Here is a 55,779-nt window from a genome sequence, read left to right as displayed (position 1 = left end):
GGCCTGCCCTACACGCTCGGCGCGATCATGAACGAGTACGCCTCCTCGGCGAACATGGCCTTCTCGATGTATCCCGGCCTGACCATGGGCGCGATCGCGGCGCTCTATGTCCATGGCTCCGACGAGCAGAAGCGCACCTATATCCCGAAGATGGTCGAGGGCGTCTGGTCGGGCACGATGAACCTGACCGAGCCGCATTGCGGCACCGATCTCGGCCTGATCAAGACCAGAGCCGTGCCGAATGGCGACGGCTCCTACGCCATCACCGGCACCAAGATCTTCATCTCGGCCGGCGAGCAGGACATCACCGAGAACATCATCCACCTCGTGCTCGCCCGCATCGAGGGCGCGCCGGCCGGCGTCAAGGGCATCTCGCTCTTCGTCGTGCCGCGCAACGCGGTGGGCGCGGATGGCTCCGTCGGGGAGAACAACCACGTCTCCTGCGGCTCGATCGAGCACAAGATGGGCATCCACGGCAATTCGACCTGCGTCATGAACTATGACGGCGCGGAGGGCTGGCTCATCGGCACCGAGAACAAGGGCCTCAACGCCATGTTCGTGATGATGAACGAGGCCCGCCTCGGCGTCGCGATCCAGGGTCTGGCCCAGTCCGAGGTCGCCTATCAGAACGCGCTCGCCTATGCCAAGGACCGCCTGCAGGGCAGGGCGCTGACCGGCGCCAAGGAGCCGGGCAAGGCGGCCGATCCGATCATCGTCCATCCCGATGTCCGCCGCACGCTGATGTCGATCAAGGCCTTCAACGAGGCGGCGCGCGCCTTCGTCATCTGGAACGCGATCCAGTCCGATGTCGCGCATCGCTCCGGCGACGCCGCCGAGCGTCAGGCTGCCGACGACCAGCTCGGGCTGATGACGCCGGTGCTCAAGGGCGTCCTGACCGATGTCGGGTTCGACAACACGGTCAAGGCGCAGCAGCTCTTCGGCGGCCACGGCTATATCGCCGAGACCGGCGTCGAGCAGTTCGTCCGCGATGCCCGCATCGCCATGATCTATGAAGGCGCCAACGGCGTGCAGGCCATGGACCTGATCGGCCGCAAGCTCGGCCGCGACGGCGGCCGCGCCATCATGGCCTTCTTCAACGAGGTCGGCGGCTTCGTGAAGGAGAATGCCGAGGACGAGGCCCTGAAGCCGCTCCTCGGACCGCTCCAGGCCTCGCTCGGCCATCTCCAGCAGGCGACGATGTGGTTCATGAACAACGCGCTCGCCAAGCCCGACAATGCCGGCGCCGGCGCCACCGATTTCATGCACCTGCTCGGGCTCGTCTCGCTCGGCTATATGTGGGCCAAGATGGCGAAGGCCGCGCAGGAGAAGCTGAAGACTGGGGCCAATGGCGCCACCGAGCGGATGAACACCAAGCTCGCCACGGCACGCTTCTTCATGGAGCGGACGCTGCCGGAGACGGGCGCGCATCTGGCGCGGATCACGGCGGGCGCGGATTCGACGATGGCGCTCGCGCCGGAGCTGTTCTAGGTCTCGACAAGCGATCCTGCGCGAGAGGCGGGCGATGCGGTTCGTGCATCACGGGCAATGCCATTGTGGTTCGATTGCGGTCGAGCTCAGGACGGAGCGGGCGCCGCAAGCGCAGGTGCTCGGCGCCTGCCAATGCTCGTTCTGCCGCAAGCACAATGTCCGCGCCTTCTCGGACCCGGGCTCACGGGTGGCTCTGCGGGCGGTCGATCCCTCCAGGGTCCAGCTCTACCGCTTCGGGCTGAGCACGGTCGACGTCATCCTCTGCCGCAATTGTGGGGTCTATGTCGGGATGCTGCTGACCGAGGGCGACGAGGCGCTGAGCGTCGTGAATGTCGACATCCTCGACGAGCGTGCGGAATTCACCGCCATTCCCGCCCCGCGCGACTACTCTGCCGAGAGCGCCGACGAGCGCATCGCGCGCCGAAAGGCGAAATGGACACCGACGACGCTGCTGGACTGGCCGAAACGTGTAAGCCCGGAGCCGAGACATCATGCCGAATAAGCCCGCAACAGACGGAGGCCCGCATGGCTGACGCATTCATCTACGACCATGTCCGCACGCCGCGCGGAAAGGGCAAGGCCGACGGCTCGCTCCACGAAGTCACCGCGATCGAGCTCGGCACGCAGGCCCTGCGCGCCATCAAGGACCGCAACACGCTCGATCCCAAGCTGGTCGAGGACGTGGTCTTCGGCTGCGTCGATCCGGTCGGCGAGGCCGGCGCCGACATCGCCCGCACGGCGGCGCTCAAGGCCGGCTACGGCAAGGAAGTGCCGGGCGTGCAGATCAACCGCTTCTGCGCCTCGGGGCTGGACGCGGTGAACCTCGCCGCAGCGCAGGTCATGTCCGGCCAGAAGGAGATGGCGATCGGCGGCGGCGTCGAGAGCATGAGCCGCGTCGGCATGGGGGCTTCCGGCTTCGGCATCGCGGTCGACCCTTCCGTCGCCATCGACACCTATTTCATGCCGCAGGGCGTCTCGGCCGACCTGATCGCGACGAAATACGGCTTCTCGCGCGACGATGTCGACGCCTTTGCCGTGCGCTCGCACAAGCGTGCCGCTGCCGCCTGGACTGAGGGCCGTTTCAAGAACTCGGTCATCCCGGTCACCGATGTCAACGGCCTGATCATCCTCGACCGCGACGAGACCATCCGCCCGACCACCGACATGCAGACGCTGGCCTCGCTCAAGGCCTCCTTCGTCCAGATGGGCGAGATGGGCGGGTTTGACGCGGTCGCCACCGCCGCCCATCCCGATGTCGAGTTCGTCAACCACGTCCACCATGCCGGCAATTCCTCCGGCATCGTCGATGGCGCCGCTGCGGTGCTGGTCGGCTCGAAGAGGGGCGGCAAGGCGGCGGGGCTGAAACCGCGCGCCCGCATCCGCGCCTTCGCCACGACCGGCTCCGATCTCGCGCTGATGCTGACCGGCCCGGTCGACGTCACCGAGCTGGTGTTGAAGAAGGCCGGGATGACGACGAAGGACATCGACCTGTTCGAGCTGAACGAGGCGTTCTCCTCGGTCGTGCTGCGCTATCAGCAGGCCTTCGACATCGATGACGCGGTGCTGAACGTCAATGGCGGCGCCATCGCCATGGGCCACCCGCTCGGCGCCACCGGCGCGATGATTTTGGGCACGGTGCTCGACGAACTGGAGCGCACTGACAAGCAGACCGCGCTCGTCACGCTCTGCGTCGCCGCCGGCATGGGCGTCGCCACCATCATCGAACGGGTTTGATTTTCCTTCTCCCCATCCATGTCGGATGCTTCCGACATGGACATCAAAAGTGCGAAAGTCGGGAACACCCGACTTTCGGGGGAGAAGGTGGCCCGGCGAAGCCGGGTCGGATGAGGGACGGAAAAGAGCCATTTCATCCGAAGCACGGCATGCGGACTTCCCTCATCCGCCTCGCTGCGCTCGGCACCTTCTCCCCCAAGGGGAGAAGGAAGGGAGCGAGCAATGAACCTCACCAATTTCCGCTTCGAGACCGATTCCGACGGCATCGCGACCCTGACCTGGGACATGCCGGGCCGCTCGATGAACGTCATCACCCCCGAGGTCATGGCCGAGCTCGACCAGGTCGTCGACAAGGTCGCGTCCGACGACGCTATCAAGGGCTGCGTCATCACCTCCGGCAAGGAAGCCTTCTCCGGTGGTGCTGACCTCACCATGCTCCAGGGCTTGCGCGACCTTTATGTCAAGCTGGCCAGGGAGAAGGGCGAGGACGTCGCGCTCAAGACCTTCTTCGACGAGAGCCGCAAGCTCTCGCAGCTCTATCGCAAGCTCGAAACCTGCGGGAAGCCGTTCGCGGCGGCGGTCCATGGCGTCTGCCTCGGCGGAGCCTTCGAGCTGGCGCTGGCCTGCCAGTACCGCGTCGTTTCCGACGATGCTTCGACCCGCGTCGGCCTCCCCGAGATCAAGGTCGGGCTTTTCCCCGGTGCCGGCGGCACCCAGCGCGTGGCCCGGCTGATGCAGACCGGCGACGCCCTGCAGATGATGTTCAAGGGCGAGCAGGTGAAGGCGCTGCCGGCCCGCAATGGCGGCCTCGTCCATGCCGTCGTGCCGCGCGCCGAGCTCGTCCAGAACGCCAGGGACTGGCTCAAGGCCAATCCCGAGGCCAAGGCGCCCTGGGACGACCCCAAATTCAAGCTGCCCTCCAACAAGGTCTATTCGCCCGCAGGCATGCAGATTTGGCCGCCGGCCAACGCGATCTATCGCCGCGAGACCAATGACAATTACCCGGCGGCGCGCGCCATCCTGAGCGCGGTCTATGAAGGCCTGCAGATGCCGATCGATATCGGCCTCCGGATCGAGAGCCGCTATTTCGCAAAGATCCTGCGGACGAAGGAGGCGGCCTCGATGATCCGCTCGCTCTTCGTCTCGATGCAGGAGCTGAACAAGGGCGCCCGCCGCCCGCCCGACATGCCGCCGAGCAAGCTGAAGCGGATCGGCGTCGTCGGCGCCGGCTTCATGGGCGCCGGCATCGCCTATGTCAGCGCCAATGCCGGCCTCGAGGTTGTGCTGATCGACCGCGACATGGAAGCGGCCGAGAAGGGCAAGGCCTATTCGCACAAGCTGGTCTCCGATCAGATCATGAAGGGCCGCGCCAAGACCGCCGACCGCGACGCGCTGCTGGCCAAGATCAAGGCCAGCGCCGACTATGCCGACCTCAAGGGCTGCGACCTCGTCGTCGAGGCCGTGTTCGAGGATCCCAAGGTCAAGGCCGAGGTCATCGCCAAGGTCGAGGCGGTGGTCGGCCCGAGGACGATCTTCGGCTCCAACACCTCGACCCTGCCGATCACGGGCCTCGCTGCCCATAGCGAGCGCCCGAAGAACTTCATTGGCATCCATTTCTTCTCGCCGGTCGAGAAGATGCTGCTGGTCGAGATCATCATGGCCAAGAAGACCGGCAAGAAGGCGCTCGCCATGGCGCTGGACTTCGTCCGCGCCATCAAGAAGACGCCGATCGTGGTCAACGACACGCGTGGCTTCTACGCCAACCGCTGTGTCGGCAATTACATCCGCGAGGGCCACCTCATGCTGATGGAAGGCGTGCCCCCGGCGATGATCGAGGCTGCCGGCAAGCAGGCCGGCATGCCGGTCGGCCCGCTCTCGCTCAATGACGAGGTCGCGGTCGATCTCGCCTGGAAGGTGCTCAAGGCGACCAAGGCCCAGCTCGGCGAGGGCTCGGTCGATCCGGCCCAGGAGAAGCTGCTCTCCGAGATGGTCGAGACGCATGGCCGCCTCGGCCGCAAGAACAAGAAGGGCTTCTACGATTATCCGGAAGCCGGCCCGAAGCGGCTCTGGCCCGGCCTCGCCGAGCTGACGAAGAACAAGCTCGATCCCGAGCTGGTCGACATGCAGGAGCTGCAGGAGCGCCTGCTCGTCACTCAGGCGCTGGAGGCGGCTCGCACCTATGAGGAGGGCGTCGTCACCGATCCGCGCGAGGCCGATGTCGGCTCGATCATCGGCTTCGGCTTCGCGCCCTATTCGGGCGGCACGCTGAGCTATATCGACAATATGGGCGCGGCCGGGTTCGTGAAGCTCTGCGAGAAGCTGGCCAAGAAGCACGGCGAACGGTTCAAGCCGAACCGCCAGCTCAAGCGCATGGCGAAGACCGGCGAGAGCTATTACGGCACGGCGGAGAAGAAGGCGGCGGCCTAGCCTCGGCCGGCGCCTTGGCCGTCCGGCCGATCATCGCCTTCCCCGATCCCCGGCTGCGCCGTCCCGCGCAGCCGGTCATGCGCTTCGACGCCGACTTGAGCGCGCTCGCGGCCGATCTGCTCGACACCATGCGCGCCGCGCCCGGTATCGGCATCACGGCACCGCATATCGGCGTGCTTAGCCGTGTCGTCGTGCTGGAACTGTCACCCGGCGAGGTGCGGAATTTCGTCAATCCGGAGCTCGTCTGGGCCTCGCCGGAGATGATCCGTCACACCGAGGGCAGTGTCTCCATGGCCGGCGTGACCGATGACGTCGAGCGGCATGCGCGCGTAAGGCTGCGCTATCGCGATCTGGACGGCGTGGAGCGGAGCGAGGAGGTCGACGGGTTCTGGGCGGTCTGCCACCAGCACGAGATCGACCAGCTCGACGGCGTTTTCTGGCTCGATCGCCTGTCGCGCCTGAAACGCGACCGGCTCATTGCCCGCTACAATAAGTTGCGGCGGGGGGTAACTCTCTGACGGCAGAGCGTCATGCTCGGGCTTGACCCGAGCATCTCCGGCCGGCGAGGGCGCCATTTAGCCTCTTCCTGGCAGAGATTCTCGGGTCTGCGCTTCGCTTCGCCCGAGAATGACGCCCGATCGCCTCAGTTCGCCACCGCGCGGATCACCCGGCGCAGCTTCTCCACCAGCTCCTCGACCTGCGCTTCGCTGATGATCAGCGGCGGCGAGAAGGCGATCGTGTCGGCTGCGGTGCGGATCATCAGGCCCTCCTCGTGGAAGGCGCGGTCGATGAACTCGTAGCCGCGCTTGCCGGCGCCCTCCGCCCGCGGCGCCAGGTCAATGGCGCCGACCAGACCCAATGTGCGGATGTCGACCACGTTGGGCTCGCCCTTCAGGCTCATGATCGCATCCGCCCACATCGGCTCCATCGCCCGGGCGCGCTCGAACAGGCCCTCCTCGCGATAGATGTCGAGCGATGCCAGCGAGGCCGCAGCCGCCAGCGGGTGGCCGGAATAGGTGTAGCCGTGGAAGAGCTCGATGACGTTGTCGGGGCCGTTCATGAAGGCGTCGTAGACATGCTTGCGCACGATCACGCCGCCCATCGGCACCGTGCCCGAGGTCACGCCCTTGGCGAAGGTGATCATGTCGGGGATGACGCCGTAGCGCTCGGCGGCGAAGGCGAAGCCGAGCCGGCCGAAGCCGGTGATGACCTCGTCGAAGATCAGGAGGATGCCGTGCTTGTCGCAGATCTCGCGCAGGCGCTTGAGATAGCCCTTCGGCGGCGGTAGCGCCCCGGTCGAGCCGGCCATCGGCTCGACGATGACGGCGGCGATGGTCGAGGCGTCATGCAGCGCGACGACACGCTCGAGATCGTCGGCGAAATGCGCGCCATACTCCGGCTCGCCCTTGCTGAAGGCCTGCTTCTCGCGGTCATAGGTATGCGAGATATGGTCGGTGCCGGTCAGGAGCCCGCCGAAGAACTTGCGGTTGTTGACCATGCCGCCGACCGAGATGCCGCCGAAGCCGACGCCGTGATAGCCGCGCTCACGGCCGATCAGCCGGGTCTTCGAGCCCTTGCCCGAGACGTTCCAGTAGGCGAGCGCGATCTTCAGCGCCGAATCCGCCGCTTCCGAGCCGGAGCCGGCGAAGAAGACATGGTCGAGATCGCCCGGCGCCAGCGCTGCGATCCGCGCGGCTGCGGCGAAGACTTTCGGGTGGCCGTACTGGAAGGAGGGGGCGTAGTCGAGCTCGCGCGCCTGCGCCTGGATCGCCTGGATGATCGGCTCGCGCGCATGGCCGGCATTGCAGCACCAGAGCCCGGCGGTACCGTCCATCACCGGCTTGCCCTCCGGCGTGTAGTAGAACATTCCTTCCGCCCGGGCGATCATGCGCGGGTTCTGCTTGAAGGACCGGTTCGCCGTGAACGGCATCCAATAGGCTTCGAGATCGTTGGGAGTGCCGATCGGGAGCGGTGCGGGGTTCATCGACGGGTCCTGTCCAGTTAAGCTTCTCTCAACCTAACAGGAGAAAGCAGGCTGTAAATTGTCGGCGAGGCGGGGCACCACTGCGCGCCGCGATCACCCGGCCGCCACCGCGCCGCGAGTGACGCAACGTCCATTCTGAAGTAGCTTACCCAAGGGGGGCAACCTGGACCACGCTCCAATGGTCGAGAGCAGCCACGAGACGGACCGGCTTGCCGAGCCGGAGCCTGATGCTGTTCGTACCGCGCTGGAGCACGCGCTCGAGTCCGATGCGTTTCGGAGTGCGCCGCAGCTCTCAGCCTTCCTCAGTTTCGTCGTCGAACGCAGCCTCGAGGGGCGCAGTTCGGAGCTCAAGGGCTACACCATCGCGGTGGAGGCGTTCGGCCGTCCAGCCGATTTCGACCCGCAGGCCGATCCGATCGTGCGCGTCGAGGCCGGGCGGCTGCGCAAGGCGTTGAGCCAATATTATCAAAGCGATGGCGCCGGCGAGGCGATCCGCATCTCGATGCCGGTCGGAGGTTATGCACCTGTCTTTGAGCAGGTCTCGCAGCCGGCGCAGGATGCCGTTCAAGGCAAGGCCCCTGCGCAAGGCCATGATCCCGCGCGGGACAGCGAACCCGAGGTCGAGCCGGCGCCCTTCTCGGGCACGGCGCCGGTCAGGCCGCCTGCTCGTCCCGCCGCCCCACAGCGGGCGAGGCTTGGAGCCAGGCACTGGCTCGGCGTGTTCTGTCTGGCGCTGGTGCTGCTGCCTTTGGCGACCTGGCACCGCGACATGCCGGCGGAGCAGGCGCCCATTCGCGATCCCGCGACCCAGCAGACGCGCCTGAGCGAACAGGCGACGCGGCTCTCGGGAACGACCGTGCCGACGCATTTGCCGATGATCGCCGTCTCGATCAGCAAGACGGGAGACGACCCGGTGCTCGACGAGGTCCTGCGCGCCTTCACGCGGCTGCTCGTCGACGCCGTGGCGCGGTTCGACGACCTGGTGACGGTCAAGGCGCCGGAGGGGGGAGGAGACCCGCTCGACGGCGTGGACTACGTCTTCGAGATGAACGCCACCCGGCAGGGTGGAGCGACCGAGGGTCTCGGCCGCCTGCGCTCGACCAAGGACCGGCGCATCGTCTGGACGACATCCGCCATCCGCACGTTGACGAAGGGCGCCGAGGATCCGGAGCTGTCGGAGATCGCCCGTCGCCTGGCGATCCGTCTCGCCGAGCCCTTCGGCATCATCCATGCCGATTATCGCCAGTCCTCGCCGCCATCGCCGATGCGCTGCATTTTCCTGGCGCTCAACTTCCGGCGCACCATGAAGGCGGAGGACCATCTCGCCGCCCGGACCTGCCTGGATGGGGTGATCGAAAAGGACCCGGCCTTCCCTCCGGCCTGGTCGCATCTCGCGCTGCTGACCCTCGAGGAGCACATCTCCGGCTTCAACCCGCTGCCCGGGTCACCTCTCGATCGCGCCTTGAGCGCCGCTTTGACCGCGGTCAGGCTCGCGCCGTCGAGCGCGCGAGCGCAGCAGGCGATGATGGACGTGTATTTCGCCCGTGGCGCACTCGAGGACGCCTTCAAGGCCGGGCAGGAGGCGCTCAGCCGCAATCCCTATGATCCGGACATCATGGCCGATCTCGGCGCCCATTATGTCCAGGTCGACCGGCCCGCCGAGGGCCTGCCTTTGCTCCAGCGCGCCGTCGAACTGAGCAGCGGCCGGCCGTCCTGGTACGATTTCTACGCCTTCCTGGCGGCCCATCTGATGGGCAATGACAAGCTTGCCGAGACCCATGCCGCGATCCTCGTCGCGGATGAGAACCCGCTCAGCCTGATCGGGCGCTCGCTGCAATACATCAGGAAGGGGGACGAGCAGGGCGCCGCCACGACCTTGCGAAGGCTGGCCCAGATGGCGCCAGCCTTCGCGCTCGATGCCCGCCAGTACCTGTCCCGCAAGGGCTTCGGGGCCGCGGTCGCGGACCGGATCATCGCCGATATCGGCGTCTCCAGGATCGAGGCGAGCCGCGCGCACTAGCCCACGGGTCGGCGGGGGAGTTCGTGCTCCACCGTTTTCACGCGTCGACCCTCGCGTGCACGCGAGCAGGCCGGTATTGTGGGCGCTACGCAGTGATTCGTCGCGTTCCCCTCATCAACCTCTTGCGCGGTCGTCGCCTTGGCCCCTGTCCGCCTTACCGCCCTGCATCCCCTCGCCAGCGCCGTCACCGGCCTGGCCGCAGGCGCAGCCGCGGTCCTGTTGATGCCGGGCGCCCTGGCCAACGCGATCGGGCTCGTCCTGACGGGGGCCGGCTTCGCCATGTCGCTGAAGCTGTATGAGCGGCGCGCCGCGGCGCAGCGCGAGCAGGCCTTCGCGGCGATCGGCGAGGTCAAGGTGCGGCTGGCCACGAATGCGATCAAGCTCGATAGTCTGGCGCAGCGCGTCGAGCAGATGCCGATGCGCGAAGCCGACGCCATCCCCGCCCGTGCCGCGATCAACGAGCTGACGGCCGAGGTCGGGCTGCTCGGCGACCTGCTGCAGCAGATCGCAACGACGCTTGCCGATCACGATGCCCAGCTCACGGCCGCGGCGCAGAGCCGCCGTGCGGCTCCTGTTCCGGCCTTGTCGGCTGCGGAGCCGGCACGGCGCCGGGACACGCTGGCCGCCGAGCGGGCGCAGGCCGTCCAGGCCGAGCAGCTGCGCGTGGCCGAGGAGCGGGCGGCCGTCATCAGCACCGCGCTGGCGGACGGCAAGGTCGAGGTTCACCTCCAGCCGATCGTGCAATTGCCGCAGCGCCGGACACGCGGCTACGAGGCGCTGGTGCGCCTGCGGCTCGACGAGACCACCTTGCTGCTTCCGGCGGAGTTCCTGGCGATCGTCGAGGAGCGCGGCTTCGGGCCGACGCTGGACGCCCTCGTGCTGACGCGCGCGCTGGCGATCGCGCGTCATCTCGGCTCCAAGGACGGCAACCTGTTCGTCTCCTGCAATTTCAGCAGCGCGACCTGGGGCTCGTCGCAGGCGCTGGTGACGCTCTCGCGTATCCTCGACAAATACCGCGAGCATGCCGGCCATCTCGTGATCGAGATGCCGCAGCGGGTGTTCCGGGCGCTCGAGCCGACCAGCCTTGGCCTGCTCGGGGCGATGTCGGCCAATGGCGTGCGTTTCGCGCTCGATCAGGTCGGCGATCTCAGGCTCGATCCGGTCTCGCTTCACGATCGCGGGGTCAGGTTCGTCAAGGTGCCGGCCGCGCTGTTGCAGGCCGAAGCCGATGGCCGGTCCTCGACCGATATCGCGGCCGGCGACCTCTCCGCACAGCTGGCGCGGGCCTCGATCGTCCTCGTCGCCGAGAAGATCGAGGACGATCCGACGGTCGCCGATATGATCGAGCTCGGCGTGACCCATGCGCAGGGCCTGGTCTTCTCGCCGCCGCGCCCGGTCAAGCCCGATGTCTTCGCCGATCCGGAGACCGTCAAGCCGGCGGCGCCGGTCCCGGAAGCTGCCAAGCCCGCACCGCGGATCGCGGCGGAGATTCTGGGTTATCCGGGCGCGGTCTCGCCCCTTGCCGCAGCCGCCGCCCTGCCGCCCCAACCGGAGGAAAAGCCCGAGCGGCTGCCCTTCCGTGCGGTGCTGCGCCGCGCCAGCGCCTGACGAATGGCCCTATCCCGAGAGTGGCTGCCGTCCTAAAGCGGCGTTGCGCGGGCGGTCCTCGGAGACCCGCCGACACTGCCCTCGACCCAGCGGAGCCTAGCCTTGCAGCCAGCCCAAACTCCTTCCACCGCGGCGCTGACCGGCTTTTCCGAGATCGTCGATCGCTTCGATCTCTGCCTGTGCGACATCTGGGGGGTCGTCCATAACGGGGTGGCGGCGCATCGCGAGGCCTGCGATGCGCTCGTCGCGATGCGGGAGCGCGGCCTCTCCGTCGTGCTGGTGACCAACGCGCCGCGTCCGCGCCGCGAGATCGCCGTGCAGCTCGCGCGCCTCGCCGTGCCGGACGAGGCTTTCGACGCGATCGTGACCTCCGGCGATGTCTGCCGCGCCTTGATCGAGGAGCGGGCCGGCGAGCCGGTCTTCATGCTCGGTCCCGACCGCGACCTGCCGCTGATCGCCGGCCTCGATGCGCCGCGCGTCGCGCCGGACGAGGCGCGCTACGTGCTGTGCACCGGGCTGTTCGACGACGAGACCGAGACGGCCGACAGCTATGCCGGGTTGTTCGCCGATTTCGCCGCGCGCGGCCTCGTCATGATCTGCGCCAATCCCGATCTGGTCGTCGATCGTGGCGGCCGCATCGTGCCTTGCGCCGGCTCGCTGGCGCTGGCCTACGAGCAGTTCGGCGGCCAGACGATCTATGCCGGCAAGCCGCATCGACCGATCTACGAGATGGCGGTGGATCTGGCCGAGGAGCAGCGCGGCCGGCCGATCGCCTCAGACCGGATCTGCGCCATTGGCGACGCGATCCGCACCGATATCGCGGGTGCGAATGGCTTTGGCGCGGCGAGCGTCATGGTGCTGGCCGGCATTCACGCGCAGGATCTGGTCGAGCGGTCCTGGGAGGAGCGTCATGGCTGGTTCGCCCGCCAGACCCATCGGCCCGACTACGCGATGCCGCATCTCGTCTGGTGAGCCGCGCCGCTCAACTCAGTGGCAGACCGACTCGATCTTGACCTTCAGCGTCTGCGCGTTGAACGGCTTGACGATGTAGTTGTTCACGCCGGCCTTCTTGGCGGCGATGACGTTCTCGGTCTTCGATTCGGCCGTGACGATGATGAACGGTGTCTCCGCGAGCGAATCCTCCTCGCGGACGCGCTGCAGCAATTCGAAGCCGGTCATCGGCTCCATGTTCCAGTCCGAGATGACGAGGCCATACTTCTTGTCGCGCATCTTGGCGATCGCGCTTGAGCCGTCCGAGGCGTCATCGACATTCTCGAAGCCGAGCTGCTTGAGCAGGTTCCGGATGATCCGGACCATGGTCTGGTAGTCGTCGACCACGAGGATGGGCATGGACGGATCGAGAGCCATGGTGGTGCTCCAGGTAACGACTGCGGCACGGGGCGATACCCGTGCGCGGGGCTGCCATCTCAGGGCGGCGGCCATGGGTCAAGGGTCATAGAACACCGGCGTTTCAAAGCCGTTAATTCGGTGCTGAAGTGACGCAACGGAAAGCGCCGCGCCTGCGGCACCAAAGTCGCATGGCCTATCCCGGATCGCTGTGACATTCTATGCTGCGCCGCGAAATTGCAGCGCAGCAAGACTGGATCGAAGCGGCAGCCATGAACGCCACCTCCTACAGGGTCCACGCCTTCGAGGACCTATCCATCGGTCAGAGCGAAAGCCTGATGCGCACGGTGATGGAGCGCGACGTCTCGCTCTTCGCCGAATTGTCGGGTGACGCCAACCCGATCCATCTTTGTGACCGCTACGCCGCCAGCACCAAGTTCGGCCAGCGCATCGCCCATGGCATGCTGACCGCGAGCCTGGTCTCGGCCCTGCTCGGAACCCGGCTGCCGGGGCCTGGCGCGGTCTATCTCTCGCAGACCCTGACCTTCCTGGCCCCGGTCAAGATCGGCGACGTGGTGACGGCGCGGGTCGAGGTCGTGGAACTGGTGGCGGAGCGCCGCCGCGCCCGCCTGTTCTGCGAATGCGTCGTCGACGGCAAGGCCGTGCTCGAGGGCGAGGCCTGGGTCGCTCTGCCGCCGGCCCAGAAGAAAGCCTGACCCCGGCATCCTTGACGCTGCCCGCCCGAGCGGCCATTGACTGCGCCGCGCGGGGATGCCCCGCCGAGGCGGAATTCTTCGAGCCATGACCCGTCCTGCCGCTGCGCCGATCTCCGGCCAGCTCCAAGTCTTCGTCCTTGATGGCGACGCAGCCGTGCCGGACGCGCTTCGCGGCGCGGTCCTGGCGCTCGGCAATTTCGACGGCGTCCATCGCGGCCATGCCGAGTTGACGCGCATTGCCGCCGGGATGGCAGCGGAGCGCGGCGTGCGGGCTGCTGCTTTCACCTTCGAGCCGCATCCGCGAACCGTCTTCAGGCCCGATCAGCCGGTCTTCCGCCTGACCTCGCCCGAGGTGAAGCTCGAATTGCTCGCGCAGGCGGGGCTCAGTCGAAGCTTCGTTCTGCCCTTCGACCGTGACGTCGCCGCGATCAGCGCGGAGCGCTTCGTCGACGATCTCCTGCTCGGCCGGCTCGGCGCGGCCGGCATCGTCTGCGGCTATGATTTCCATTTCGGCAAGGGCCGCGCCGGCTCGCCCGAGATGCTGCAGGCGAGGGCAGGGGCGGCCGGCGTGCCGGTCGCGGTCGTCGCGCCCTATTCCTGGGCGGGCGAGCCGGTCTCCTCGACATTGATCCGCATGGCGCTGGAAGAAGGCGATGTCGCGCGCGCCGCGGATTTCCTCGGGCGGCCCTGGTTCGTGCGCGGCGAGATCGCCCATGGCGACAAGCGCGGGCGCGATCTCGGTTATCCGACCGCGAACATGCATCTGCCGCGCGACTGCCGCCTGAAATACGGCATCTACGCCGTCCGCATGAAGCTCGACGGCGTCTGGCGCGACGGTGTCGCCAGCTTCGGCAGCCGGCCGACCTTCGACGACGGCGCGCCGCGCCTCGAGACCTTCCTCTTCGATTTTACCGGCGACCTTTACGGCAGGACCGTCGATGTCGCGCTGGTGGCCTATTTGCGCGGCGAGGAGAAGTTCGCCTCGCTCGAGGCGCTGATCGTGCAAATGGACGCCGACAGCGCCCGCGCCCGCGCCATTCTGGCGCAAACACCGCCCTTCCTTCCCTGATGCCGCCCTGCTAGAAGCCCTTCATGCTCGCTCATCGCGCCCAGATCATAGAGTTTGCACGGCGAATTACGGGCCCGGCTGACGCTGCCCTGCGCTGATGCGCGGGCGCCTGCGCAAGCCGGGATGACCGACGCTTTTCCCTTTCCGCAGGACCCGCGCGCCGCGCCAGCATTGCCTGGCCCGCCAGTCCGAGATGCCCGAGCCGGATCATGACCGACCAGTCCAGCACCGCCCCGACCAAAGCCGTCGACTATTCGCAGACGCTGTTCCTGCCGCAGACCGAGTTCCCGATGCGTGCCGGCCTGCCGCAGCGCGAGCCGGAACTGCTCGCGCGCTGGGACAGGATGGATCTCTACCGCAAGCTGCGCGAGGCTGCGAAGGGCCGCGAGCGCTTCGTGCTGCATGACGGCCCGCCCTATGCCAACGGCCATCTCCATATCGGCCATGCCCTCAACAAGGTGCTGAAGGACCTGGTCGTGCGCTCGCAGCAGATGCTCGGGCAGGACGCCAATTACGTGCCGGGCTGGGACTGCCACGGTCTGCCGATCGAGTGGAAGATCGAGGAACAGTACCGCGCCAAGGGCCTGAACAAGGACGACGTGCCGGTCGTCGAGTTCCGCAAGGAATGCCGGTCCTTCGCCGAGCACTGGGTTGGCGTCCAGCGCGAGGAGTTCAAGCGCCTCGGCGTCGAGGGCGATTGGGACGATCCCTATCTGACCATGGCCTATCCGGCCGAGGCGCAGATCGCCCGCGAGATCATGAAGTTCGCGGAGACCGGCCAGCTCTATCGCGGCTCTAAGCCGGTGATGTGGTCGGTGGTCGAGAAGACCGCGCTGGCCGAGGCCGAGGTCGAGTACGAGGAGCACACCAGCGACACGGTGTTCGTGGCGTTTCCGATCGTTTCGGCGGGCGGCCTTGCGGGTGCCTCGGTCGTCATCTGGACGACCACGCCCTGGACGATCCCGGGCAACCGCGCGATCTCGTTCCACAACAAGATCGCCTATGGCCTCTATCGCGTCACCGCTGCCCCCGAGGGCAACTGGGCCAAGGCCGGCGCGACCTATGTGCTCGCCAAGGCCTTGGCCGAGTCCGTCTTCAAGGCGGCGAAGGTCGATGCCTTCGAGCTGGTTCGCGACGTGGCTGGAGCGGAGCTGGACGGCGCGACCTGCGCCCACCCCCTGCGCGGCCAGGGCTATGATTTCGACGTTCCCCTGCTGGACGGCGACCATGTCACCGACGATGCCGGCACCGGCTTCGTCCACACCGCGCCCGGCCATGGCCGCGAGGACTTCGACATCTGGATGGCCAATGGCCGCAAGCTGGCCGAGCGCGGCATCGAGACGCGCATCCCCTACACCGTCGATGCCGATGGCCGCTTCACCAAGGAGGCGCCTGGCTTCGAGGGCAGGCAGGTCATCACCGACAAGGGCGAGAAGGGCGATGCCAACGACGCCGTCATCAAGGCGCTCGCGGCCTCGGGCCATCTCGTCGCGCGCGGCCGGCTGAAGCACCAGTACCCGCATAGCTGGCGCTCGAAGAAGCCGGTGATCTTCCGCAACACGCCGCAATGGTTCATCGCCATGGACAAGGCGGTCGCCTCGCTCGGCAACCGCACCCTTCGCGAGGTCGCGCTCGGCGCCATTCGCGACACCGAATGGGTGCCTGCGGCCGGCGAGAACCGCATCACCGGCATGATCGCCAACCGGCCCGACTGGGTCGTCTCGCGCCAGCGCGCCTGGGGCGTGCCGATCACCGTCTTCGTCGAGAAGGAGGCCGGCACGATCCTGGTCGACACGAAGGTCAACGCCGCCATCGCCGAGGCTTTCGAGGCCGAGGGCGCCGATGCCTGGTTCACCGACACCGACGGCGCCCGCTTCCTGACCCCCTTCGGCTACGACCCGGCCAAATACGAGCGCGTCACCGACGTGCTCGACGTCTGGTTCGATTCCGGCTCGACCCATGCCTTCACGCTCGAGAAGCGTCCCGACCTGCGGGCGCGCCGGCGCGGCGAGGGCGGCAATGACCGGGTGATGTATCTCGAGGGCTCGGACCAGCATCGCGGCTGGTTCCATTCGAGCCTGCTCGAAAGCTGCGGCACGCGCGGCCGCGCGCCCTTCGACGTGGTGCTGACCCACGGCTTCTGTCTCGACGAGAAGGGCGAGAAGATGTCGAAGTCGAAGGGCAACGTCACCGCGCCGCAGGAGGTCATCAAGGAATCCGGCGCCGACATCCTGCGCCTCTGGGTCGCGGCGGCCGACTATTCCGACGACCTGCGCATCGGCAAGGAGATCCTCAAGACCTTCGTCGAGACCTATCGCAAGCTGCGCAATACGATGCGCTGGATGCTCGGCACGCTCGCTCATTTCAGCGAGGATATCCGCGTCACCGAACCGGCCTCGATGCCCGAGCTGGAACGGCTGATGCTGCATCGGCTGGCCGAGCTCGGCCCGCAGGTCGAGGACGCCTATCGCACCTATGACTATAAGCGGGTCGTGACGTTGCTTTCGCAGTTCATGAACACCGAGCTCTCGGCCTTCTATTTCGATATCCGCAAGGACGCGCTCTATTGCGACCCGCTGTCGAGCCATGTCCGCAAGAGCGCGCTGACGGTGGTCGACCATCTCTTCCGCAGCCTGGCGACCTGGCTTGCGCCGATCCTGGTCTTCACGACGGAGGAAGCCTGGCTCGAGCGTTATCCCGAGCAGAAGGCGCTCGATGGCTCGGTCCATCTCGAAGCCTTTGCGGAGGCGCCGCAGCGCTGGCTCGATCCCGAATTGGCCGAGCGCTGGGCCAAGGTCCGCCGCGTCCGCCGCGTCGTCACCGGCGCACTCGAGCTGGAGCGGGCCGCCAAGCGCATCGGCTCCTCGCTGGAGGCGGCGCCGCTGGTGCATATCGCCGATCCCGATCTGCGCGCCGCTCTCTCGGGGCTCGATCTCGCCGAGATCTGCATCACCTCGGGCATCGCGATCGTCACCGGGGAGGGGCCGGAAGACGCCTTCAGGCTGGCCGAGGTGCCGGGCGTCGCTGTCGTTCCGCAGCGCGCCGCCGGCGTGAAATGCGCCCGCTCCTGGAAATATTTCGACCCGGCGACGGCCGAGCGCGATCATCCGGACGTGACGCCCCGCGACGCCAAGGCCTTGCGTGAACTCGGCCGGGCGGCGGGGCGATGACGTCGCTGCGCCGCTTCGGAATCTGGATCGTCGCGCTGGTCTTCGTCGCGGACCAGGCGCTCAAGCTCTGGCTGCTCTTCGGCCTGCGCCTGGCCGAGACCGGGCCCTATGCGCTGACGCCGTTCATGAACATCGTGCTCGCCTGGAATCGCGGCATTTCCTACGGGCTCTTCCAGCAGGGCACCGATCTGGGCCGCTGGGCGCTGGTGGTTCTGTCCTTCGCCGCGGTGATCTGGCTCGGGCGCTGGATGTGGCGAGCGACCAACCGGCTCACCGTCGTCAGCCTCGCGCTGATCATCGGCGGTGCGCTCGGCAACGGCGTCGACCGGGCGGTCTATGGCGCCGTCGTCGACTTCGTCCATTTGTATTATGGCAGCTTCAGCTGGTACATCTTCAACATTGCCGATGCGGCAATCGTTGTCGGGGTGCTCGGTCTCCTGTATGAGTCCTTCCGCCCTGACGCCTCGAAACCTGCTCAGGTTTGAGGCACCCGCCATGGTTTTGCCCTTCCCTTGGTGCATGCACGGCGGAACACGGACAGGAACGCGCGTTCCTTCACGGAGGTTTTGAGATGGCCCATCGCGCTCGCGCAATTCGCACCCTGCTTGCCGGGAGCTTGTTGCTGGCCGCGCTTCCCGCCGCCGCGCAGGAAGGCATGCTTTTCCAGAAAGTCCTGCGCAGCATGGGCGTGATGCCCGGCGAGGGCCCGGATATCGAGTACCGCCAGCGCCCGCCCTTGGTGGTGCCGCCGTCCTCCGCCCTGCCGCGCCCACAGGATCCGGCAAGCGAGCGCACGGCCGCTTGGCCGAACGATCCCGATGTCGCCGCCCGTCGCGCTGCCGCCGAGGATACGTTCCTGCCCGCGACGCGCCGCGAGAAATATCGCGAGAACCAGCGTCCCCTCCTGAGCCAGGAGGAGATCCGCCGCGGACGCCTGCCGGGCCAGGGTTCCGGACCTGGGCCGTCGCGCGGTTCCGACACCTACGAGGAGAATATCGGGCCGATCCGCGTCGGCAAGGAACTCGCCTCGCGCCAGAGCGCCGACGATACCTCGAAGCTGGTCTACGGCTCGGAGCCGCAGCGGCGCCATCTGTCCGATCCGCCGACCGGCTATCGCCTGCCGGCCGGCAGCGCGCCACTCGGCCCGGGCAGGGACGGTCCTCGCGAGGACCGGTCCGAGAGCACTGGCCAGAAGGAATTCGCGCAGGGTCTGCCGCCGCCGGTCACGCGCTGAGCGCCCGCTGCAGCGTTTCGACTGCGCGCGCCTTCTGGCGCGGCGCTTGAGCACGGCCTATATCGAAGGTCACTCCTGCCGCGAAGGTTCCCTCCCGCGATGACGATCCATGCCCCGACTGCGAGACTGTCCGTGCCGGTCGAAGCCTTCCGGCTCGAGAACGGGCTCGATGTCGTGGTCGTTCCGGACCGGCGCGCGCCTGTCGTCACCCACATGGTCTGGTATCGTAACGGTTCGGCCGACGATCCGGCCGGCAAGTCGGGGATCGCGCATTTCCTCGAGCATCTGATGTTCAAGGGCACGGCCCGCTGGCCGGCCGGCGAGTTCTCCAAGATCGTCGCCGGCTATGGCGGGCAGGAGAACGCCTTCACCTCCTTCGACTACACCGCCTATTTCCAGCGCGTGCCGAAGGAGCATCTGCGCGCGATGATGGATTACGAGGCCGACCGGATGACCGGCCTCTCCTTCGACGAGGCCGTGGTCGCGCCCGAGCGCGACGTCGTGCTGGAAGAGCGCCGCATGCGCGTCGACGCCGATCCGGCCGCCCAGCTCGGCGAGGAATTCTCCTCGGCGCTGTTCGTGCATCACCCCTACGGAACGCCGATCATCGGCTGGGAGCACGAGATCGAGGGGCTGACCCGCGCCGACGCCTTCACCTATTACCAGCGCTTCTACACCCCCGAGAACGCGATCCTCGTCGTCGCAGGCGACACCGATCTGGACGAGACCCGCAAGCTGGCCGAGGCGACCTATGGCAAGATCGCGGCACGGGGTGAAGCCCCGGCGCGCAAGCGTCCTTCCGAGCCCGACCCGCGGGCTGAGCGTCGGGTTTCGCTGAGCGATCCGCGTGTCCGTCAGCCGTCCTTGCGGCGCGGCTGGCTGACCCCGACCTATCTCAGCGGCGACCGCGGCGAGGTCTTCGCGCTCGAGCTGGCCGCCGAGATCCTCGGCGGCGGCACCACCTCGCGGCTCTATCGCCGGCTCTGCGCCGAAGAGGAGATCGCGGCCGGCGCCAGCGCCTATTTCATGGGCTCGATGGTCGACCGCGCCGCCTTCCAGCTCTCGGCCAGCCCGCGGCCTGGCACGGACATGGCCAAGCTTGAAGCCGGCCTCGACGCGGCGCTCGCGACGTTCCTGGCCGATGGACCGAGCGAGCTCGAACTCGCCCGCGCCCGAACGCGGCTGGTGGCGGAAACCGTCTTCGCCCGCGACAGCCAATCCTCGCTCGCCCGCATCTTCGGTGCCTCGCTCGCCGTCGGCGAGACGGTCGAGGACGTGCTGGCCTGGCCCGAGCGCATCGAAAGCGTGACGCGGGAGGCCGTCATCGAGGTCGCGCGCCGCTATCTCCGCCCCGACCGGTCGGTCACCGGCCTGTTGTTGCCGGCGGCCTGAGCCCGCGCCCTTCTCTCATGCGGGCGGGGCCATGGCGTCCCGCCGTCAGGAAGCGACATGAACGCGCCCATCCCCGCCGCAGCCTCCACACTTTCCGGCCCGTCGCTGGCCGTCCAGAAGGTCCGCTCGACCTCCGGCGTCGAGGCCTGGCTGGTCGAGGAGCACAGCCTGCCGCTGATCGCGATCGATTTCGCCTTCGACGGCGGGGCGACCCGCGATCCCGAGAACGCCGCCGGCAGCGCCTATCTGGTCTCCGGCCTGCTCGACGAGGGCGCTGGCGATCTCGACGCCGAGGCCTTCCATGGCCGGCTCGCCGACCATGCCATCAATCTCAGCTTCGACGCCCGTCGCGACGATTTCCATGGCCAGCTCCAGACCTTGTCGACCCATCGCGACGAGGCTTTCGCGCTGCTGGCGCTGGCGCTCAACGCGCCGCGTTTCGATGCCGATGCGGTGGCCCGGGTGAAGGCGCAGGTGATCGCCGGCCTGCAGCGCCAGGCCCAGAATCCCGAGGTCCTTTGCCGCAACGCGCTCTATGCGGCCGCCTATCCCGGCCATCCCTATGGCCGCCCGGAGAAGGGTGATATCGACAGCGTCTCGCGCATGGAGGCTGCCGGCCTCAAGGCGCTCTCGCGCGACTTGCTGGCGCGCGCCGGCCTCAAGATCGTCGTCGTCGGCGACATCGCTGCCGACGAACTGGCCAAGCGGCTCGACCAGGTCTTCGGCGCGCTTCCCGCCGGGGCGCCGCGCCTGCTGCCGGCCGATCCCGTCCCGCTCCAGGGCCTTGGCGAGACCCATGTCGTCGATCTCGACGTGCCGCAGACCGTGCTGCGCTTCGTCGGCCCGGGCCTGATGCGCCGCGACCCCGATTTCATCACGGCGAGCGTGCTCAACCACATTCTCGGCGGCTCCGCCTTCACCTCGCGCCTCTTCCTCGAGGTCCGCGAGAAGCGCGGCCTCGCCTATGGCGTCTCGTCGAGCCTGCTGCCGCTGCGGCAAAGCGCCATGCTCGTCGGCGGCACCGCGACCCGCAACGACCGTGCCGCGGAATCGCTCACCGTCATTCGCGAGGAGATGGCGAAGCTCGCCAATGAGGGGCCGAGCGAGCATGAGGTCGAGGAGGCCAAGCGCTATATCATCGGCTCCTATCCCCTGCGCTTCGACACCTCGCCGAAGATCGCCGCGGAGCTGCTCGGCCTCGCCATCAACGGTTTCGAGCCGGATTTCCTGGCCGAGCGCAATCGCCTCTTCGCGGCTGTGACGCTGGCCGACGTCAAGCGCGTCGCCAAGCGCCTCTTCGGCGATCCGCGCCTGCTCGTCCAGGCGGTGGGGCGCCCTGTGGGCCTCGTCTGACGGGTTCTCATTTCCAACGACCAAACGGATCTCTCGCCATGCTGCAGCAAAGCTTCGACCTCGCACTCGAATCCGGTGTCGGCGCCGGCGGCATCCCGGATGCCGCTTTCGAGACGGCGCTGGCCGATCTCGGCCCGGCGCTGGCGCGGCTCAAGGGCGAGGCCGAGGCGAAATCGCTGCCGCTGCTCGGCCTGCCTGCCGAAACGGCCGACCTGCCTGCGATCCAGGCGGCGGCGAAACGCCTGCGCGAGGGCGCGAGCGACATCCTCGTGCTCGGCACCGGCGGCTCCAGCCTCGGCGGTCAGACCCTGGCCCAGCTCACCGGCTACGGCATCGCCGGCCTCTCCAGCTTCCTGCCGGTCCCGCGCGTCCACTTCATCGACAATCTTGACCCGGTCACCTACGCCGACCTGCTGGCGAAGCTGCCGCTGAAGACCACGAAATTCGTGGCCATCTCCAAATCCGGCGGCACCGGCGAGACCTTGCTGCAGACCATCGCGGCGATCACCGCCCTGCGCGGCGCCGGCATTGCCGATGCCGATCTCGGCCGGCATTTCCAGGGCCTCTCCGAACCGGCCAAGCCCGGCAAGCTGCATCCGCTGCGCGCCCTGCTGGAACCGTTCGGCACGCCCTTCCTCGAGCATCATACCGGGGTCGGCGGACGCTATTCGGTGCTGACCAATTGCGGCCTGCTGCCGGCGGCGACGCTCGGCCTCGATGTCGCGGCGCTGCGCCAGGGCGCGGCCAAGGCGCTGGCGCCGGTGCTCGCCGGCAAGGGCGTGCGCGAGGTTCCCGCTGCGCTCGGCGCGGCGCTGCATCTCGCCGCGATGCGCTCCGGCAAGGGCATCGCCGTGCTGATGCCCTATGCCGACAGGCTGGCATTGCTGACGCGCTGGTGGGTCCAGCTCTGGGCCGAGAGCCTCGGCAAGGACGGGCAGGGCACACAGCCGGTCTCGGCGCTCGGCCCCGTCGACCAGCATTCGCAGCAGCAGCTCTATCTCGCCGGGCCGAAGGACAAGTTCTTCACGGTGCTGACCGTTGGCGCCAAGGGCAAGGGGCCGAAGATCGACGCGACGCTCGCCGGCAAGATCGGCGAGGAGGATTTCGCCGGCAAGACGATCGGCGATCTCGTCGCCGCGCAGGGCGTTGCCATGATCGACACCTTCGCGAAGAACGGCCGGGCCGTGCGCCGTCTCCATGTCGACCATGTCGACGAGACCGTGCATGGCGAGATCCTGATGCATTTCATGCTGGAGACGATCCTCACCGGCTACGCCATAGGTGTGGATCCGTTCGACCAGCCGGCGGTCGAGGAGGCGAAGATCCTCGCCAAGCGCTATCTTGCCGAGGGACGTGGCTGACGATTCGGTTGCGCCTCCTTCGTCATGGTCGGGCTTGACCCGACCATCTCGGAAACCAGAGATCGCTGGTCCTGAGATTCTCGGGTCTTCGCTTCGCTTCGCCCGAGAATGACGCGCTCAGACCGGCTGCCCGATAGGACCTCCATGACCGTCCGCCGCCTCGATCCTGTCCTGGTCGATCGCATCGCCGCCGGCGAGGTGATCGAGCGGCCGGCCGCGGCGGTGAAGGAGCTGGTCGAGAACGCGATCGACGCCGGCGCGCGCGCGATCGCGGTGACGATCGCGGCCGGCGGGCGCGAGCTGATCCGCGTCGTCGATGACGGCATCGGCATGTCGCCCGAGGATCTGGCGCTCGCCGTCGAGCGCCACGCCACCTCCAAGCTGCCCGACGGCGATCTTTTCGCGATCCAGTCGCTCGGCTTCCGCGGCGAGGCGCTGCCCTCGATCGGCTCGGTCGCCCGGCTCGCCATCACCACCCGCCGGCGCGAGGCGGGACAGGGCCACAGCCTCGTCGTCGAGGCGGGCGAGAAGGGCGTCGTGCGTCCGGCGCCGGCTGCGCAAGGCACGCGCATCGAGGTCAGCGACCTCTTCATCTTCACCCCGGCGCGCCTGAAATTCCTGAAGAGCGACCGCGCCGAGGCGCAGGCCGTCTCCGACATGCTGCGCCGCCTCGCCATCGCCCATCCGGCGATCCGCTTCTCCCTCGACGGCGACCATGTCACCGGCTTCGACTGGCCGGCGGAGCCGCTCGGCGAGGAAGGCCAGCTGCGCCGGCTGTCGCGCGCGCTCGGCCGCGACTTTCCCGAGAACGCGCTCAGGCTCGACGCTGCGCGCGAAGGCTTCGGCGTCCACGGCTTCGCCGGCCTGCCGACCTTCCATCGCGGCACCTCGGCCGGCGTGCATCTCGCCGTCAATGGCCGGCCGGTGCGCGACAAGCTGCTGCTCTCGGCGGTGCGCGGCGCCTATGCCGATGTCGTCCCGTCGGACCGGCATCCGGTGCTCTTCCTCGATGTCTCCTGCGAGCCGCGCCTCGTCGACGTCAATGTCCACCCGGCCAAGAGCGAGGTCCGCTTCCGCGACCCCGCGCTGGTGCGCGGCCTCGTCGTCTCCGGCCTGAAGGCGGCGCTGGCCGAGGCCGGCCATCGCGCCACGACGACGGGCGGCGCCCGCACGCTGGAGGCTTTCCGCGCGGTCTTCGCCGGCGCCGGCGGCAATAGTTCGATCCAGCGTCCGGTCCTGCCCGGGGCACCCGCCTGGGCGCCCGCATCGGCAGGGCTGGCCGAGGCGCGGCAGGCTGGGTTCACCGGTTTCGCGCAGCCCTCGGCCGATGCGCGGGCGCATCTCGCCGAGCCGGCGCCGGACGCGCTCGACCGCCCACTCGGCGCCGCCCGCGCCCAGGTCCACGAGACCTATATCCTCGCCCAGACCCGCGACGGCATGGTCATCGTCGACCAGCACGCAGCGCATGAGCGGCTGGTCTATGAGCGCCTCAAGGCCGAGCGCGCCAGGACCGGCATCGCGCGCCAGCCGCTGCTGCTGCCCGAGGTGGTGGAGCTCGATCCGGTCGATGCCGACCGGCTGAATGCGGCGGCCCCGGAACTCGCCTCGCTCGGCCTCGTCCTGGAAGCCTTCGGACCGGGCGCCGTGCTGGTGCGAGAGGCGCCGAGCGCGCTTGCCGGCGGCAACCTGCAGAAGCTGGTGCGCGACGTCGCCGACACCCTCGCCGAGCATGGCGATTCCGGCTCGCTGGAACGCCGGCTCGACCATGTGCTGGCGACGATGGCCTGCCACAACTCGGTGCGGGCCGGCCGCCGCCTGCGTCCCGAGGAGATGGACGCGCTGCTGCGCGAGATGGAGGTCACGCCGAATTCAGGCCAATGCAATCACGGTCGGCCGACCTATGTCGAACTCAAGCTCAGCGATATCGAGAAGCTGTTCGGGCGGCGGTGAGCGTCAGGTCGGCCGGTTAAAGCCGGTGTCGAGAAAATGGAGCGTCATGCCGGCGTCGCCCGCCTGCGGAAACCATTTCGAATCGACGATTTCCTGAATCTCGCGTCGGGCGGCGACATAGTCCACGGCGAGGTTGGCGCGTGCCGCCGTAAGACGGACCTGCATATTCGGGTGGCCAAAGAGCTCCATGAGCACACGCCGCTGGTCACCGGGGCGGGATTTCAGTTCGTCCTCGATCGCTTGAATCTTGTCGTATCGACGGTTGAAGGCAGCGATTTCGTCGCGTTCCAAGGAATCGTATTGCTCGATGCACAGCTTCTCGAACATGAGCTTGAGATCGGTCGTCGAAAGTGACTTGAGCTTAGAAGCACTCATTTCAGCACTCCGAATTCCACCCAGCGTAGTCACCGTCGGCCGATCTATCGAGGTTGTTCGGACGGCGGTGAAGCTCAGGTAGGCCGGTAGAAACCGGTGTCGAGATTCTCGAGCGTGATGCCGGCATCCATGGCCTGAGGCTGCCATTGTGAATTGACGATTTCCTCAAGTTCGCGCCGTGCTGCGATATAGTCTACGGCGAGATTGGCACGCGCGGCCGTGAGCCGCACCTGCATGTTTGGATGGCCGAAGAGCTGCATGAGGATACCCCGCTGGTCACCGGGACGCGATTTGAGCTCAACCTCAAGACCGTAGATCTGCCAGAAGAGGCGGTTGACCCGGCCCTGCTCTTCGCGCTCCATGGCATCGTATTGCTCGATGCAGAGCTTCTCGAAGGTCCTGACGATTTCGTCATTTTGCAACGAGCTAAGGTTTGGCGGCTGCTTCATTTGAGCACTCCCGCACGTCGCATCGCCATATGTCCGATGCGAACATGCTCAGACCAATCCTTTCCGCGTAGATAGTCACGCGGCTTCTGCATTCCGAAATCTTTGTTCGGGGTATTGTACCACCCGCTAATCACATGATGCCGGTATTTCGGGACGCTGACCACATTGTCGATCCCATTGATCATCGAGTCCGGAAACCCCCCGGTTTTGCCCGCAATCCGTTCGACGATATGGTGGTCCTCATAACCCGGCCGGCGCTTGCCGACGTTCTGCTGGAGCTCGCCGAGTGTCTGCGGCTTATCTTGATACGACCTGATCGACGGATACTCGGAGTAAAGCCGACGCCCGATGTCGATTGCAGTGATAGCGGCCCCGATGGGGCCAGCTCGCCGCAGCGCCCGGCGTGCGATTTCTTTCGCCAACGCCTTGGCCGCCTGCGTTTTCGAGACTTTGTCTTTCGGCGGGTCCTTGGGAGGCTCGGGCGGGTCGAGCGTCGGCCCTTCATTGTGCCCGATGCCCGGCTTTCGGCCCTGCGCGTAGCCTTCCTCGTAGTTCCATTGGCCGCCGCCGGGCCCGCCCGGCGGAAGGCGAGGCTGGTCCGGGTTGAACCCGGCCTTCTCGACGAGTGCTCGCAGGCGCGCCAGGGCGAGCAGCACGCGTTCGCCGGCGAGATGGCTGGCGAGCAGGTTTCAGCGTAACCGCGAGGCACGCTCGCGACATTCGATCGATGATGGGGAATGCATCCGTGCGTTCAGCTCCGCGACGGATACGGAGACTAAGCGCGAAAAACAGACCGGGGATAAGCTCTATCCTATCCCCGCTCAGAGCCGAAGCATTCGCTCACTCCACCCGCAGGAACATCACCTGCGTCTCGCCATAATCACGCCGATCGACCTGAGCGAAACCCTCCGGCAGCGTGATCTCGGCGCCCGCCGCCTCCTCGAGCAGCACCAGCGCGCTCTCCGCCAGCCAGCCGCCGTCGCGCGCCGAGGCGAGCGCCTTCTCGCCCAGCCCCTTGCGATAGGGCGGGTCGCAGAAGACGAGGTCGAAGGGCGGCATCGGGCCGATCGGGCCGAGCTTCGTCGCGTCGCGGCGGAAGATGCGGCTGATACCGGCGACGCCGAACGCCATCTGGTTCTCGCGGATCAGGCCGCGCGCTTCCGTGCCGTCATCGACGAGGAGCGCGAAGGCCGCGCCGCGCGACAATGCCTCGAAGGCCATCGCCCCGGTGCCGGCGAACAGATCGAGCACGCGCGCGCCGGCGACCGCGTCGCCATGGCCGTGGGCCAGCACGTTGAAGAGCGATTCGCGCAAGCGGTCCGAGGTCGGCCGGATCGTGCCGATCCCCGGTTTCGGTCCCGCAAGGGGTCGGCCGCCGAAGCGGCCGCCGACGATCCTCATCGCGCGAGGTCCTCAGTCACGCTTGCCGCGCCCGCCGCCACCGGGGCGCGGGCCCCGGCCGCCGGGTTTGCCACTGCCGGAAGGTCTGCCGCCGCCGGAAGGCTTGCCGCCGAACGGACGGCCACCACCAGGCTTGGGCCCGGCGCCGCGCCCGGCCGGACGCTCGCCGGAGCGGCCGGCAGGCCTCTCGCCGAAGCTGCGGCCGCGCGGCCGGTCATCGCCGGGACGCTCGGAAAAGCGCCGCGCCGGCCGCTCGCCCGCTTCGCGCGGAGCCCGCTCGGGGCGGTCGCCGCGTGGCGCTCGCTCCTGCCAGGGCCGCTCATCGGTGCGATCCCGCCCGGCCATGTCCTCGCGCGGCCGCCGCGCCGGCCTTTCGCCGAAGCTGCGCCCGGCATCGCCACGTTCCTGCGAGCGCGGCGCGCGGGAGGGGGCGTCGGAACGCTCGCCGCGTGGCTTGCGCGCGGGCGTGTCCTCGCGGGCCGGCGCGCTGACGCGCTCGACCAGCACGCGGCGGCCCTTGGGATCGGCGATCGGTGCGCCGCGCTTGCGCGCGACCTGGCCCGCCGCCTCGCGCGCCAGCCGCTCCTCCTTCGGGTCGGCGCCCCGGCGGGGCGGCGCTCGCCGCTCGCGCTGCGGCTCGGCCTCGGCATCACGCCAGACGGTGCGCTTCCACGGCTTCTCGCTGCGGGTGTCCTGCGAAGGTGTCCGCTCGACATCGCCGCGCTTGGCGCCCTCCCGCCGGCGCGGGCGATCCTCGCCGCTCGGCGCTGGCCTCGCCTGGGCCGGCAGCTCGTCGCGGCGAGCCGCCTCGAAATCGACGCCGGCCTTCGCCATCAGCTCTTCGCCGAGCTGGTCCTTGATGACGCGCGAGCGGATCTCATCGACCTCGCCCTCGGGCAGGTCGCCAAGCTGGAACGGGCCGAAGGACACCCGGATCAGCCGGTTCACGGCGAGGCCGAGATGCTCGAGAACGGTCTTGACCTCGCGGTTCTTGCCTTCGCGCAGATCGACGGTGAGCCAGGTGTTCGAGCCCTGCTCGCGCTCGAAACGCGCGACGACCGGCCCGTAATTGACACCCTCGATGCTGACGCCGTCGCGCAGCGTGTCGAGCTTGTCCTGCGTCACGCTGCCGAAGGCGCGCACGCGGTAGCGCCGGAGCCAGCCCGTCTCGGGCAGTTCCAGAACGCGCGCCAGCCCGCCATCATTGGTCAGCAGCAGCAGGCCTTCGGTATTGATGTCGAGCCTGCCGATCGAGAGCACGCGCGGCAGGTCCTCGGGCAGCGCCTCGAACACGGTCGGGCGGCCCTCGGGATCGTGGTTCGTCGTCACCAGCCCGCGCGGCTTGTGATAGAGCCAGAGCCGGGTGCGCTCACGTGCCGGCAAGGGCTCGCCATCGACGAGGATCACGTCGCTCGGTCCGACATCGAGCGCCGGGCTCTCGATCACCTTGCCGTTCACGCTGACGCGGCCTTCCGCGATCATCGCCTCGCTGTCGCGACGCGAGGCGACGCCGGCGCGCGCCATCACCTTGGCGATGCGCTCCGGCTCCAGCGAGGGCAGGGGGGCGACTGCTGCGGTCTGCACCTCGGTCTCGTCGCCGCGCGGGCGGCGCGGCCGCTCGTCCTCGCGCCGCGGGCGCGCAGGCCTGTCGAATTTCGGCCTGTCGAAGCGCTTTGCGCCGTCATCCCGATTGCCGCCGCGCGGCGCAGCGTCCCGCTGGCTCGCGGGCTTGTCGAAGCGTCGGGCCGGGCGCTCGCCGCCCTCCGCCGAGCTATGAGGCGGGCGCTCGTCGCTGGAACGGCCGCGAAATGGTGCGCGCTCGCCGTCTGCCCGCGCGCGGAATGGCCTCTCGCCGCCCTCGCGCGGCGGACGGGGCGCGCCGTCCCGCTGGCCCGCGGGCTTGTCGAAGCGGCGCGCCGGGCGCTCGCTGCCTTCGCTGGCGCTGCGATGCGGACGGTCCTCGCCCGGGCGACCGCGGAATGACGGGCGCTCGCCGCCCGAAGCCGGGCGGCCGCGCGCCGGGCCACGGCCCTTGCCGTCGCCGCCGCGGAAGCCACCGCCGCCTTTGCCTCCGGCGCCGCCGCGAGATCCACCGCCCTTGCGCGGACCCCGGCTTTTCTGGTTGTTGTCGTCGCTCATCATCGCTCCTGCACAGCCGGCGCTTGTAGCAGAGCGCCTGTCAGCCCGCGAGCGCCAAAGCAGAGGTCGCATGCCGCAATCCAGGCCTGCACGCTATGAGGACGGGATGGCGCTGGCGCTCGCCGAGGCGCGGGCGGCGGGCGCGCGCGGCGAGGTGCCGGTCGGCGCCGTGGTCATGCGCGACGGCGTCGTGCTGGCCGGCGCCGGCAACCGCACGCTCGAGCGCAAGGACCCGACGGCCCATGCCGAGATGCTGGCGCTGCGTTTGGCCTGCGAGGAGATCGGCAGCGAGCGGCTGATCGATTGCGACCTCTATGTCACGCTCGAGCCCTGCCCGATGTGCGCGGCCGCGATCTCATTCGCCCGGATCAGGCGGCTCTATTTCGCCGCCTCCGACCCGAAGGGCGGCGCCGTCGAGAACGGCGTCAGGCTCTATGCGAGCCCGACCTGCCATCACGCGCCGGAGGTCTATGGCGGCCTGAGCGAGACCGAGGCGGCGACGCTGCTGCGCGATTTCTTCAGGGAGCGGCGTTAGCCGCTGGATCAGCGGCCGTTGCGCGCGACATGCGCATAGCGGCGCTTGGCGCGCTTGTGCCCGTACCAAGCGATCTCGCGCTCGCCGACATCGACATGCACGACGCCGTTCGAATAGGAGCCGACGCCGCCCCGGTTCTCGAGGGTCTTCGCAGCGGCCACGGCCTTGCGCGCCGATGTCGCGAGCGGCCGGAAGTCGATGGCATTGCCACGATAATGCTGGGAGCGGCGGGCATGACGGCCGCCGCAGGTCGAGGTGATCTGGATGGGGCCGATCTTCGCCACCAGCTCCTTGATCATCGCCAGCGTCTCGGGCTTGAGGCAGCCGAGACCCTTCACCTGGGGCTGGAACGAGATTTTGTCGACGGGGATATTGGCGCGCGCGGATAGGGGCAGACAGGCTGCGACCATCGCAGCCATGACGAACTGACGCATTACTGACTCAACTGATTTTTGGGGAATGGCAACTCAAGCCACCATTTCCTTGGTCTGGCTGAGCGGTTCGGTTTGGGCCCGTAGGGCGCTCAAGCGGCCAGAAAATGGCCGGGATGCGACCAGAACGAGGCATCCTCCCCTATTTTGGCACTCAGGCCAGCGTCCGCCAGACCAGATAGCAGCCCAGCGCTAGCAGCCCGGCGAAGAAGCAGAGTTTGAAAGCGGCGGCCGAAATGCGCGCCCGCAGCACCTGGCCGACGCCCATCCCGGCGAGCGCCGGCAGCAGCGCCAGCAGCGAGGATTGCGCCACCGCCATGTCGAGCGCTCCGGCCCCGATCAGGCCGATGGAGAGCGCCAGCGTCGAGACGATGAAGGACAGCCCGAGCGCTTGCACCAACTCGTCCTTGTCGAAGCCGAGCGCCTGCAGATAGGGCACGGCCGGCAGCACGAAGACGCCCGTCGCCGCCGTGGCGATGCCGGTGACGATGCCGATGACGGGGCCGAGCCAGGCTTCGGCCTTCGGCGGCACGCGCAGCTTGGCCGCTTGCAGCCCGACCAGTGCATACAGCACCAGCGCGACGCCGAGCCAGAACGTGGCCGAGCCGCCCTTCTCCTGCTGCAGCAGCCCGGCGCCCGCCCAGGTGCCGACGCATGTGCCGGCCAGCATCGGCCAGAGCCTGAGCGCGATCGCCTTCAGGCCCGGCCCGGTGGCGACCTGCCAGCTATTGGTGACGATATTGGGCACCACGAGCAATGCCGCCGCCTGGGCCGGCGCCATCACCACGCCGAGAATGCCAACCGCGATGGTCGGCAGCCCGAGCCCAATGACGCCCTTGACGAAGCCGGCGAAGAGGAAGGTGGCGGCGATGAAGGGGATGAGATCCGGGTTATCCATGCCTCGCTTGTGGCAGGGCGCTCGCGCCCTGTCTCGTGCGAACGCTACGGTCGCGACCGTAGCGTTCCGGCTTGCGTCGCGGGCGGGGCGGATCATGATGGCGCCATGAGCACGCAAGGTCCCTATCTCGCCGAGATCGCCCATCTCATGGGGGATCCGGCCCGCGCCAACATGCTGCATGCCCTGATGGACGGGCGCGCGCTGACGGCCAAGGAACTCGCCTGGCTCGCCGGCGTCGCGCCGCAGACGGCGAGCGGCCATCTCGCAAGGCTGATGCAGGGCGGGCTGCTCGCCGTCGCCGTGCAGGGCCGCCATCGCTATTACCGGCTCGCCGGGCCGGAGGTCGCGGCGGCGCTGGAAGGGTTGATGGTGCTGGCCGGAACGCAGCCGACGAGCCGCAGACTGCCCTCGCGCGTCGGCGAGGAGCTCAGCCTCGCCCGCACCTGCTACGACCATTTCGCCGGGCGCCTCGGCATCGGCCTGCACGATGCGCTGGTCTCGGGCGGGCATCTCAGTGTCGCCGATGGCGGCTATGGTCTGACCACGTCCGGAACGGCCGTCTTCGTCGCGCTCGGCATCGATATCGGCGGGGCGGCGAAGGGCCGGCGCGCTGCGCTGCGCCCCTGCCTCGACTGGAGCGAGCGGCGGCCGCATCTGGCCGGCAGCCTCGCTGCCGCGCTCGCCTGCCGCTGCTTCGAGACCGGCTGGGTCCGCCGCAAGAAGGACAGCCGCGCCGTCACCCTGACGGATGCGGGCCGGGACGTGCTGGCGGCCGCCCTGCCGGGCTTCCGCTGCGACGAGCCGGAGCCGTTCAGCCCTGGCGTTCGAGCGCCTGAGACAGTCTTCGCTTGACCTCGTCCTTCAGCGGCTCGGAGGCGTCGAGGATCGCCTGCGCCTTGAAGAAGTCGAGCCCGCCATAGCCGTCGATGCCGGCGCGGATCAGGATGTCGGGCGGTTGCCGCTCGATCATGCGCTGCACGATGGTGCGGGTCAGGATCTGCGAGACGCCGACCATGGCTTCGAGCGGCTCGGGTATCCGCCTGTCGCTGATCGTCGCCGGCGCGCTGGTGTCGACCGCCATGACGATGCGGCCGGGCGCCGCCAGCCGGTCATAGGGCAGGGGGTTGATCGCGCCGCCATCGATCAGCACGCGCTCGCCGACCATGACCGGGCGCACCAGTCCTGGAATCGCCAGCGAGGCCGCGACGGCCGGGGTCAGGGGGCCGCTGCTCAGCGAAACCTCGGCATGGAGATGATAATCGGTGGCGACGGCGGCGAAGGGCAGCGCCAGGTCCTCGAACCGGTCGGGAACCGCCTCGGGCCAGAACAGGTCGAGCAGCCGCTCGCCATCGACGAGGACGGGATTGCCGAGGCCGCGCATCAGGTCGGTGAACTTGCCGACGCGCGCGTCGAGCAGGCGCGCGACCACCTTGGCGCGGTCCTTGAAGGTCAGCGCCACATGCTCGCGCAATTCGCGGCCGGAAAGCCCGGCCGCATAGGCGGCGCCGACGATCGCGCCGATCGAGCAGCCGACGATGAGCGCTGGCCTGACGCCGAGCTCGTCGAGCGCCTCGAGCACGACGATATGGCTCAGGCCGCGTGCGCCGCCGGCGCCGAGGACAAGCGCGATCTCGGGCTCGTTTCCGGTGGGTTGTCGTCTCTGGAGCGGCTTCGATGCTGGCATGGTGGATACTGCCGTCCCAGCTTCAGGTGCCGGCCTGCGCGAGAAACGGCTTGAGGGCAGCGAGCGTGTCCGCGGGGTTCTCCTCGGGCAGGAAATGGCCGCTGGCGATGGCCTGTCCGTCCGCTTTCGGCGCGAAGGTCGAGCGCCAGATCTCCAGCGGGCTCGCGCCCTTGGCCGGGATCCCGGCCTCGCCCCAGAGCGCCAGCGTGGGGCATGAGATCGTCTTGCCGGCGGCGAGATCGGCCTCGTCATGGGCGAGGTCGGTGGTGGCACCAGCGCGATAGTCCTCGCAGGCGGCGTGGATGCGGCCGGGATCGTTGAAGGATTCGGTATAGGAGGCGAGCGCGACCGGATCGAAGGCGTCGAGCGTCTTGGCCCGCGTCCAGCTCGCGATCGTATGGTCGAGCCAGCCGGCCGGATCGGCCTTGATGAGATTCTCCGGCACCGGCTCGGGCTGGGCGAGGAAGGTCCAGTGATAAACCTGCATGGCGCGCGATGCGTTCATGCCCTGCCACATCGACAGCGTCGGCAGGATGTCGAGCAGGACGAGCCGCTCGACCCGGCCGGGATGGTCGAGCGCCAGCCGGTAGGCGACGCGCGCGCCGCGATCATGGCCGATCACGCCGAAGCGGGCATGGCCGAGCGACTGCATCACCGCGACGACGTCCTCGCCCATGGCGCGCTTGCTGTAGAGCGCCTTGCCGCCGTCGCAATGCGGCGCGCTCGACCAGCCATAGCCGCGCAGGTCGAGGCAGACGACGCTGTGGGTCCTGGCCAGATCGGGCGCCATCCTGTGCCATTCGGCATGGGTCTGCGGAAAGCCGTGGATCAGCACGAGCGGCGGCCCCTCGCCGCCGGCCCGCGCGAAGATCTTGCCGACAGGCCCCTCGACCCAATGCGCCTTGAAGCCGGGGAAGAGGGAATCGAGATTGCTCATGGCCCTGCCGCTCCTGCCGCGATCGCCGGCACGATATCAGTTCGGGCGAAATCGTCGCCCTTGAAGAGCAGAGGGGCATTCAGGGACTTGGCGAGGGCGTAGGAGAAGCAGTCGCCGAGATTGAGCTTGGCCGGGTGGCGGCCCTTGCCGAAGCGGAGAAAAGCCTGTGAAGCCGCCAGGCCCTGCTCTTCGTCGATCGCGGCTGGCTTGATGCCGAAGCCGCTCATGAGCGCTGCGTATCGCTCGAACGAGAAGCCTGTCACCCTGCTCATCGCCACCATGAACCCTTCGACGAAGGTCACCATCGAGCAGCACGAGTCGTGACTGTCGTCGAGGAGGGCGATGAAGGTCGCGCGTTCGGGCTCTGCCAGAAGGATCGCGATGATCGCGGAGCTGTCGACGACGAGCGGCCGCTTCACCGTGGCACGCCGTTCTCGTCGTAGCCGATGATCTCGTCGTCGCTGAGATCCGCGTTGATCTTGGGCATGGCATCGATCTCGGCGAGCAGCTGCCGAACCTTCGCCATGTCGACCCGGCCTTTGCGGGGCGGCAGCTTGGCGAGCTGCGCCTCAGCGGCGGTCTTGACGGCATCCGTGATCGTCTGGCCGGTGCGCGTCGCGAGCTCACGGACGAGGCGATCGGTCTCACGGTCCTTGATCAGAATGGTCATCGCACTCCCCGTATATATCGCGCCCGAGCCGATATATACGCCTTGGCCGGTCTTCTGTCAGCCTTCCTCCCGCTTCACCGCCTGCCAGCCGATGTCGCGCCGGCAAAAACCTTCCGGCCAGTCGATCGCATCGACCGCGGCATAGGCACGCCGCTGCGCCTCGCCGACGCTCTTTCCGAGCCCGACGACATTGAGCACGCGGCCGCCATCGGCGACGAGGTCGGCCGCCAACTGCTTCGTGCCGGCATGGAAGACGAGGACGCCGTCCTGCGCTTCGGCCTTGGCGATGCCGCGAATGACGCTGCCCTTCTCGGGGGTGCCGGGATAGCCGCGGGCCGCCAGCACCACCGTCAGCGCCGCCTCGTCCGACCAGCGCAGATCGAAACTGTCGAGCACGCCGTCGCAGGCCGCCAGGAAGGCCGGGGCGATGTCGCTCTTCAGGCGCGGCATCAGCACCTCGCATTCGGGATCGCCGAAGCGGACATTGTACTCGATCAGCTTCGGCCCCTGCGCCGTGATCATCAGCCCGGCATAGAGGATGCCCTTGAACGGCATGCCGCGCTTTTCCATGCCTGCCAATGTCGGCGCGATGATCTCGGCCATGACGCGGTCTTCCAGCTCCCTGGTCATCACCGGCGCCGGCGAGTAGGCCCCCATGCCGCCAGTATTGGGGCCGGTATCGCCGTCGCCGACCCGCTTGTGGTCCTGCGCCGAGGCGAGCGCCAGCGCGTGCCTGCCGTCGCAAAGCGCGAAGAAGCTCGCCTCCTCGCCAATCATCCATTCTTCGATGACGATTTCGGCTCCCGCAGTGCCGAATCCTCCCGAGAACATCATCTCGATGGCCTCGTTCGCCTCGTCCAGCGTCTGCGCCATCACGACGCCCTTGCCGGCCGCGAGTCCATCCGCCTTGATCACGATCGGCGCGCCTTGCGTGGCGACATAGGCCTTGGCCGAGGCGGCGTCGCGGAAGCGGCCGAAGCCGGCGGTCGGGATGTCGAACTCGGCGCAGAGCTCCTTGGTGAAGGCCTTCGAGCCCTCGAGCTGTGCGGCTGCCTTCGAGGGGCCGAAGGTCTTGATGCCGGCGGCGACGAGATCGTCGGCGATGCCGGCGACGAGCGGTCCCTCCGGCCCGACCACGACGAGGTCGATCCCCTGCAGCCGGCAGAAGGCGACCACGGCGGCATGATCGTCGATGTCGAGCACGACATTCTCGCCGCATTGCGCCGTGCCGGGATTGCCGGGCGAGACATAGAGGCGGTTGCAGATCGGCGAGCCGGATATCGCCCAGGCGAGCGCATGCTCGCGTCCGCCCGAACCGATCAGAAGAATCTTCATCGCGCCGTCTCCGCTTGCTCCGCGGGCAATAGCCCCCGCGGGCGCGGCGGGCAACGCTTCAGCTCTGGCCCCAGGGCCGCTATGGTCCGCCGATGGATATCGAATCGCCCGAGACAAAACCCGGCAACGCGCCCGAATGGTCGGTCTCCGACCTCTCCGGCGCACTCAAGCGCACCTTGGAGGACGCTTTCGGCTTCGTGCGGGTACGCGGCGAGATTTCCGGCTATCGCGGGCCGGTCGCCTCGGGCCATGTCTATTTCTCGCTGAAGGACCAGAACGCCAAGATCGACGCGGTGATCTGGAAGGGCGTCTTCGGCCGGCTGAAGACCCGACCCCAGGAGGGGCTCGAGGTCATCGCCACCGGCAAGATCACCACCTTCGCCGGCAAGTCGAGCTACCAGATCATCATCGATTCGCTGGAGCCGGCCGGAATCGGCGCGCTGATGGCGCTGCTGGAGGAGCGGCGTAGGAAGCTCGCCGCCGAAGGTCTTTTCGCCGAGGAGCGCAAACAGCTCATCCCCTATCTGCCGCGGGTCGTCGGCGTGATCACCTCGCCGACCGGCGCGGTCATTCGCGACATCCTGCACCGGCTGGAGGACCGCTTCCCGCGCCATGTCCTGGTCTGGCCGGTGCGGGTCCAGGGCGAGACCAGCGCGGCCGAGGTCGCGGCCGCCATAGCCGGCTTCAATGCGTTGCCGGAGGGCGGGCGTATTCCGCGTCCCGACGTGATCATCGTCGCGCGCGGCGGCGGCTCGCTCGAGGACCTGATGGGCTTCAACGAGGAGGTCGTGGTCCGCGCCGCCGCCGCCTCGCTGATCCCGCTGGTTTCCGCCGTCGGCCACGAGACCGACGTCACGCTGATCGACCATGCCGCCGATTTGCGCGCACCGACCCCGACGGGCGCCGCCGAGAAGGTCGTGCCGGTCCGCGCCGACCTGATGGCGCAGATCGCCGACCTGTCGCGCCGGCAGGCCGGAGCGATCCGCCGCCTCTCCGATCGCCGCCGCAGCGACCTGCGCGCCCTTGCCCGCGCCCTGCCGGGCCCCGAAGCCGTGCTGTCGGGCCCGCGCCAGCGGCTCGATCTTGCGGCCGCGCGCCTGGCGCCGGCCTTGGCCCGGAACGCGCGGGTCCACGAGCAGCAGCTCGTCCTGCTGACGCGACGGCTCGATGCCAGGTCGCCGCGCGTCACGCTGGCGCGGCTGCGCGCCGAGCTGGCGGGGTTCTCGCGCGTCCTCGCCGCGGCGCGGACCAATGCGATCACAGCCGAGCGCACCCGCGTCTCCACCTTGCGCGAGCGCCTGGGCGTCCTCGCCAGCCGTGCCGAGCGGTCCTTCGGTCAGGGCCTCTCGCGCCGCCGCGACCGGCTCGACAGCGTCTGGACGCTGGCGCGCTCGCTTGGGCCCGAGGCCGTGCTGGCGCGCGGCTATGCGCTGGTGCGCGACGGCTCCGGCGCCCTCGTTCGCGGCGTCGCCCAGGCAACGCCGGGGCTGGCTCTCAGCGTGCAGCTCGCCGATGGACGTTTCGAGGCCACGGTCGCCGGGGGCGGCGATGCATCGCTAAAACCCGCCCGCTCGCCGCGCCGTGATGCGCCGCCAGGAGGGCAGGGCGACCTGTTCTGAGGGCTGGCCTGGCTCAGCGGCGTTGCAGGAAGGCTTTCACGCGCATGATCGCGTCCTCGCGCGCGGCCGGATTGGTCCCGACCATCGCCTTGCCGGTCCCCGTCGCGGAATAGGCGATGTCGCTGCGCTCCTTCACCTCGAGGCGCGGATGGTCGAAATCGTGCAGGGCGCCGGGATAGAGCACAAGCTCGACCGGTTCTCCGCGCGCCCGGGCCGATTTGGCGAGATAATCGCAGGGCGCCGGCGGGGTCCAGTCATCCGCGTCGCCGATCAGGATCAGGGTCGGCAAGCGGGCCGAGAAGCTCGTCGATTCCGACTGCGCCCGGCATCCCGGATAGAAGGCGATGGCGCGTGAGAAATCGGGCTGCAGGTCGGCCGGCCGACGATCCTTGCGGATCGCGGTCAGCACGGTCGAGCCGCCGCCGGACCAGCCGAGCAGGGCGATCTCACCCTTGCGCACGTCGCTGCGCATCTGCAGCCATTGCCGGGCGGCGGCGGCATCCGCGACGCGCTCGCGGCTCGCCCGCACCGTCAGCTCCTTGACGCCGCATTGCGAGCCGAGCTTGCGCGAGCCGTAGCTGTCCGGCATCAGCACGATGAAGCCGGCATCGGCCAGGCGCTCGCCCCAATCCGAGTGGCGGGATGACAATTTGCCGCTGTCGCGCCACAGGCCGCCGCAGCCATGCAGTGCCACCACGGCCGGAAACGGCCCCGGGCCAGCGGGGCGATACAGCACGCCGTCAAGCTGGCCCTCGTCGATCGGAACGCGGACGCGCTCATAGCCGCCCGCCGAGGCGGCGGTGGAGAGCAGCAGCAACAGGCCAGCCAAGGCTGACGAGAGGCGAACGAGACTGGACATCAACGGCAGGGACGCTATCACAGCTGCGAATTATCGGATAATTCATTCCACGAGCAACGGTTTTCGATTTTTGAGATGAATATCAGCGAGCGCCCTCCCGTGCCGGGACCTGAAGCCGCCGTCGATTACGGTCACGGCGAATTCCGCGTCGTGCGCCCCGGCGCCTTCGTGCGCTGCGCCGTCACCGGTGCTCCGATCCGGCTGGAAGACCTGCGCTACTGGTCGGTCGAGTGGCAGGAGCCCTATGTCTCGCCCGAAGCCGTGCTGCTAAGGCTGCGACGCGCCGGTCGGGCCTGAGCCCTTGCCGCCCAGGCCGTCGAACAGCCGTTCGGCCCGCCCGGGCTCGTCGAAGACGAGCGAGACGGGGACGACGACGAGCCGGTCCCGCTCGGCATCGGGCCAGAGCGGCGCCAGCTTGGTCATGTCCTTCTCGGTGGTGGCAACGAGGCAATCGCGCGCTTTCGCCGCCGCGATGATCGCGCTCACATCGGCTGCGCTATAGGCGTGATGGTCGCCATAGGCCTGCTCCGCCCGGATCTCGGCCCCGGCTTCGCGGAGGCTGGCGCTGAATTTCTCGGGCCGGCCGATCCCCGAGACCGCCAGGACCGCCTGTCCGCGCAGCCGCTCCGCGATGCCCGGCGCAAGCGCGAGCCGGGCGCGCAGGATCTGCCGGCCCCGTTTCGAAGCTGCTTTCGCGACGGCCTCGCCCGCCTTGCCCGCTCCGATTACGATGACGGCGTCCGTGCCGTCGAGCTGGTCCGCGAGTGGCGCGCGCAGCGGCCCGGCCGGAACGCATAGGCCATTGCCGATCCCGCTTGCGCCGTCGACCACGGCAAGGCGCAGATGCTTGGCGAGCGATGGATTCTGCAGGCCGTCATCCATGATGATCAGGCGGGCGCCGAGCCCTTTTGCGAAGGCGGCGCCGGCCGGCCGGTCGCGGGCCACGACCGTGCGCGCCACCGAGGCCATCAGCAGCGCCTCGTCACCGACGCCGGCCGCGTCATGATGGCGGCTGTCGACCTCGACCGGCCCGCTCAGGCGGCCGCCATAGCCGCGTATCAGCACGAAGGGCGTTTCGCCGCGCGCGGCGGCAAGGCGCGCGAGCGCCATTGCGGTCGGCGTCTTCCCGGCCCCACCCGCGACGAAATTGCCGACGCAGACCACGGGCAGGCCGATCTCGACGCCATCCTGGCGCATGCGGCGCGCTGTGAGCGCGCCATAGACGAGGCCCAGCGGCTGCAGCAGCCGGGCGAGGAGGCCCGGCTCGGCGTGCCACCAGAAGCCGGGGGCGCGCATCAGGGGCCGGTCTCGCGCTGGCCGAGCGCGACGCGCATCAGCAAGGGCTCGATCGTCTGCATCGTGCGGTTCAGCGCGCCGCCGAGCTCGGCGGCTGTCTGGCTGGCGGCGCGGGCGGCCTGCCTTGCGCTGGCAGGGTCGCTCAGCCAGCGATGCGCGGCGCCGGCCAGCGCCTGGACGTCGGCGACTTCACGCGCCCCGCCGCCCTGGTCGAAGGCCGCGAAGATCTCCGCATTGTTGTGGACCAGCGGGCCGTGCAACAGGGCGCAGCCGAGCTTGGCCGGCTCGATCGGGTTATGGCCGCCGACCTGCGGCACGAGCGAGCCGCCAAGGAAGGCGACCTGCGAGAGCCGGTAGAGCAGGCCGAGCTCGTTGACCGTATCGGCGACATAGAGATCGACGTCGCGCTCCGGCATCTCTCCCGCCGCGCGCCGCGCCACGGCGACGCCATTGGCGCGCGCCAGCTCCTCGATCCCGCTGCCGCGCTGCGGGTGGCGCGGCGCGATGATGGTCAGGAGCTTGGGCAAATGCGGCTTGATGCCGAGATGCGCCGAGATCACCAGCTCGTCCTCGCCCGGATGAGTGCTGGCGGCGATCCAGATCGGCCGGCCGCTCGTCAGGCCGTCGAGGATGGCCAGCGTGTTGGCATCGGCGGGCGGGGCCGGGACGTCGAATTTCAGGTTCCCGGCGATGCCGACGCGCGGTGCGCCGAGCTGGGCCAGGCGCTCGCCGTCGCCCTGCGATTGCGCGAGGCAGGATTCGAAGCTGGAGAGCAGGTAGCGCGAGGCTTTCGGCAGCTTGTACCAGCGGCGGAACGAGCGCTCCGACATGCGCGCATTGACCAGCACCAGCGGAATGTCGCGCCGGCGCGCCTCGATCACCATGTTGGGCCAGATCTCGGATTCGCAGATCATGCCGAGGGCGGGCCGCCAGTAATCCAGGAAGCGACGCATGTAGCGCGGCACGTCGAGCGGCAAATACTGGTGGATCGCGCCCGGTGGCAGGCGCGCCGCCAGGAGCCGCGCCGAGGTCACCGTGCCGGAGGTCACCAGCACGACGAGGCCGCGGCGCTGCAGGCGCTCGATCAGCGGCAGCAGCGTCACCGTTTCGCCGACGCTCGCGCCATGGACCCAGACCAGCGTCCGGTCGGGTCGCGTGACGCCCGGATAGCCGCGTCGTTCGGCAAAGCGCGCCGGGTCCTCCTTGCCGCGCTTGCGGCGCCAGAGCAGCAGGCCGGCCGCCGCCGGCTCGAGCAGCGCCGTCAGGGTCCGGTAGGACGAGAGGAGAAAGCCCTTGCCGCTCATGCGCTGCTGTTCCGGGCCATGCGCAGGCCGTCGCCGGGGTCGCGCGCGCCGACCAGCGCATAGGCGCGGGCATGAACCGCGTCGAGCCCCGCCTCGAGCGCGCGGCGGGCGGCCTCGCTGGTCGCCTCGTCGGCGTCGCGCGCGACGCGGATCGCATCGCCGACCACGATCGCGCAGCGCCCGAAGGGCAGGCCGATGGAGGCCCGGTCCCAGCTCTTGAAATCGATGCGCCGGCTCGTCACCACGGCGATGGGATGGATCGGCCGGCCAGACGCCTTGGCGAGCGCGATGATGCCCGGCCCGGCGATGCGGGCCCGTTTCGGGATGTCGGCGGTGAGCACCATGGTGTCGCCCGCCGCCAGCCGGCGCACCATCGCCAGGAAGGCGCTGGCGCCGCCCTTCTCGCGGATCTTGCGCCCGAGCGCGCCGGAGCCCCGGATCGCGCCGATGCCGAGCTGCCGCAGCGCCACGGCGTTGAACCCGCCATCGCCATGCCGCGAGACCAGCGAGCAGGCCGGCATCCAGTCCGGCCGTGCGAAGGGGATCATGATGTGCTGGCCATGCCACATCGCGATGATCAGCGGCAGGTCGGGGCGGACGCGGTCATAGATGTCGGCCGGCTCGATCACGGTCCGGTTGGTACGGCGCACGAGTTTCAGATAGCCGGCCAGCAGGCGGCCGAGCGTCTCTTGCGCCATACGCGTCTTGAGGATGGAAAAGCCCATGAACTCCGGTTCCGAACCGCTTGAAGAGGTGAGCGCGGCTCAGGGCTTCGTTGCTTCGGGATCGAGCAGCCGGTGCAGATGCACCACGAAATAGCGGGTCTGCGCCTGGTCGACGGTCGCCTGCGCCTTGGCCTTCCAGGCGGCATGCGCGCTGGCATAGTTGGGATAGACCCCGACGATGTCGACCTTCGACAGGTCCTTGAAGGTGACGCCGTCGAGCGAACTCAGTTCGCCGCCGATCACGAGGTGAAGCAACTGCTTCTGGTCCGGTTCTGCGTTCATAGATCCCTCCAGCTCGAATGAGGTTCCGCCGCGGCACCAGATAAGGCATCCGCGCGGGTGGTGCGAGTGCCGATTGCGTCGCATCGGGCTTGCCGGGCTAAGCACATCGGCTGGGGCCCTCAGCTTCGCTGCGGCTGGCTGTCGCGCAGGCGCCGCAGGGCGGAGAGCAAGGGCGAGGCCAGTGCCGCGCCGCTGGCGACCAGCATGCCGTGAATCGGGGTCTCGCGGTTATAGACGACCGGCTGCCCGTCGCCGCCGCTGAGCCGGCCGCCGGCTTCGCTCAGGATGAGGTCGGCCGCGGCAATGTCCCAGTCGCGCGCGTCCGGCGAGACCAGCCCCGCATCGATCGTGCCATCGGCGATGCGGGCGAGCCTGAGCGCGAGCGAGGGAATCTTGTCGGCCGGCGCGAAAGGCTCCAGCCGCGCCAGAGCGTCGAGCATCGGCTTGGGTCCGGCGATGCGCGCGCCGCTCACCGTGGCGATCCCGGTGGTCGCGATCGGCGCGCCGTTGCGCAGGGCGCCGCCGCCGCGCACTGCCGTATAGGTCGCCCCGCAGGCCGGGGCATGGACGACGCCGGCGATCGGCACGCCGTCGTCGAGCAGCGCGACACAGACCGCCCAGTCGGGCGAGCCGGACATGAAGGCGCGCGTCCCGTCGATCGGATCGACGACCCAGACCAGGCGGCGCGACAGGCGCTGCGCGTCGTCGACGGTTTCCTCGGACAGCCAGGCCGCCTCCGGCAGCAGCTCCGAAAGCCGGATGCGCAGGAAGGTGTCGACGCCGATATCGGCCTCCGTGACGGGCGAGCCGCCGCTCTTCGACCATGTTCGCGCCGCTGTCGGCGCGCCCGGGCGGAAAAGCGCCAGCGCGAGCTTGCCCGCCTCGATGCAGCTTTCCCGGATCTGCGGCAGCAGGTCGGGTGCGATGGGCAGCGTTTGCGAACTCATGGTGCCCCTATCGAGCCTGACTGTTGCGGTTTCAAGCCGAAAAAGCGCCGCGCCCGCGAAAGATTCCGTCAAGCATCATGCAGGATACAAGCCATGTCATGGCCCAAAACCGCCGGAACACGTTCCTTTAACCGAAGCTCTTAAGCGCTCGGAGAGGCCTGGGGCGCAGTCTCCTCCCTGCAAGCATGAGAACCCCGGACTTCACAGAGGGCTCCATGCAGCAGGGACATGAGAGGCGGAAAACCGATGGCCAGCGTCACGCCGGCTGCCGGAGAGGGTGGCTTTGCGCCGAACCTCTCCGGCTGCCTGAACCAGACCACCGCAGCGACGCGTAATCCGATGCCGGCCCAGGCCGATGCGCCGCGTATCCAGCGCATCTGCTCGGTTCGGATCCTGCGCGGAAACCCCGGCTGGCAGGGTGTCGCGCTGCGTCTGGCAAACCCGTCCGGAGAAGACGAGCGCTTCGCTCTGGCGCTGACCGAGGGCGACGGGCGGGCGATCACCGTTGCGATCGTCGATCAGGAGGATGCCGTCGCGCTCTGGCGCGATTGCGGCCGGGCCAGCGGTCTGCCGCTCCTGCTCGAGGCGCCGGACGGCGTGATTTCGGCGCCCTATCCGCAGATCGGCAGGTTGTCGTTGGGCCCGGTCCGGATCCGCCGCCGCCACGCCTTCCTGAATGGTCGCCGGCCGCGTTTCCTGACCCGGCGCAAGACCACGCAACTCGCCCCCAGGCCCGTGATCGTCTCGGGTGAGCGCCTGACGGATCGAGGTCGCATCCAGGCCCAGGACGAGCGCTGAGAGCATCGGATCTTTCCGAAAAGTGGAATCCACTTTTCGGAAAGATCCGATGCTAAAACAAAAAGATAGATCGCCACCTTGCGTCCGATAGGACGCACGGCGATCTAGAGCCGGTCGCCTTCAGGACATCCCCGGGATCAGATCGCCGCGCGGGTCAGCGCATCGAGCGCGAAGCCGGCCGCCAGCAACAGGCCGGCATACTGGTTCGACCGGAAGATTCTCAGCGCCACCGGCGATGTCGCGCCCTTGATCCGCGAGACCTGCCAGCCGAGGTGAAGGGCGAAGGCCAGGACCCCGCTCCAGGCGACGATGCCGCCTCCAGCGAACCAGGTCGCGAGCCCGGCAAACCCGACGGCGAGCGCGAAACACAGGGCGACGGCCTCGCGCGTCCAGTCTCCGAAATAGCGCGCGCTGGACTTGATGCCGGCGATGACGTCGTCCTCGATATCCTGCATCGCGTAGATCGTGTCGTAGCCGATCGTCCAGACCACCGCGGCCGCGTAGATGAGATAGGCCGGGGCATCGAGCCGGCCGAAAACCGCGGCCCAGCCGACGAGGCCGCCCCAGGAGAAGGCGAGGCCGAGCACGAATTGCGGCATGTTGGTGATGCGCTTCATGAACGGATAGACCGCCACGATCGCCAGGGAGGCGATGCCGAGCACGATGGTGAAGCGGTTGAACTGGACGAGGATGAGCAGGCCCACGAGCGCCAGCCCGGTCATGAAGACGGCGGCGGCCCTGGCCGTGACCTGGCCTGAAGGCAGCGGGCGCCCGCGCGTGCGCGCCACCTGCGCGTCGAGCTTGCGGTCGACGATGTCGTTGAAGGTCGAGCCGGCGGCGCGCATGACGATGGCACCGATCAGGAAGAGCAGGCAATGCCAGGGATCGGGGAAGGGCCTGCCGCCGGCGATGGCGGCGAGCCCGGCCGCCCACCAGCATGGCAGGAGCAGGAGCCACCAGCCGATCGGGCGCTCCATCCGCGCCAGCTTGAGATAGGGCCGCAGCCAGAGCGGCGCGCGCGTATCGACCCAATGGCCGCTCAGGGCATCGGGCAGCGGCGCATCGGCAAGATCTGAATCGGTTAGAGGCGCACCGGCATGTTTCGGCGCGGGAACCATGACGCGCTCTAGAGCGCGCCCTGCGGCACCCGCATCGGGCCGCCCGTCACCGCATCGGCGCCGCCGAACGGGTTGGCGCCCTGTTGCTGCTGCCGGGCCTGCTGCTGCGCGCGCTGCTGCATCGCCGCCTGCTGCTTGGCAGCGCCGCAGGCCTTGCCGCGGATGTCGGCGGCCTTCGCATTGTCGTTCTTCATGTTCTCCATGAAGGAGGCCGGAATCTGGCACCAGTCCTGGTTGGCCGTGGCGAATTTCATGGCAGCGGCGCCGTTATTGACCAGGCGGCCCAGCGTGCTGCACGCCTGGATCGGCGTCATCTTGCGCTTCGACTTGGAGGATCCGCTGAGCTGCTGCACGATCGATTGCCGCTCCTGCAGCAGCTTCTGCATCTGCTCGCAGCCGGAGGGTTGTGCGCTCGCGGTGCCGACATCGAGGAACGCTGCCGCTGCCAATCCGAGCGTTGCGATCACTCCCGAAGTCCCGTATCGCCGCATAATGTCGTGCTCCCAATCGATAAGGGCCCGCCGGACCCGCGTCTTCCATATCAGCATGGGCGCGGTCTCGCAAAGCGCCCGCGACCTCGTTCCCCATCTTGCAGCCGAGCCTTGCCGCTACGACAAGATTGTGGCGACTTTTCCGCCGTCGCCGCGTGCCCGCATCGCGGTCGCGCCGAGAAGAATTGAGGCCTGCCGTGCCCATGCCTGAAATGCCCAAGCACCGGCTTTATCTGGATTCCGCGCTGATTCTGGACAATCCGGTCGCGCTGGAGCGGGACCAGGCCAATTATCTCCTCAATGTCCTGCGGATGAAGGATGACGATGCGGTCCTCGTCTTCAACGGACGGGATGGCGAGTGGCAGGCGGCGATCGCCGTCGGCGGCCGCAAGCAGGCAAACCTGATTCCGCGCCGGCAGGTTCGCCCGCAGGCCGCGCCGCCCGACCTGCATTATCTTTTCGCGCCGTTGAAGCATGCCCGGCTCGACTACATGGCGCAGAAGGCGGTCGAGATGGGCGCGGGCGTGCTGCAGCCGGTGCTGACGCGCCGCACGCAGGTCTCGCGCCTCAAGCTCGACCGGCTCAAGGCGAATGCCGTCGAGGCGGCCGAGCAATGCGGCATCCTGGCCCTGCCCGAGATCAGGGAGGAGCGGACGCTGGAGGCTGCCCTCGCGGCGCTCGAGCCCGGGCGCCTGCTGGTCTTTTGCGACGAGGAGATCGAGGCCGGCAGCCCGGTCTCGATGCTCGCGCAATGCAAGCCCGGGCCGCTCGCGCTGCTGATCGGGCCCGAGGGCGGGTTCGACGACGCGGAGCGTCGGCAGGTGCTGGCGCGCCCGAATACATTGCGGATCTCGCTGGGGCCGCGGATCCTCCGCGCCGACACGGCGGCGGTCGCGGCGCTGGCCCTGGTCCAGGCGACGCTGGGCGATTGGGTGTCTGGCAAAAACTGACGAGCGACGGAACGCCGGTCCCCTTGCTGCGTTGGGCGAAGGGGGGAAGGCCGCAATCGGCGCGTCGCAATCGGACCGGCTCGCCGGGGCCGGTTTTTGCGCGTCGGCGGCCCTTCCGTCTTTCGGAGGAATGGCCGTGAGGATGACGCAATGAACCAAGCCTGCCGCTTCGGCATCGAAGAAGAGTTTTTCCTGTCCGATGCCGCGAGCCGGAACATCCTGCGCAAGGCCTCGCCGAAATTCTTCGCGGCGGTCCACGAGGCCTTCCCCGAGGAGGTCCAGCGCGAGATGCTGCAGTCGCAGATCGAGGTGGCGACCCCGATCTGCGAGACGATGGGCGAGGCGCGGCACTCGCTCGCGTCGTTGCGCATGGGGCTCGCCAGCCTCGGCCTGGAGCACAACGTGCTGCCGCTGGCCTGCGGCACGCATCCGAGCGCCGTCTGGTCGCGCCAGCGCGCGACCGAGGCCGCCCGCTACGACAAGCTGATGCGCGACCTGCAGATGCTCGGCAGCCGCAACCAGGTCTGCGGCCTCCATGTCCATGTCGAGGTGCCCGACGAGGACATGCGCATCGGCCTGATGGTCAGGATTCTGCCGTTCCTTCCGCTGATCCTGGCTCTGTCGACCTCCTCGCCCTTCTGGCAGGGGCAGCGCACGGGGCTGATGGGCTACAGGCTCGCCGCCTATGCCGAGCTGCCGCGCACCGGTCTGCCGGAGCTCTTCGCCGATCCTGCCGACTACAAGGCCTATGTCGATACGCTCGTCGCCGCCGGCGCGATCAAGGATGCGAGCTATGTCTGGTGGGCGATCCGGCCGTCCGACAAGCATCCGACGCTGGAGCTGCGTATCGCCGACAGCTGCACCCGCCTGAACGATACGCTCGCCATTGCGGCGCTCTATCGCTGCCTGGTGCATCATCTATGCCGAAAGCCGCGGCTCAATGCGGATCTGACCGCCGCATCGCGGGCGATCGCGCTGGAGAATCTCTGGCGGGCCCAGCGTTACGGCATCCATGGCGGCCTGATCTGTGCCGAAAGCCGCAGCATGCGGACCGTCACCGACCTGGTCGACGAACTGGTCGAGATGCTGTCCGACGATGCCGCCGCCCTTGGCTGCGCGGCCGATCTCGCCGCCTGCCGCGCCATCGTCGCCAATGGCACGAGCGCCGACACGCAGCTTGCGGTCTTCGAGGAGGCGCGCGCGCGAGCCGGGCATGCGGCGGGGCTCTCCGCCGTGGTCGATTGGCTGGTGAGCGAAACCAGGACCGAGGGAACGACCTGGCAGCAGGAGGGAAGCATGCCGGTCCGCGGCGCGGCCTGATTGCAAGCGGCGCAGGGCGTATGGGCTAGCCAGCTGTGCGTTTTCGCAAGCATCCCTCCTCGATGAACGCGTAACGGAGATCGTTGTCCTCCGTCGGGCTGTCGCCTATGTCTGACGCTCCCTGAGCCTGCTCCGCCTGTTGTGGCGGGCGTTGGCTGCGATCGTTCTGCCGGAGCGCCCATGGCTCGTGATGTGTCCGATTCCACCCCGATCGCGTCCAAGGCCGAATTGATCGGCTGGATCGCGGAGGGCGAGAAGCCGCGCTCGGCCTTTCGCCTCGGCACCGAGCACGAGAAGTTTCCGTTCTATCGCGACGACCTCGCGCCGGTGCCCTATGAAGGGCGCGGCACTGGTCAGGGCGGCATCCGGCATTTGCTCGAAGGCATGCAGCAGCGGCTCGGCTGGGAGCCGATCACCGATGACGGCCATGTGATCGGCCTTGCCGGCCCCGATGGCGGCGGCGCGATCTCGCTCGAGCCCGGCGGCCAGTTCGAGCTCTCCGGCGCGCCGGTCGAGACCCTGCACGAGACGGCCGCCGAGCTCGCCGCCCATCTCGCCGATCTGAAGGCGGTCGCGGAGCCGCATGGCATCGGCTTCCTGCCGCTTGGCCATTCGCCGCTCTGGACACGCGAACAGACCCCGATGATGCCGAAGGGGCGCTATCGCATCATGGCGAACTACATGCCGAAGGTCGGCACGCGCGGCCTCGACATGATGTTCCGCACCTGTACGGTCCAGGTGAATCTCGACTTCGCCGACGAGGCGGACATGGTCAGGAAGCTCCGGGTCTCGCTCGCCCTGCAGCCGGTCGCGACTGCACTCTTCGCCTCCTCGCCCTTCACCGAGGGCAGGCTCAACGGTTTCCAGTCGATGCGCTCGGAAATCTGGCGGGACACTGACAAGGCCCGCTCCGGGATGCTCGCCTTCGCCTTCGACAAGGGCATGTCCTACGAGGCTTATGTCGATTGGGCGCTCGACGTGCCGATGTATTTCGTCAAGCGCGGCCCGGTCTATCACGACGTCGCCGGGGCTTCGTTCCGCGATCTGCTCGCCGGCCGCCTGGCGCAGCTGCCGGGGGAGCGGGCCACGATGTCCGACTGGGCCAACCATCTCTCGACGCTGTTTCCCGAGGTCCGGCTCAAGCGCTTCCTGGAGATGCGCGGCGCCGATGCCGGGCCGCCGGAGATGCTGAACGCGCTGCCGGCCTTTTGGGTCGGGCTGCTCTATGATCAGGCTGCGCTCGATGCGGCCTGGGAGATCGTCAAGGACTGGACCAACGAGGAGCGTCAGGGCTTGCGCGATACCGTGCCGAAAGCGGGCCTGTCGGCCACTGTCGCCGGGCGCAGCGTTCGCGATATCGCTCGCGAGGTGCTCGATCTGGCGCGCGCCGGCCTCGCCCGCCGCGCCAGGCTCGATGCCGGCGGTCGCAACGAGACGGCCTATCTCGATCCCGTCCTCCCGATCGCCGAGAGCGGCCGCAGCCTGGCGGAGGACCTGGCCGGTCGCTTCCGCACCGACTGGGACGGGCAGGTCGCGCCGGTTTTTAAGGAATTCGTTATCTAGTTGCCAATCGAGCCGAACCGATCGGGGCGCGACAGGGCTTTGCCGCGCTTTTCCGGAGACCGCATTAACGATTTGGCGGGGGCTCTCGGTTATCTCTGCCGTCATGGACCGGATGAAAGCCCTTTTCCTCGATTTCGCCGCTGACGGTCGCGGTGCGACGGCGATCGAGTACGGCCTGGTGGCCGGGCTGATCTCGATGACGATCATCATCTGGGCGCAGCAGATCGGCCAGTCGGTGCTGGGTTTCTTCGAATCCGTTCAGGCCGGCTTCAACTGAGCCGGCACTTCGTCGGCTTCCGACAAGCAGCGCCTATTCCGCAGCCGTCTTGAAGCTCGCCAGATTGTCCAGGCTCTGGATGATGTGCTCGGCCAGCGCATTGGACAGCACCGACGGATCGAAGCGCGTGCGCAGCAGCCCGATCTTGCAGGAGGGCAGCGTCGCATAGCCTTCGCTGGGCCCCAGGATGCGCATGCCCGGCCTGATCGCGCTTTCGGGCAGGACCGAGACGGCAAGCCCGGCCACCACCGCCGCTCCGACGGCAGTCGAGTTCCAGCTCGCATAGAGCACGCGGAAGCGCCGCCCCTTCTTCTCGAGCGCTTCGACGGCGGCCTGGCGCCAGTTGCAGGTCGGGCGGCCCAGCGCCAGCGGCAGCGGATCCTCCTCGTGCACCGTATGACGGGCCGAGGTCACCCAGAGCAGCGGCTCGATGCGGATGATCTCGCCTTGGCCGCGGCCTTCGACATGGGTGATGATCGCAAGGTCGATATCGCCGGTGCCGATCCGCTCGGCCAGCATCGGCGTCGGCTCGCAGACGACCGTGACCTCGGCGCGCGGGTTGGAATGGGCGAAGCGGGCCAGGATCTCGGGCAGGTAGCGATCGGCATAATCGTCGGGAACGCCGAGGCGGATACGCCCCTTGAGATCGGCATCGGCGAAGCTCGCCACGCATTCGAGATTCAGCCGGACGATGCGCCTTGCATAATCGAGCAGCCGCTCGCCATCCTCGGTCAGCTTGGCGTGGCGCCCGTCGCGGCCGAAGAGCGGTCGTCCGACCCGCTCCTCCAGCCGCTTCATCTGCATCGAGACCGCCGATTGCGTCTTGTAGACGATCTCCGCGGCCCGGGTGAACGAGCCCGTATCGGCGATGGCGACGAAGGTCTTGAGCTGGTCGGCGTCGAGAACATGCGCCATGGAGCACCTCAGGATGGTTCATCAATATCCGTGTTGCGAAACATCATAACCATTCGTTTGGCTGATGGCCAGAGCAAAGCTATCCTTTGGGCAGTTTCCGGTTCGTGTCATCGGCGCGTTCCAGCCGGGCCGGAAAATAACCGTTCGCCGCCAGACCCCTGAAGGAGGTCGCCATGCTGATCCTGACACTTGTTCCGAAGTCGCTCTCGTTCGTCGCCACCGGCGTCACGCGCATTGCTGTCCGCGGTTACGTCGGTGCGAAAGCTGTGGTGCGAGCGTTGAATCATCGCCGCGAGGTCCTGCACCTCTCCGAGCTCGACGAGCGTGGCCTCAAGGATATCGGTCTCGTGCGCTCGGATATCGACGGGGCGCTCACTGTGCCCTGGTTCCGGGATCCTTCGGCGATCCTCGCGGCCCGCTCCGACACGCAGACCAGCCTCGCCGCGGCGCGTCGCGAGGAGGGCTATCGACAGGCTCAGGTGAAGCCCAGGGCCGAGCCGGTCCGCCCGGTCGCGATCAATACGAATTCCACGGTTGCGTGCAGCGCCTGACCCCTTGGGGCTGCACGTTTCTCGCGGGCGGACGCTTCGTGCTTCCGCCCGTTTTTTTGTCTCGCGAGCGAGGCCGGTCTTTCGGGATTCCGGCCGTGGCGGTTGATTTTATCCTCCGGATTGACCTTTCGTAACCCAAAATTCAGCCTTCCCGGCGAATTTCCCTTCAAGCCGCGGCGAAGCCCCGGCGCGATGCTTCGCCCGGGGGGATGTCGAGATGCGGGTTTCGCTGCGCTTTCAGGATTTGCGGATCAGGACGAAGATCGCGGTTCCGCTGATCCTTCTCGGCGTGATCAGCATCGCGACCGCGGCCTATGGCGGGCGCGAATACGGCCGGATCCAGAAGACCTATTCCGACCTGGTGTCGCAAAGCGCCACGGCGATCCTCGATTCGGGCCGCTCGACCCGGGCGATGAGCGACATCGTGCGCGATCTCTACAAGGCGATCGCCTATCCCGAATTCATGAAGCAGAACGCCACCAGCATCGAGGATGTTCGCAAGGCCTATGACCGCGCGCAGCTCCTGCTGGTCGAGGCCAAGATCAGCTTCCCGCAAAAGGCCGGCGAATTCGACGCCATGGCGCGAGCCCTGACCGCGACCAAGCCGCAGATCGACGACATCGTCGCGCAGGCGGCAAAGGACGAGGACCTCCCGGCGCTGTCGATCATGTCGCAGCTCGACCGCACCATCAACGAGATCGTCGCCGCAGCCGGCAAGCTGAACGAGGCGATCAAGAGCGAGACCGAGGCCACTTCCGCCAAACTGGATGCGGAGGCGAGCAAGCTCGGCATCCTGATCCTCGCGCTGTCGGCGCTGGGCGTGCTGCTCGGCCTGGCAGGGGCCGCGCTGCTGACCAGGCTCTCGATCACCCGGCCGCTCGAAGCCCTGAAATCGCGCATGGGCGACCTCGCCAACGGCAATTATGCGGTCGAGATCGCAGGCCAGTCGCGCCGGGACGAGATCGGCGCAATGGCCAGGGCCGTCCAGGTCTTCAAGGAGAACGGCCTTGCCGTGCAGCGCCTCGAGGCGGAGACGGCCGAGGGGCGCGACGCCGCCGACCAGCAGCGCCGCCAGACCGAAGCGGAGCGCACCGCGCATGCACAGGAACAGGAAAAGCTCGCCTTCGAGCAGAGCCAGGTGATGGAACTGCTCGGGGAAGGACTGGACCTGCTCTCCAAGGGCGACCTGACCTACCGTATCGATGCGGAGGTCGCCGCGTCCTACGAGAAGCTGCGGGACGATTTCAACCTCGCGGTGCGCCAGCTCTCGGAGACGGTGACGACCATTCAGGCGACCGCCGCCGATGTCGGCAGTGCCGCGCGCGAGATCAATACCGGCGCCGACGACCTGTCGAAGCGCACCGAGGAGCAGGCCTCCTCGCTGGAGGAGACCGCCGCGACGACCGAGGAGCTCGCAGCCTCGGTCAAGGCCTCGGCCAACGCCTCGAAACAGGCCGTTTCGCTGGCGGACGAGGCGATGGATGTCGCCCGTAAGGGCGGCGCGATCGTCGATGACGCGGTCGAGGCGATGGCCCGCATCGAGGCGGCGTCAAAGAAGATCTCCGACATCATCCGGGTGATCGATGATATCGCCTTCCAGACCAACCTTCTGGCGCTCAACGCCGCGGTCGAGGCGGCCCGCGCCGGCGATGCCGGCAAGGGCTTTGCCGTCGTCGCCTCGGAGGTGCGCACGCTCGCGCAGCGCTCCAGCACGGCCGCCAAGGACATCTCGGCACTGATCTCGACATCCGGCGAGGAAGTCGCGCAGGGCGTCGGTCTCGTCCGCTCCGCCGGCGAGGCGCTGCGCCAGATCGTCGAGGCCTCGCGGAAGGTTTCGACGACGGTCTCCGAGATCTCGACCGCCTCGGGCGAGCAGGCCAACGGCATCGACGAGATGAGCCAGGCCGTCGCGCATATGGACGAGATGACCCAGCAGAACGCAGCGCTGGCCGAGCAGAGCGCCGCCTCGGCGACGGCGCTGAGCGATCAGATCCTGCGTCTCAACGAGCTGGTCGCGAGCTTCCGGACGGGCGGTGGCAATGTCGCCGATCTGCGCGGGATGGCGGCGGCGATGGCCGCCGCTTCCGGCGCCGGTGACGACTGGTCGCTGCGTCGCAGCGCCTGAGCGTCAGCGCCGGCCCTGGCCGCCGAGCATCGCGTCCAGGATCGACTTCAACGCGTTCTGGTGGCCGTCCTGAACCTGCCGGCCGTGCTCGAACATCTGGTTGAGCGCATCGAGCCCGATCGAGCCCGCCCCGGTCTCGGTCGAGGGCGCCGGCGCGTCGGGTTGCGGCTCCGGCGCGGCCCGGCCGCGCGGTTGCGGGGGCGCGGTGGTCGCGTCCGGTTGCGGTTGCTGCTGCGCGCCGCCCAGCATCCCGGTCAGGATCTGGCCGAGGATCCCGCCCATCTGGTCGCTGCCGAGCTGGCCGCCCGGCATCTGCCCGCCGCCGAAGGGGCCGCCGCCCTGGGTCTGGCCCGGTCCCGGAACCTGGCCGTTGCCGAATAGGCCGCCCAGGATCGCGTCGAGCGGATTGGCGGGGTTCGGCTGGGCCTGCGGCTGCGGCGCCGGCTGCTGGCCCGGCATCTTGCCCTGCATCATTTCGGCGAACTGGCCGAGCACGCCGCCCATCCCCTGGTTGTTGGTCGATTTGAACAGCCCGCCCATCACCATGGACGCGATCACCGGCAGCATCTGCTTCAGGATCGCCTGGCCGACGCCGCTGGTCGCCGCGGCCTGGGCCGTGACGGCATTGCTGACTTCCTTCGAGCCGAAGAGCTGGCTGAGCACGTCATTGCCCATCGTCCGCGCATTGTCGGGGATGCCGTCGCCATCCGCATCGTACATCTTGGCGAAGGGCGAGGCCGTCATCATCTGCGCCAGGTTGCCGAAGGCGTAGGGGTCCTGCGTCTGGCGCTGCAGCCCCATCGAGAAGGCTGGCAGCAAGGCGTCGATCGCGCTCTGGGTCTGCTGCTGGCTGAGCCCGTATTGCCGGGCGAGGTTCTGCATGGCCTGGCCGTTCTGGGCCGATTGCATCATCTCGAACAGGGTCATCATGGCGCGCCTCCGTCGGTTTCGCGGTCCGTCGCCGCCGACGCCCGGACGATAGCAGGGCGTCGCGTCGAGGCAAGCGAGTGCTCAGCCGCCGGTGGCCTTGCTTTCCAGTCGGCGAAGGCCGCGATAGGCGAAGGCGAGCGCGACGAGGCCGAAGACGACCGCACCGAGCGCGACGCCGACCAGCGCGCCCTTCGGCCCGCCGTAATAGGCGCCGAGCCAGGCCATCGGCATCGTCCCCAGCGTGGCGCGGCCCCAGCTGAACAGGGTCGACAGGATCGGCATGCCGAGATTGTTGAAGGCGGCATTGGCGACGAAGAGCATGCCGACGAAAATCCACATCGGCCCGGAGATCAGGCAGAAGAACATCACCAGTTCCGCCGTCAGCCCGCTCGCGCCGAACATCGTGACGATCGGCCCGCGCAGCAGGAAAAGCCCGAGCCACGCCACGCAGACGCAGCCGATCGCGAAGACCACCGAGTCGCTCAGCGCCCGGCGCATGCGGTCGAAGCGCCCGGCGCCCCAGTTCTGCCCGAGGATCGGCCCGACCGCGCCCGACAGCGCGAAGAGCACGCCGAAGGCGACGGGCACGAGCCGGTCCATGATCGCCATCGCCGCGATCGCGGCATCGCCGAAGCGCGCCATGATCCCGGCGAAGACCGCGTTGGCGATCGGCGTCGACAGGTTGGTCATGATCGCCGGGCCGGCGATGGCGAAGGTCCGCGGCGTGTCGGCCGCGAGCGTTCGCCAGCTTGGGCGCGCGACGATGTCATGGACCCTGACCGCGCCGTGGAAGCCGACCAGCGCGATGATCACGCGCGAGAGCACCGTCGCCCAGGCGGCGCCGTCCGTCCCCAGGCCGAGGCCGAAGATCAGGAGCGGGTCGAGCGCGGCGGTCGCCAGCCCGCCGCCGAGCGTCACGAACATGGCGCGGCGTGCGTCGCCGACCGCGCGCAGCACGCCGGAGTAGCCGATGCCGAGCGCCATCAGCAGGTTCGAGGGCAGGGCGATCCAGAGGAAGGAATAGGCGACGTCATAGGCTTCGCCCTGTGCGCCCAGCGCCCGCAGCAGCCAGGGCAGGGCGGGCAGGGCCACGATCGACAGGGCGATCGCCGCAAGCGCCATCAGGCCCATGGCGGAGCCCGCGATGCGCCTTGCGCCAGGCCGGTCGCCGGCGCCGAGCGCGCGCGAGGTCAGCGCGCTGACCGCGATCATCAGGCCGATATTGATCGAGACCATCAGGAACAGGACGATGGTCGCGAACCCGACGCCGGCGGTGGCGGCGGGCCGCCCGAGCCAGGAGACGTAGAGCAGCGACAGCAGGTCGACGAGGAAGATCGCCATCAGGCCTACCGCGCCCGTCGCGGTCATCACCGCGACATGGCGAAGCGTCGAGCCGGTGAGGAAGACGGCCTGGCTGGGCTTGACCGGGGCGTTCACCGCTCGGGCTCTCCGACGCCGCCGACCGCGACCTCCGCTCCGCCATCCTCGATGACCTCGCGCGTTTCTTCCGTGAGCGCCTTCGATTTGGCTTTCGGCTGCACCAGCGGTTCCGGCGAGACGCGCGGGACCTTCTGCAGCCCGGCCGCGATCCCCTCGGTGAACTGGATCTCCATGCGCTGGGCATCGCGGTCGCGGACATGGTCGATCACCAGGCTGGCCTCGTCATAGTTGAGCCCGAGCGCCTCGAGCGTGACCCGTCCGAAGCCGAGCGCCGATTCGAAGGTCTCGCGCATCTGGAAATCGACATCGGCCTTCATCAGGTCGATCGCGTGCACGCGGTCATAGGCGCGCACATGCAGCCTCGCGGCCGGGAACTCCGCCTTCGCCATCTCGACGATGCGCAACGCCGCCTCGCGATTGTCGATGCAGACGCAGATGATCTTGGCCTTGCCGGCGCCGGCCGCCCGCAGCACGTCGAGCCGTGTCCCGTCGCCGTAATAGATCCGGAAGCCGAATTTGGCGGCGGACCGGATGCGCTCGACATCGGAATCGATGATCGTCA

The 55,779-nt window shown here is 68.4% G+C and carries 54 protein-coding genes (1 of these 54 running past the window's edge); 28 read left to right on the top strand and 26 right to left on the bottom strand.

Features of this window, described 5'->3' with window-relative positions; translation table 11 throughout:
- From ACTIF2_RS11175 to ACTIF2_RS11155, 5 genes are all read left to right on the top strand, one after another.
- A protein-coding gene (locus ACTIF2_RS11175) for an acyl-CoA dehydrogenase C-terminal domain-containing protein (RefSeq protein ID WP_439497135.1) crosses the window boundary here: on the top strand, positions 1–1,488 show its 3' portion. It extends 309 nt beyond the left edge of the window; the window shows 1,488 of its 1,797 coding nt (coding positions 310–1,797); its start codon lies off the left edge, out of view; it ends in the stop codon at positions 1,486–1,488.
- Between the two features lie 34 nt (positions 1,489–1,522).
- Positions 1,523–1,990, top strand: coding sequence for a GFA family protein (locus ACTIF2_RS11170; protein WP_439497134.1), 468 nt, complete (start codon positions 1,523–1,525; stop codon positions 1,988–1,990).
- 23 nt (positions 1,991–2,013) lie between these two features.
- Entirely contained in the window at positions 2,014–3,222 is a 1,209-nt protein-coding gene (locus tag ACTIF2_RS11165; RefSeq protein ID WP_439497133.1) for an acetyl-CoA C-acetyltransferase, read from the top strand.
- Between the two features lie 222 nt (positions 3,223–3,444).
- Positions 3,445–5,649, top strand: coding sequence for a 3-hydroxyacyl-CoA dehydrogenase NAD-binding domain-containing protein (locus ACTIF2_RS11160; RefSeq protein WP_439497132.1), 2,205 nt, complete (start codon positions 3,445–3,447; stop codon positions 5,647–5,649).
- A gap of 14 nt (positions 5,650–5,663) precedes the next feature.
- On the top strand, positions 5,664–6,167 hold the full coding sequence (locus tag ACTIF2_RS11155) for a peptide deformylase (protein ID WP_439497131.1): 504 nt from the start codon (positions 5,664–5,666) through the stop codon (positions 6,165–6,167).
- Between the two features lie 125 nt (positions 6,168–6,292).
- Here the strand turns inward: ACTIF2_RS11155 and aptA are convergent, their stop codons facing one another.
- The gene (aptA, locus tag ACTIF2_RS11150; protein WP_439497130.1) at positions 6,293–7,633 is read right to left on the bottom strand and encodes an omega-aminotransferase AptA; all 1,341 of its coding nucleotides are present in this window, start codon (positions 7,631–7,633) and stop codon (positions 6,293–6,295) included.
- 178 nt (positions 7,634–7,811) lie between these two features.
- On the opposite strand from aptA, the gene ACTIF2_RS11145 reads away from it, so the two are divergent.
- The 3 genes from ACTIF2_RS11145 (at position 7,812) to ACTIF2_RS11135 (ending at position 12,233) form a co-directional block, all read left to right on the top strand.
- Positions 7,812–9,653: a tetratricopeptide repeat protein gene (locus ACTIF2_RS11145; protein ID WP_439497129.1), complete on the top strand. Its 1,842-nt coding sequence runs from the start codon at positions 7,812–7,814 to the stop codon at positions 9,651–9,653.
- Between the two features lie 138 nt (positions 9,654–9,791).
- Positions 9,792–11,261 (top strand): EAL domain-containing protein, encoded by a 1,470-nt coding sequence (locus tag ACTIF2_RS11140; protein ID WP_439497128.1) that lies wholly within the window; start codon positions 9,792–9,794, stop codon positions 11,259–11,261.
- 102 nt (positions 11,262–11,363) lie between these two features.
- Positions 11,364–12,233, top strand: coding sequence for a TIGR01459 family HAD-type hydrolase (locus ACTIF2_RS11135; RefSeq protein WP_439497127.1), 870 nt, complete (start codon positions 11,364–11,366; stop codon positions 12,231–12,233).
- Positions 12,234–12,248: 15 nt separating this feature from the next.
- On the opposite strand, the gene ACTIF2_RS11130 is transcribed toward ACTIF2_RS11135, so the two are convergent.
- Positions 12,249–12,629: a response regulator gene (locus ACTIF2_RS11130; RefSeq protein WP_439497126.1), complete on the bottom strand. Its 381-nt coding sequence runs from the start codon at positions 12,627–12,629 to the stop codon at positions 12,249–12,251.
- A 251-nt stretch (positions 12,630–12,880) separates the two neighbouring features.
- On the opposite strand from ACTIF2_RS11130, the gene ACTIF2_RS11125 reads away from it, so the two are divergent.
- From ACTIF2_RS11125 to mutL, 9 genes are all read left to right on the top strand, one after another.
- Complete coding sequence (locus tag ACTIF2_RS11125) at positions 12,881–13,324, top strand: MaoC family dehydratase (protein WP_439497125.1); 444 nt, start codon at positions 12,881–12,883, stop codon at positions 13,322–13,324.
- 85 nt (positions 13,325–13,409) lie between these two features.
- A complete protein-coding gene (locus ACTIF2_RS11120) occupies positions 13,410–14,393 on the top strand; it encodes a bifunctional riboflavin kinase/FAD synthetase (RefSeq protein ID WP_439497124.1) in 984 nt (327 codons plus the stop codon).
- 209 nt (positions 14,394–14,602) lie between these two features.
- Positions 14,603–17,563, top strand: coding sequence for an isoleucine--tRNA ligase (gene ileS, locus ACTIF2_RS11115; RefSeq protein WP_439497123.1), 2,961 nt, complete (start codon positions 14,603–14,605; stop codon positions 17,561–17,563).
- Positions 17,560–18,048: a signal peptidase II gene (gene lspA / locus ACTIF2_RS11110; protein ID WP_439497122.1), complete on the top strand. Its 489-nt coding sequence runs from the start codon at positions 17,560–17,562 to the stop codon at positions 18,046–18,048. Before ileS ends, lspA begins: the two co-directional genes overlap by 4 nt.
- An 86-nt stretch (positions 18,049–18,134) precedes the next feature.
- Complete coding sequence (locus ACTIF2_RS11105) at positions 18,135–18,797, top strand: hypothetical protein (RefSeq protein ID WP_439497121.1); 663 nt, start codon at positions 18,135–18,137, stop codon at positions 18,795–18,797.
- 99 nt (positions 18,798–18,896) lie between these two features.
- Positions 18,897–20,189: a M16 family metallopeptidase gene (locus ACTIF2_RS11100; protein WP_439497120.1), complete on the top strand. Its 1,293-nt coding sequence runs from the start codon at positions 18,897–18,899 to the stop codon at positions 20,187–20,189.
- A gap of 57 nt (positions 20,190–20,246) precedes the next feature.
- Positions 20,247–21,542: a M16 family metallopeptidase gene (locus ACTIF2_RS11095; protein ID WP_439497119.1), complete on the top strand. Its 1,296-nt coding sequence runs from the start codon at positions 20,247–20,249 to the stop codon at positions 21,540–21,542.
- Between the two features lie 38 nt (positions 21,543–21,580).
- Complete coding sequence (locus ACTIF2_RS11090; RefSeq protein ID WP_439497118.1) at positions 21,581–22,903, top strand: glucose-6-phosphate isomerase; 1,323 nt, start codon at positions 21,581–21,583, stop codon at positions 22,901–22,903.
- Between the two features lie 144 nt (positions 22,904–23,047).
- The gene (gene mutL, locus ACTIF2_RS11085; RefSeq protein ID WP_439497117.1) at positions 23,048–24,853 is read left to right on the top strand and encodes a DNA mismatch repair endonuclease MutL; all 1,806 of its coding nucleotides are present in this window, start codon (positions 23,048–23,050) and stop codon (positions 24,851–24,853) included.
- A gap of 3 nt (positions 24,854–24,856) precedes the next feature.
- On the opposite strand, the gene ACTIF2_RS11080 is transcribed toward mutL, so the two are convergent.
- From ACTIF2_RS11080 to ACTIF2_RS11060, 5 genes are all read right to left on the bottom strand, one after another.
- Positions 24,857–25,228, bottom strand: coding sequence for a DUF2019 domain-containing protein (locus ACTIF2_RS11080; protein ID WP_439497116.1), 372 nt, complete (start codon positions 25,226–25,228; stop codon positions 24,857–24,859).
- Positions 25,229–25,302: 74 nt separating this feature from the next.
- A complete protein-coding gene (locus tag ACTIF2_RS11075) occupies positions 25,303–25,677 on the bottom strand; it encodes a DUF2019 domain-containing protein (protein WP_439497115.1) in 375 nt (124 codons plus the stop codon).
- Positions 25,674–26,333, bottom strand: a complete 660-nt coding sequence (locus ACTIF2_RS11070) for a hypothetical protein (RefSeq protein ID WP_439497114.1) — start codon at positions 26,331–26,333, stop codon at positions 25,674–25,676. Before ACTIF2_RS11070 ends, ACTIF2_RS11075 begins: the two co-directional genes overlap by 4 nt.
- Before the next feature lie 184 nt (positions 26,334–26,517).
- On the bottom strand, positions 26,518–27,078 hold the full coding sequence (gene rsmD, locus ACTIF2_RS11065) for a 16S rRNA (guanine(966)-N(2))-methyltransferase RsmD (RefSeq protein WP_439497113.1): 561 nt from the start codon (positions 27,076–27,078) through the stop codon (positions 26,518–26,520).
- Positions 27,079–27,090: 12 nt separating this feature from the next.
- On the bottom strand, positions 27,091–28,662 hold the full coding sequence (locus tag ACTIF2_RS11060) for a pseudouridine synthase (protein WP_439497286.1): 1,572 nt from the start codon (positions 28,660–28,662) through the stop codon (positions 27,091–27,093).
- 625 nt (positions 28,663–29,287) lie between these two features.
- Between ACTIF2_RS11060 and ACTIF2_RS11055 the strand changes: the two genes are divergently transcribed.
- Complete coding sequence (locus ACTIF2_RS11055; RefSeq protein ID WP_439497112.1) at positions 29,288–29,752, top strand: nucleoside deaminase; 465 nt, start codon at positions 29,288–29,290, stop codon at positions 29,750–29,752.
- A gap of 8 nt (positions 29,753–29,760) precedes the next feature.
- On the opposite strand, the gene ACTIF2_RS11050 is transcribed toward ACTIF2_RS11055, so the two are convergent.
- Complete coding sequence (locus tag ACTIF2_RS11050) at positions 29,761–30,186, bottom strand: peptidoglycan L,D-endopeptidase MepK (RefSeq protein WP_439497111.1); 426 nt, start codon at positions 30,184–30,186, stop codon at positions 29,761–29,763.
- A gap of 151 nt (positions 30,187–30,337) precedes the next feature.
- A complete protein-coding gene (locus ACTIF2_RS11045; protein WP_439497110.1) occupies positions 30,338–31,081 on the bottom strand; it encodes a sulfite exporter TauE/SafE family protein in 744 nt (247 codons plus the stop codon).
- A gap of 105 nt (positions 31,082–31,186) precedes the next feature.
- Between ACTIF2_RS11045 and ACTIF2_RS11040 the strand changes: the two genes are divergently transcribed.
- Entirely contained in the window at positions 31,187–31,933 is a 747-nt protein-coding gene (locus tag ACTIF2_RS11040; RefSeq protein ID WP_439497109.1) for an ArsR/SmtB family transcription factor, read from the top strand.
- On the opposite strand, the gene ACTIF2_RS11035 is transcribed toward ACTIF2_RS11040, so the two are convergent.
- The 5 genes from ACTIF2_RS11035 to purD are packed head-to-tail and all read right to left on the bottom strand — an operon-like array spanning position 31,893 to position 35,707.
- Entirely contained in the window at positions 31,893–32,765 is an 873-nt protein-coding gene (locus tag ACTIF2_RS11035; RefSeq protein WP_439497108.1) for a patatin-like phospholipase family protein, read from the bottom strand. The genes ACTIF2_RS11040 and ACTIF2_RS11035 overlap by 41 nt on opposite strands.
- A 22-nt stretch (positions 32,766–32,787) precedes the next feature.
- Entirely contained in the window at positions 32,788–33,702 is a 915-nt protein-coding gene (locus ACTIF2_RS11030) for an alpha/beta fold hydrolase (RefSeq protein ID WP_439497107.1), read from the bottom strand.
- Positions 33,699–34,121 carry a type II toxin-antitoxin system VapC family toxin gene (locus ACTIF2_RS11025; RefSeq protein ID WP_439497106.1) on the bottom strand — a complete coding sequence of 141 codons (423 nt, stop codon included), beginning with the start codon at positions 34,119–34,121 and terminating at the stop codon, positions 33,699–33,701. The genes ACTIF2_RS11030 and ACTIF2_RS11025 overlap by 4 nt, the downstream gene beginning before the upstream one ends.
- Positions 34,118–34,372 (bottom strand): type II toxin-antitoxin system VapB family antitoxin, encoded by a 255-nt coding sequence (locus ACTIF2_RS11020; RefSeq protein ID WP_439497105.1) that lies wholly within the window; start codon positions 34,370–34,372, stop codon positions 34,118–34,120. The genes ACTIF2_RS11025 and ACTIF2_RS11020 overlap by 4 nt, the downstream gene beginning before the upstream one ends.
- Positions 34,373–34,429: 57 nt before the next feature.
- Positions 34,430–35,707 carry a phosphoribosylamine--glycine ligase gene (gene purD, locus ACTIF2_RS11015; protein WP_439497104.1) on the bottom strand — a complete coding sequence of 426 codons (1,278 nt, stop codon included), beginning with the start codon at positions 35,705–35,707 and terminating at the stop codon, positions 34,430–34,432.
- A 92-nt stretch (positions 35,708–35,799) separates the two neighbouring features.
- On the opposite strand from purD, the gene xseA reads away from it, so the two are divergent.
- Entirely contained in the window at positions 35,800–37,326 is a 1,527-nt protein-coding gene (gene xseA, locus ACTIF2_RS11010; RefSeq protein WP_439497103.1) for an exodeoxyribonuclease VII large subunit, read from the top strand.
- Positions 37,327–37,339: 13 nt separating this feature from the next.
- On the opposite strand, the gene ACTIF2_RS11005 is transcribed toward xseA, so the two are convergent.
- Complete coding sequence (locus ACTIF2_RS11005; RefSeq protein ID WP_439497102.1) at positions 37,340–38,185, bottom strand: dienelactone hydrolase family protein; 846 nt, start codon at positions 38,183–38,185, stop codon at positions 37,340–37,342.
- Between the two features lie 75 nt (positions 38,186–38,260).
- On the opposite strand from ACTIF2_RS11005, the gene ACTIF2_RS11000 reads away from it, so the two are divergent.
- Complete coding sequence (locus tag ACTIF2_RS11000; protein ID WP_439497101.1) at positions 38,261–38,482, top strand: DUF2093 domain-containing protein; 222 nt, start codon at positions 38,261–38,263, stop codon at positions 38,480–38,482.
- On the opposite strand, the gene lpxK is transcribed toward ACTIF2_RS11000, so the two are convergent.
- From lpxK to ACTIF2_RS10975, 5 genes are all read right to left on the bottom strand, one after another.
- Positions 38,453–39,481, bottom strand: a complete 1,029-nt coding sequence (lpxK, locus tag ACTIF2_RS10995) for a tetraacyldisaccharide 4'-kinase (RefSeq protein ID WP_439497100.1) — start codon at positions 39,479–39,481, stop codon at positions 38,453–38,455. The genes ACTIF2_RS11000 and lpxK overlap by 30 nt on opposite strands.
- On the bottom strand, positions 39,481–40,785 hold the full coding sequence (locus tag ACTIF2_RS10990; protein WP_439497099.1) for a 3-deoxy-D-manno-octulosonic acid transferase: 1,305 nt from the start codon (positions 40,783–40,785) through the stop codon (positions 39,481–39,483). The genes lpxK and ACTIF2_RS10990 overlap by 1 nt, the downstream gene beginning before the upstream one ends.
- Entirely contained in the window at positions 40,782–41,510 is a 729-nt protein-coding gene (locus tag ACTIF2_RS10985) for a lysophospholipid acyltransferase family protein (RefSeq protein ID WP_439497098.1), read from the bottom strand. Before ACTIF2_RS10985 ends, ACTIF2_RS10990 begins: the two co-directional genes overlap by 4 nt.
- A gap of 39 nt (positions 41,511–41,549) precedes the next feature.
- Positions 41,550–41,792, bottom strand: a complete 243-nt coding sequence (locus tag ACTIF2_RS10980) for a DUF4170 domain-containing protein (protein WP_439497097.1) — start codon at positions 41,790–41,792, stop codon at positions 41,550–41,552.
- A 119-nt stretch (positions 41,793–41,911) separates the two neighbouring features.
- Positions 41,912–42,739, bottom strand: coding sequence for a 3'(2'),5'-bisphosphate nucleotidase CysQ (locus tag ACTIF2_RS10975; protein WP_439497096.1), 828 nt, complete (start codon positions 42,737–42,739; stop codon positions 41,912–41,914).
- Between the two features lie 246 nt (positions 42,740–42,985).
- On the opposite strand from ACTIF2_RS10975, the gene ACTIF2_RS10970 reads away from it, so the two are divergent.
- Positions 42,986–43,537, top strand: a complete 552-nt coding sequence (locus ACTIF2_RS10970) for a DUF6101 family protein (protein ID WP_439497095.1) — start codon at positions 42,986–42,988, stop codon at positions 43,535–43,537.
- 137 nt (positions 43,538–43,674) lie between these two features.
- On the opposite strand, the gene ubiA is transcribed toward ACTIF2_RS10970, so the two are convergent.
- Positions 43,675–44,655 carry a 4-hydroxybenzoate octaprenyltransferase gene (gene ubiA, locus ACTIF2_RS10965; protein ID WP_439497094.1) on the bottom strand — a complete coding sequence of 327 codons (981 nt, stop codon included), beginning with the start codon at positions 44,653–44,655 and terminating at the stop codon, positions 43,675–43,677.
- Positions 44,656–44,663: 8 nt separating this feature from the next.
- Positions 44,664–45,122, bottom strand: coding sequence for a hypothetical protein (locus ACTIF2_RS10960; protein WP_439497093.1), 459 nt, complete (start codon positions 45,120–45,122; stop codon positions 44,664–44,666).
- A 227-nt stretch (positions 45,123–45,349) separates the two neighbouring features.
- Between ACTIF2_RS10960 and ACTIF2_RS10955 the strand changes: the two genes are divergently transcribed.
- From ACTIF2_RS10955 to ACTIF2_RS10940, 4 genes are all read left to right on the top strand, one after another.
- Complete coding sequence (locus ACTIF2_RS10955) at positions 45,350–46,096, top strand: 16S rRNA (uracil(1498)-N(3))-methyltransferase (protein WP_439497285.1); 747 nt, start codon at positions 45,350–45,352, stop codon at positions 46,094–46,096.
- Positions 46,097–46,246: 150 nt separating this feature from the next.
- Positions 46,247–47,416 (top strand): carboxylate-amine ligase, encoded by a 1,170-nt coding sequence (locus ACTIF2_RS10950; RefSeq protein ID WP_439497092.1) that lies wholly within the window; start codon positions 46,247–46,249, stop codon positions 47,414–47,416.
- Between the two features lie 180 nt (positions 47,417–47,596).
- The gene (locus ACTIF2_RS10945) at positions 47,597–48,979 is read left to right on the top strand and encodes a glutamate--cysteine ligase (protein WP_439497091.1); all 1,383 of its coding nucleotides are present in this window, start codon (positions 47,597–47,599) and stop codon (positions 48,977–48,979) included.
- A gap of 112 nt (positions 48,980–49,091) precedes the next feature.
- Entirely contained in the window at positions 49,092–49,256 is a 165-nt protein-coding gene (locus tag ACTIF2_RS10940) for a Flp family type IVb pilin (RefSeq protein ID WP_439497090.1), read from the top strand.
- 33 nt (positions 49,257–49,289) lie between these two features.
- On the opposite strand, the gene ACTIF2_RS10935 is transcribed toward ACTIF2_RS10940, so the two are convergent.
- Positions 49,290–50,171 carry a LysR substrate-binding domain-containing protein gene (locus tag ACTIF2_RS10935; RefSeq protein WP_069877505.1) on the bottom strand — a complete coding sequence of 294 codons (882 nt, stop codon included), beginning with the start codon at positions 50,169–50,171 and terminating at the stop codon, positions 49,290–49,292.
- Between the two features lie 173 nt (positions 50,172–50,344).
- Between ACTIF2_RS10935 and ACTIF2_RS10930 the strand changes: the two genes are divergently transcribed.
- Both ACTIF2_RS10930 and ACTIF2_RS10925 read left to right on the top strand, forming a co-directional pair.
- The gene (locus ACTIF2_RS10930) at positions 50,345–50,722 is read left to right on the top strand and encodes a DUF1127 domain-containing protein (protein WP_439497089.1); all 378 of its coding nucleotides are present in this window, start codon (positions 50,345–50,347) and stop codon (positions 50,720–50,722) included.
- 217 nt (positions 50,723–50,939) lie between these two features.
- On the top strand, positions 50,940–52,847 hold the full coding sequence (locus ACTIF2_RS10925; RefSeq protein ID WP_439497088.1) for a methyl-accepting chemotaxis protein: 1,908 nt from the start codon (positions 50,940–50,942) through the stop codon (positions 52,845–52,847).
- Positions 52,848–52,850: 3 nt separating this feature from the next.
- On the opposite strand, the gene ACTIF2_RS10920 is transcribed toward ACTIF2_RS10925, so the two are convergent.
- The 3 genes from ACTIF2_RS10920 to ACTIF2_RS10910 form a co-directional block, all read right to left on the bottom strand.
- On the bottom strand, positions 52,851–53,777 hold the full coding sequence (locus tag ACTIF2_RS10920) for a DUF937 domain-containing protein (protein WP_439497087.1): 927 nt from the start codon (positions 53,775–53,777) through the stop codon (positions 52,851–52,853).
- Between the two features lie 81 nt (positions 53,778–53,858).
- On the bottom strand, positions 53,859–55,214 hold the full coding sequence (locus ACTIF2_RS10915) for an MATE family efflux transporter (RefSeq protein ID WP_439497086.1): 1,356 nt from the start codon (positions 55,212–55,214) through the stop codon (positions 53,859–53,861).
- A partial coding sequence (locus ACTIF2_RS10910; protein ID WP_439497085.1) for an NAD-binding protein occupies positions 55,211–55,779 on the bottom strand: 569 nt, incomplete at its 5' end. The genes ACTIF2_RS10915 and ACTIF2_RS10910, both read right to left, overlap by 4 nt.

The sequence above is a fragment of the Allobosea sp. genome (assembly GCF_051860145.1).
In the GTDB taxonomy this organism is placed as follows: Bacteria; Pseudomonadota; Alphaproteobacteria; order Rhizobiales; family Beijerinckiaceae; genus Allobosea.
The sequence above is the reverse complement of the archived record's forward strand: the minus strand, read 5'-3'. Positions and strand labels throughout refer to the sequence as shown.

Coding starts and splice junctions, on each gene's coding strand:
- ACTIF2_RS11170 (WP_439497134.1), top strand. CDS start 1,523: ATGCGGTTCGTGCATCACGGGCAATGCCATTGTGGTTCGATTGCGGTC.
- ACTIF2_RS11165 (WP_439497133.1), top strand. CDS start 2,014: ATGGCTGACGCATTCATCTACGACCATGTCCGCACGCCGCGCGGAAAG.
- ACTIF2_RS11160 (WP_439497132.1), top strand. CDS start 3,445: ATGAACCTCACCAATTTCCGCTTCGAGACCGATTCCGACGGCATCGCG.
- aptA (WP_439497130.1), bottom strand. CDS start 7,633: ATGAACCCCGCACCGCTCCCGATCGGCACTCCCAACGATCTCGAAGCC.
- ACTIF2_RS11145 (WP_439497129.1), top strand. CDS start 7,812: ATGGTCGAGAGCAGCCACGAGACGGACCGGCTTGCCGAGCCGGAGCCT.
- ACTIF2_RS11130 (WP_439497126.1), bottom strand. CDS start 12,629: ATGGCTCTCGATCCGTCCATGCCCATCCTCGTGGTCGACGACTACCAG.
- ACTIF2_RS11125 (WP_439497125.1), top strand. CDS start 12,881: ATGAACGCCACCTCCTACAGGGTCCACGCCTTCGAGGACCTATCCATC.
- ACTIF2_RS11120 (WP_439497124.1), top strand. CDS start 13,410: ATGACCCGTCCTGCCGCTGCGCCGATCTCCGGCCAGCTCCAAGTCTTC.
- ileS (WP_439497123.1), top strand. CDS start 14,603: ATGACCGACCAGTCCAGCACCGCCCCGACCAAAGCCGTCGACTATTCG.
- lspA (WP_439497122.1), top strand. CDS start 17,560: ATGACGTCGCTGCGCCGCTTCGGAATCTGGATCGTCGCGCTGGTCTTC.
- ACTIF2_RS11105 (WP_439497121.1), top strand. CDS start 18,135: ATGGCCCATCGCGCTCGCGCAATTCGCACCCTGCTTGCCGGGAGCTTG.
- ACTIF2_RS11100 (WP_439497120.1), top strand. CDS start 18,897: ATGACGATCCATGCCCCGACTGCGAGACTGTCCGTGCCGGTCGAAGCC.
- ACTIF2_RS11095 (WP_439497119.1), top strand. CDS start 20,247: ATGAACGCGCCCATCCCCGCCGCAGCCTCCACACTTTCCGGCCCGTCG.
- ACTIF2_RS11090 (WP_439497118.1), top strand. CDS start 21,581: ATGCTGCAGCAAAGCTTCGACCTCGCACTCGAATCCGGTGTCGGCGCC.
- mutL (WP_439497117.1), top strand. CDS start 23,048: ATGACCGTCCGCCGCCTCGATCCTGTCCTGGTCGATCGCATCGCCGCC.
- ACTIF2_RS11080 (WP_439497116.1), bottom strand. CDS start 25,228: ATGAGTGCTTCTAAGCTCAAGTCACTTTCGACGACCGATCTCAAGCTC.
- ACTIF2_RS11075 (WP_439497115.1), bottom strand. CDS start 25,677: ATGAAGCAGCCGCCAAACCTTAGCTCGTTGCAAAATGACGAAATCGTC.
- rsmD (WP_439497113.1), bottom strand. CDS start 27,078: ATGAGGATCGTCGGCGGCCGCTTCGGCGGCCGACCCCTTGCGGGACCG.
- ACTIF2_RS11055 (WP_439497112.1), top strand. CDS start 29,288: ATGCCGCAATCCAGGCCTGCACGCTATGAGGACGGGATGGCGCTGGCG.
- ACTIF2_RS11050 (WP_439497111.1), bottom strand. CDS start 30,186: ATGCGTCAGTTCGTCATGGCTGCGATGGTCGCAGCCTGTCTGCCCCTA.
- ACTIF2_RS11045 (WP_439497110.1), bottom strand. CDS start 31,081: ATGGATAACCCGGATCTCATCCCCTTCATCGCCGCCACCTTCCTCTTC.
- ACTIF2_RS11040 (WP_439497109.1), top strand. CDS start 31,187: ATGAGCACGCAAGGTCCCTATCTCGCCGAGATCGCCCATCTCATGGGG.
- ACTIF2_RS11035 (WP_439497108.1), bottom strand. CDS start 32,765: ATGCCAGCATCGAAGCCGCTCCAGAGACGACAACCCACCGGAAACGAG.
- ACTIF2_RS11030 (WP_439497107.1), bottom strand. CDS start 33,702: ATGAGCAATCTCGATTCCCTCTTCCCCGGCTTCAAGGCGCATTGGGTC.
- ACTIF2_RS11020 (WP_439497105.1), bottom strand. CDS start 34,372: ATGACCATTCTGATCAAGGACCGTGAGACCGATCGCCTCGTCCGTGAG.
- purD (WP_439497104.1), bottom strand. CDS start 35,707: ATGAAGATTCTTCTGATCGGTTCGGGCGGACGCGAGCATGCGCTCGCC.
- xseA (WP_439497103.1), top strand. CDS start 35,800: ATGGATATCGAATCGCCCGAGACAAAACCCGGCAACGCGCCCGAATGG.
- ACTIF2_RS11005 (WP_439497102.1), bottom strand. CDS start 38,185: ATGTCCAGTCTCGTTCGCCTCTCGTCAGCCTTGGCTGGCCTGTTGCTG.
- ACTIF2_RS11000 (WP_439497101.1), top strand. CDS start 38,261: ATGAATATCAGCGAGCGCCCTCCCGTGCCGGGACCTGAAGCCGCCGTC.
- lpxK (WP_439497100.1), bottom strand. CDS start 39,481: ATGCGCGCCCCCGGCTTCTGGTGGCACGCCGAGCCGGGCCTCCTCGCC.
- ACTIF2_RS10990 (WP_439497099.1), bottom strand. CDS start 40,785: ATGAGCGGCAAGGGCTTTCTCCTCTCGTCCTACCGGACCCTGACGGCG.
- ACTIF2_RS10985 (WP_439497098.1), bottom strand. CDS start 41,510: ATGGGCTTTTCCATCCTCAAGACGCGTATGGCGCAAGAGACGCTCGGC.
- ACTIF2_RS10980 (WP_439497097.1), bottom strand. CDS start 41,792: ATGAACGCAGAACCGGACCAGAAGCAGTTGCTTCACCTCGTGATCGGC.
- ACTIF2_RS10975 (WP_439497096.1), bottom strand. CDS start 42,739: ATGAGTTCGCAAACGCTGCCCATCGCACCCGACCTGCTGCCGCAGATC.
- ACTIF2_RS10970 (WP_439497095.1), top strand. CDS start 42,986: ATGGCCAGCGTCACGCCGGCTGCCGGAGAGGGTGGCTTTGCGCCGAAC.
- ubiA (WP_439497094.1), bottom strand. CDS start 44,655: ATGGTTCCCGCGCCGAAACATGCCGGTGCGCCTCTAACCGATTCAGAT.
- ACTIF2_RS10955 (WP_439497285.1), top strand. CDS start 45,350: ATGCCTGAAATGCCCAAGCACCGGCTTTATCTGGATTCCGCGCTGATT.
- ACTIF2_RS10950 (WP_439497092.1), top strand. CDS start 46,247: ATGAACCAAGCCTGCCGCTTCGGCATCGAAGAAGAGTTTTTCCTGTCC.
- ACTIF2_RS10945 (WP_439497091.1), top strand. CDS start 47,597: ATGGCTCGTGATGTGTCCGATTCCACCCCGATCGCGTCCAAGGCCGAA.
- ACTIF2_RS10940 (WP_439497090.1), top strand. CDS start 49,092: ATGAAAGCCCTTTTCCTCGATTTCGCCGCTGACGGTCGCGGTGCGACG.
- ACTIF2_RS10935 (WP_069877505.1), bottom strand. CDS start 50,171: ATGGCGCATGTTCTCGACGCCGACCAGCTCAAGACCTTCGTCGCCATC.
- ACTIF2_RS10930 (WP_439497089.1), top strand. CDS start 50,345: ATGCTGATCCTGACACTTGTTCCGAAGTCGCTCTCGTTCGTCGCCACC.
- ACTIF2_RS10925 (WP_439497088.1), top strand. CDS start 50,940: ATGCGGGTTTCGCTGCGCTTTCAGGATTTGCGGATCAGGACGAAGATC.
- ACTIF2_RS10920 (WP_439497087.1), bottom strand. CDS start 53,777: ATGATGACCCTGTTCGAGATGATGCAATCGGCCCAGAACGGCCAGGCC.